This is a genomic window from Microbulbifer maximicatervae (SeqCode), from assembly GCF_056231245.1.
In genome coordinates this window covers 1,922,226-1,979,297 of record NZ_CP174334.1, presented here as the reverse complement: position 1 = coordinate 1,979,297, position 57,072 = coordinate 1,922,226, and the positions used below count along the sequence as shown (strand labels likewise).

62 protein-coding genes and 1 tRNA gene (2 of these 63 running past the window's edge) are annotated in these 57,072 nt (G+C 50.0%); 9 read left to right on the top strand and 54 right to left on the bottom strand.

The window, feature by feature from the left end; genetic code table 11:
* On the top strand, positions 1–1,034 hold the 3' end of the coding sequence (locus tag ACJJIS_RS08630) for a M4 family metallopeptidase (protein WP_475710014.1). Its footprint begins 1,120 nt before the window's first position; 1,034 of the gene's 2,154 nt are visible here — the last part of the coding sequence; its start codon lies off the left edge, out of view; its stop codon occupies positions 1,032–1,034.
* Between the two features lie 126 nt (positions 1,035–1,160).
* Here the strand turns inward: ACJJIS_RS08630 and ACJJIS_RS08625 are convergent, their stop codons facing one another.
* The 21 genes from ACJJIS_RS08625 to ACJJIS_RS08525 all read right to left on the bottom strand — a co-directional run bounded on the left by ACJJIS_RS08625 (position 1,161) and on the right by ACJJIS_RS08525 (position 19,036).
* On the bottom strand, positions 1,161–2,819 hold the full coding sequence (locus ACJJIS_RS08625) for an alanine/glycine:cation symporter family protein (RefSeq protein WP_413662275.1): 1,659 nt from the start codon (positions 2,817–2,819) through the stop codon (positions 1,161–1,163).
* Between the two features lie 109 nt (positions 2,820–2,928).
* Positions 2,929–3,954 carry a D-cysteine desulfhydrase family protein gene (locus ACJJIS_RS08620; RefSeq protein ID WP_475710013.1) on the bottom strand — a complete coding sequence of 342 codons (1,026 nt, stop codon included), beginning with the start codon at positions 3,952–3,954 and terminating at the stop codon, positions 2,929–2,931.
* A gap of 364 nt (positions 3,955–4,318) precedes the next feature.
* Positions 4,319–4,651 carry a preprotein translocase subunit YajC gene (yajC, locus tag ACJJIS_RS08615; RefSeq protein ID WP_282932486.1) on the bottom strand — a complete coding sequence of 111 codons (333 nt, stop codon included), beginning with the start codon at positions 4,649–4,651 and terminating at the stop codon, positions 4,319–4,321.
* A 111-nt stretch (positions 4,652–4,762) separates the two neighbouring features.
* Positions 4,763–5,209, bottom strand: coding sequence for a helix-turn-helix domain-containing protein (locus ACJJIS_RS08610; RefSeq protein ID WP_020415217.1), 447 nt, complete (start codon positions 5,207–5,209; stop codon positions 4,763–4,765).
* A 416-nt stretch (positions 5,210–5,625) separates the two neighbouring features.
* Positions 5,626–6,102, bottom strand: a complete 477-nt coding sequence (gene bcp, locus ACJJIS_RS08605) for a thioredoxin-dependent thiol peroxidase (RefSeq protein WP_282932483.1) — start codon at positions 6,100–6,102, stop codon at positions 5,626–5,628.
* Positions 6,103–6,185: 83 nt separating this feature from the next.
* Entirely contained in the window at positions 6,186–6,824 is a 639-nt protein-coding gene (locus tag ACJJIS_RS08600) for a DUF2244 domain-containing protein (protein WP_413662277.1), read from the bottom strand.
* Between the two features lie 72 nt (positions 6,825–6,896).
* Positions 6,897–7,877, bottom strand: a complete 981-nt coding sequence (locus tag ACJJIS_RS08595; RefSeq protein ID WP_282932481.1) for a malate dehydrogenase — start codon at positions 7,875–7,877, stop codon at positions 6,897–6,899.
* 133 nt (positions 7,878–8,010) lie between these two features.
* The gene (locus ACJJIS_RS08590; protein ID WP_444942543.1) at positions 8,011–8,634 is read right to left on the bottom strand and encodes a dUTP diphosphatase; all 624 of its coding nucleotides are present in this window, start codon (positions 8,632–8,634) and stop codon (positions 8,011–8,013) included.
* Between the two features lie 27 nt (positions 8,635–8,661).
* Positions 8,662–9,438, bottom strand: coding sequence for a TatD family hydrolase (locus ACJJIS_RS08585; protein WP_413662278.1), 777 nt, complete (start codon positions 9,436–9,438; stop codon positions 8,662–8,664).
* A 7-nt stretch (positions 9,439–9,445) separates the two neighbouring features.
* Positions 9,446–9,799 carry a PilZ domain-containing protein gene (locus ACJJIS_RS08580; RefSeq protein ID WP_413662279.1) on the bottom strand — a complete coding sequence of 118 codons (354 nt, stop codon included), beginning with the start codon at positions 9,797–9,799 and terminating at the stop codon, positions 9,446–9,448.
* Between the two features lie 104 nt (positions 9,800–9,903).
* Entirely contained in the window at positions 9,904–10,929 is a 1,026-nt protein-coding gene (locus tag ACJJIS_RS08575) for a DNA polymerase III subunit delta' (protein WP_413662280.1), read from the bottom strand.
* A gap of 47 nt (positions 10,930–10,976) precedes the next feature.
* Positions 10,977–11,597, bottom strand: coding sequence for a dTMP kinase (gene tmk / locus ACJJIS_RS08570; RefSeq protein ID WP_282932477.1), 621 nt, complete (start codon positions 11,595–11,597; stop codon positions 10,977–10,979).
* Positions 11,597–12,661, bottom strand: a complete 1,065-nt coding sequence (gene mltG, locus ACJJIS_RS08565) for an endolytic transglycosylase MltG (protein ID WP_445361673.1) — start codon at positions 12,659–12,661, stop codon at positions 11,597–11,599. Before mltG ends, tmk begins: the two co-directional genes overlap by 1 nt.
* Complete coding sequence (locus tag ACJJIS_RS08560; RefSeq protein ID WP_444896975.1) at positions 12,658–13,428, bottom strand: aminotransferase class IV; 771 nt, start codon at positions 13,426–13,428, stop codon at positions 12,658–12,660. The genes mltG and ACJJIS_RS08560 overlap by 4 nt, the downstream gene beginning before the upstream one ends.
* Before the next feature lie 45 nt (positions 13,429–13,473).
* Positions 13,474–14,715: a beta-ketoacyl-ACP synthase II gene (gene fabF, locus ACJJIS_RS08555; protein WP_444957915.1), complete on the bottom strand. Its 1,242-nt coding sequence runs from the start codon at positions 14,713–14,715 to the stop codon at positions 13,474–13,476.
* Positions 14,716–14,906: 191 nt separating this feature from the next.
* Entirely contained in the window at positions 14,907–15,143 is a 237-nt protein-coding gene (gene acpP, locus ACJJIS_RS08550) for an acyl carrier protein (protein ID WP_020415205.1), read from the bottom strand.
* Positions 15,144–15,368: 225 nt separating this feature from the next.
* A complete protein-coding gene (gene fabG / locus ACJJIS_RS08545) occupies positions 15,369–16,112 on the bottom strand; it encodes a 3-oxoacyl-ACP reductase FabG (RefSeq protein WP_282934677.1) in 744 nt (247 codons plus the stop codon).
* A gap of 56 nt (positions 16,113–16,168) precedes the next feature.
* Positions 16,169–17,113, bottom strand: a complete 945-nt coding sequence (gene fabD, locus ACJJIS_RS08540; RefSeq protein ID WP_475710012.1) for an ACP S-malonyltransferase — start codon at positions 17,111–17,113, stop codon at positions 16,169–16,171.
* A gap of 50 nt (positions 17,114–17,163) precedes the next feature.
* Positions 17,164–18,222, bottom strand: a complete 1,059-nt coding sequence (plsX, locus tag ACJJIS_RS08535) for a phosphate acyltransferase PlsX (RefSeq protein ID WP_282932473.1) — start codon at positions 18,220–18,222, stop codon at positions 17,164–17,166.
* 3 nt (positions 18,223–18,225) lie between these two features.
* Positions 18,226–18,420, bottom strand: a complete 195-nt coding sequence (gene rpmF, locus ACJJIS_RS08530; RefSeq protein ID WP_108733564.1) for a 50S ribosomal protein L32 — start codon at positions 18,418–18,420, stop codon at positions 18,226–18,228.
* A gap of 73 nt (positions 18,421–18,493) precedes the next feature.
* Positions 18,494–19,036 carry a YceD family protein gene (locus tag ACJJIS_RS08525; RefSeq protein WP_475710011.1) on the bottom strand — a complete coding sequence of 181 codons (543 nt, stop codon included), beginning with the start codon at positions 19,034–19,036 and terminating at the stop codon, positions 18,494–18,496.
* A 106-nt stretch (positions 19,037–19,142) separates the two neighbouring features.
* Between ACJJIS_RS08525 and ACJJIS_RS08520 the strand changes: the two genes are divergently transcribed.
* Positions 19,143–19,739 carry a Maf family protein gene (locus tag ACJJIS_RS08520; protein WP_475710010.1) on the top strand — a complete coding sequence of 199 codons (597 nt, stop codon included), beginning with the start codon at positions 19,143–19,145 and terminating at the stop codon, positions 19,737–19,739.
* Here the strand turns inward: ACJJIS_RS08520 and ACJJIS_RS08515 are convergent.
* Positions 19,736–20,377, bottom strand: a complete 642-nt coding sequence (locus ACJJIS_RS08515) for an HAD-IA family hydrolase (RefSeq protein WP_475710009.1) — start codon at positions 20,375–20,377, stop codon at positions 19,736–19,738. The genes ACJJIS_RS08520 and ACJJIS_RS08515 overlap by 4 nt on opposite strands.
* Before the next feature lie 14 nt (positions 20,378–20,391).
* Positions 20,392–21,387, bottom strand: coding sequence for a 23S rRNA pseudouridine(955/2504/2580) synthase RluC (rluC, locus tag ACJJIS_RS08510; protein ID WP_444914009.1), 996 nt, complete (start codon positions 21,385–21,387; stop codon positions 20,392–20,394).
* 786 nt (positions 21,388–22,173) lie between these two features.
* Here rluC and ACJJIS_RS08505 point away from each other — a divergent pair.
* Complete coding sequence (locus ACJJIS_RS08505) at positions 22,174–25,140, top strand: Rne/Rng family ribonuclease (protein ID WP_475710008.1); 2,967 nt, start codon at positions 22,174–22,176, stop codon at positions 25,138–25,140.
* 165 nt (positions 25,141–25,305) lie between these two features.
* Positions 25,306–25,393: transfer RNA gene (locus tag ACJJIS_RS08500), tRNA-Ser, on the top strand.
* A gap of 264 nt (positions 25,394–25,657) precedes the next feature.
* Here the strand turns inward: ACJJIS_RS08500 and ACJJIS_RS08495 are convergent.
* Both ACJJIS_RS08495 and ACJJIS_RS08490 read right to left on the bottom strand, forming a co-directional pair.
* Positions 25,658–26,911 carry a Y-family DNA polymerase gene (locus ACJJIS_RS08495; protein WP_475710007.1) on the bottom strand — a complete coding sequence of 418 codons (1,254 nt, stop codon included), beginning with the start codon at positions 26,909–26,911 and terminating at the stop codon, positions 25,658–25,660.
* A complete protein-coding gene (locus tag ACJJIS_RS08490) occupies positions 26,911–27,300 on the bottom strand; it encodes a LexA family protein (RefSeq protein WP_475710006.1) in 390 nt (129 codons plus the stop codon). The genes ACJJIS_RS08495 and ACJJIS_RS08490 overlap by 1 nt, the downstream gene beginning before the upstream one ends.
* A gap of 328 nt (positions 27,301–27,628) precedes the next feature.
* On the opposite strand from ACJJIS_RS08490, the gene ACJJIS_RS08485 reads away from it, so the two are divergent.
* Positions 27,629–27,886, top strand: a complete 258-nt coding sequence (locus tag ACJJIS_RS08485; RefSeq protein ID WP_444928113.1) for a helix-turn-helix domain-containing protein — start codon at positions 27,629–27,631, stop codon at positions 27,884–27,886.
* Between the two features lie 26 nt (positions 27,887–27,912).
* Here the strand turns inward: ACJJIS_RS08485 and ACJJIS_RS08480 are convergent, their stop codons facing one another.
* From ACJJIS_RS08480 to ACJJIS_RS08450, 7 genes are all read right to left on the bottom strand, one after another.
* Positions 27,913–28,113: a hypothetical protein gene (locus ACJJIS_RS08480; RefSeq protein WP_475710005.1), complete on the bottom strand. Its 201-nt coding sequence runs from the start codon at positions 28,111–28,113 to the stop codon at positions 27,913–27,915.
* Positions 28,114–28,262: 149 nt separating this feature from the next.
* Positions 28,263–28,679, bottom strand: coding sequence for a hypothetical protein (locus ACJJIS_RS08475; protein ID WP_475710004.1), 417 nt, complete (start codon positions 28,677–28,679; stop codon positions 28,263–28,265).
* A gap of 111 nt (positions 28,680–28,790) precedes the next feature.
* Positions 28,791–29,285, bottom strand: coding sequence for a GmrSD restriction endonuclease domain-containing protein (locus tag ACJJIS_RS08470; protein ID WP_475710003.1), 495 nt, complete (start codon positions 29,283–29,285; stop codon positions 28,791–28,793).
* Positions 29,286–29,291: 6 nt separating this feature from the next.
* Positions 29,292–30,155, bottom strand: coding sequence for a restriction endonuclease (locus ACJJIS_RS08465; RefSeq protein ID WP_475710002.1), 864 nt, complete (start codon positions 30,153–30,155; stop codon positions 29,292–29,294).
* Between the two features lie 380 nt (positions 30,156–30,535).
* Positions 30,536–30,736 carry a DUF2793 domain-containing protein gene (locus ACJJIS_RS08460; RefSeq protein ID WP_444942541.1) on the bottom strand — a complete coding sequence of 67 codons (201 nt, stop codon included), beginning with the start codon at positions 30,734–30,736 and terminating at the stop codon, positions 30,536–30,538.
* A gap of 91 nt (positions 30,737–30,827) precedes the next feature.
* Positions 30,828–30,977 (bottom strand): hypothetical protein, encoded by a 150-nt coding sequence (locus ACJJIS_RS08455; RefSeq protein WP_444933441.1) that lies wholly within the window; start codon positions 30,975–30,977, stop codon positions 30,828–30,830.
* Positions 30,974–31,180: a hypothetical protein gene (locus ACJJIS_RS08450; RefSeq protein WP_444908045.1), complete on the bottom strand. Its 207-nt coding sequence runs from the start codon at positions 31,178–31,180 to the stop codon at positions 30,974–30,976. Before ACJJIS_RS08450 ends, ACJJIS_RS08455 begins: the two co-directional genes overlap by 4 nt.
* Positions 31,181–31,493: 313 nt before the next feature.
* Between ACJJIS_RS08450 and ACJJIS_RS08445 the strand changes: the two genes are divergently transcribed.
* The gene (locus ACJJIS_RS08445) at positions 31,494–32,456 is read left to right on the top strand and encodes a hypothetical protein (RefSeq protein WP_444933442.1); all 963 of its coding nucleotides are present in this window, start codon (positions 31,494–31,496) and stop codon (positions 32,454–32,456) included.
* 227 nt (positions 32,457–32,683) lie between these two features.
* Here ACJJIS_RS08445 and ACJJIS_RS08440 read toward each other — a convergent pair whose 3' ends face one another.
* From ACJJIS_RS08440 to ACJJIS_RS08360, 17 genes are all read right to left on the bottom strand, one after another.
* Positions 32,684–33,007, bottom strand: a complete 324-nt coding sequence (locus ACJJIS_RS08440; protein ID WP_475710001.1) for a ribonuclease E inhibitor RraB — start codon at positions 33,005–33,007, stop codon at positions 32,684–32,686.
* Positions 33,008–33,346: 339 nt separating this feature from the next.
* A complete protein-coding gene (locus ACJJIS_RS08435; RefSeq protein ID WP_475710344.1) occupies positions 33,347–34,423 on the bottom strand; it encodes an IS630 family transposase in 1,077 nt (358 codons plus the stop codon).
* A 181-nt stretch (positions 34,424–34,604) separates the two neighbouring features.
* A complete protein-coding gene (locus ACJJIS_RS08430) occupies positions 34,605–34,925 on the bottom strand; it encodes an IS4 family transposase (protein ID WP_475710000.1) in 321 nt (106 codons plus the stop codon).
* 218 nt (positions 34,926–35,143) lie between these two features.
* Positions 35,144–35,968: an IS4 family transposase gene (locus ACJJIS_RS08425; RefSeq protein ID WP_475709999.1), complete on the bottom strand. Its 825-nt coding sequence runs from the start codon at positions 35,966–35,968 to the stop codon at positions 35,144–35,146.
* Between the two features lie 181 nt (positions 35,969–36,149).
* Positions 36,150–36,521: a hypothetical protein gene (locus ACJJIS_RS08420; protein ID WP_444935367.1), complete on the bottom strand. Its 372-nt coding sequence runs from the start codon at positions 36,519–36,521 to the stop codon at positions 36,150–36,152.
* Between the two features lie 88 nt (positions 36,522–36,609).
* Entirely contained in the window at positions 36,610–36,945 is a 336-nt protein-coding gene (locus ACJJIS_RS08415; protein WP_475709998.1) for a hypothetical protein, read from the bottom strand.
* Between the two features lie 127 nt (positions 36,946–37,072).
* Entirely contained in the window at positions 37,073–37,372 is a 300-nt protein-coding gene (locus ACJJIS_RS08410) for a hypothetical protein (protein WP_475709997.1), read from the bottom strand.
* Positions 37,373–37,503: 131 nt separating this feature from the next.
* Positions 37,504–37,797, bottom strand: coding sequence for a DUF5076 domain-containing protein (locus tag ACJJIS_RS08405; RefSeq protein WP_475709996.1), 294 nt, complete (start codon positions 37,795–37,797; stop codon positions 37,504–37,506).
* 140 nt (positions 37,798–37,937) lie between these two features.
* Positions 37,938–38,144 carry a hypothetical protein gene (locus ACJJIS_RS08400; protein WP_444914640.1) on the bottom strand — a complete coding sequence of 69 codons (207 nt, stop codon included), beginning with the start codon at positions 38,142–38,144 and terminating at the stop codon, positions 37,938–37,940.
* Positions 38,145–38,223: 79 nt separating this feature from the next.
* Positions 38,224–38,556, bottom strand: a complete 333-nt coding sequence (locus tag ACJJIS_RS08395) for a hypothetical protein (protein ID WP_475709995.1) — start codon at positions 38,554–38,556, stop codon at positions 38,224–38,226.
* 96 nt (positions 38,557–38,652) lie between these two features.
* Positions 38,653–38,994: a hypothetical protein gene (locus tag ACJJIS_RS08390; protein ID WP_475709994.1), complete on the bottom strand. Its 342-nt coding sequence runs from the start codon at positions 38,992–38,994 to the stop codon at positions 38,653–38,655.
* Positions 38,995–39,103: 109 nt separating this feature from the next.
* Positions 39,104–39,547, bottom strand: a complete 444-nt coding sequence (locus ACJJIS_RS08385; protein WP_475709993.1) for a hypothetical protein — start codon at positions 39,545–39,547, stop codon at positions 39,104–39,106.
* A 106-nt stretch (positions 39,548–39,653) separates the two neighbouring features.
* Positions 39,654–40,085, bottom strand: coding sequence for a hypothetical protein (locus tag ACJJIS_RS08380; protein ID WP_475709992.1), 432 nt, complete (start codon positions 40,083–40,085; stop codon positions 39,654–39,656).
* A 70-nt stretch (positions 40,086–40,155) separates the two neighbouring features.
* Positions 40,156–41,364, bottom strand: coding sequence for an IS91 family transposase (locus ACJJIS_RS08375; protein ID WP_444913297.1), 1,209 nt, complete (start codon positions 41,362–41,364; stop codon positions 40,156–40,158).
* Positions 41,365–41,516: 152 nt separating this feature from the next.
* On the bottom strand, positions 41,517–41,891 hold the full coding sequence (locus tag ACJJIS_RS08370) for a hypothetical protein (RefSeq protein WP_475709991.1): 375 nt from the start codon (positions 41,889–41,891) through the stop codon (positions 41,517–41,519).
* Between the two features lie 472 nt (positions 41,892–42,363).
* The gene (locus ACJJIS_RS08365) at positions 42,364–42,549 is read right to left on the bottom strand and encodes a hypothetical protein (RefSeq protein ID WP_475709990.1); all 186 of its coding nucleotides are present in this window, start codon (positions 42,547–42,549) and stop codon (positions 42,364–42,366) included.
* A 224-nt stretch (positions 42,550–42,773) separates the two neighbouring features.
* Positions 42,774–43,082 carry an immunity protein TriTu family protein gene (locus ACJJIS_RS08360; RefSeq protein ID WP_475709989.1) on the bottom strand — a complete coding sequence of 103 codons (309 nt, stop codon included), beginning with the start codon at positions 43,080–43,082 and terminating at the stop codon, positions 42,774–42,776.
* A 796-nt stretch (positions 43,083–43,878) separates the two neighbouring features.
* Between ACJJIS_RS08360 and ACJJIS_RS08355 the strand changes: the two genes are divergently transcribed.
* Entirely contained in the window at positions 43,879–44,304 is a 426-nt protein-coding gene (locus ACJJIS_RS08355) for an MFS transporter (protein WP_475709988.1), read from the top strand.
* A gap of 24 nt (positions 44,305–44,328) precedes the next feature.
* Positions 44,329–45,111: an MFS transporter gene (locus tag ACJJIS_RS08350; RefSeq protein WP_475709987.1), complete on the top strand. Its 783-nt coding sequence runs from the start codon at positions 44,329–44,331 to the stop codon at positions 45,109–45,111.
* Between the two features lie 108 nt (positions 45,112–45,219).
* On the opposite strand, the gene ACJJIS_RS08345 is transcribed toward ACJJIS_RS08350, so the two are convergent.
* The 4 genes from ACJJIS_RS08345 to ACJJIS_RS08330 all read right to left on the bottom strand — a co-directional run bounded on the left by ACJJIS_RS08345 (position 45,220) and on the right by ACJJIS_RS08330 (position 55,013).
* Positions 45,220–48,771 (bottom strand): amino acid adenylation domain-containing protein, encoded by a 3,552-nt coding sequence (locus ACJJIS_RS08345; RefSeq protein ID WP_475709986.1) that lies wholly within the window; start codon positions 48,769–48,771, stop codon positions 45,220–45,222.
* A gap of 416 nt (positions 48,772–49,187) precedes the next feature.
* The gene (locus ACJJIS_RS08340; RefSeq protein WP_475709985.1) at positions 49,188–52,346 is read right to left on the bottom strand and encodes an efflux RND transporter permease subunit; all 3,159 of its coding nucleotides are present in this window, start codon (positions 52,344–52,346) and stop codon (positions 49,188–49,190) included.
* Positions 52,339–53,577 (bottom strand): efflux RND transporter periplasmic adaptor subunit, encoded by a 1,239-nt coding sequence (locus ACJJIS_RS08335; RefSeq protein ID WP_444908035.1) that lies wholly within the window; start codon positions 53,575–53,577, stop codon positions 52,339–52,341. The genes ACJJIS_RS08340 and ACJJIS_RS08335 overlap by 8 nt, the downstream gene beginning before the upstream one ends.
* Positions 53,577–55,013, bottom strand: coding sequence for an efflux transporter outer membrane subunit (locus ACJJIS_RS08330; RefSeq protein ID WP_475709984.1), 1,437 nt, complete (start codon positions 55,011–55,013; stop codon positions 53,577–53,579). Before ACJJIS_RS08330 ends, ACJJIS_RS08335 begins: the two co-directional genes overlap by 1 nt.
* A 320-nt stretch (positions 55,014–55,333) precedes the next feature.
* On the opposite strand from ACJJIS_RS08330, the gene ACJJIS_RS08325 reads away from it, so the two are divergent.
* On the top strand, positions 55,334–56,518 hold the full coding sequence (locus ACJJIS_RS08325; RefSeq protein WP_282932536.1) for an acyl-CoA dehydrogenase: 1,185 nt from the start codon (positions 55,334–55,336) through the stop codon (positions 56,516–56,518).
* A 412-nt stretch (positions 56,519–56,930) separates the two neighbouring features.
* Here the strand turns inward: ACJJIS_RS08325 and ACJJIS_RS08320 are convergent, their stop codons facing one another.
* Positions 56,931–57,072, bottom strand: the end of a protein-coding gene (locus tag ACJJIS_RS08320) for an EamA family transporter (RefSeq protein ID WP_445361659.1). The gene runs 758 nt beyond the window's last position; the window shows 142 of its 900 coding nt (coding positions 759–900); its start codon lies beyond the right edge, outside the window; its stop codon occupies positions 56,931–56,933.

Here is a 57,072-nt window from a genome sequence, read left to right as displayed (position 1 = left end):
TGCGCGGCAGCAATGACTGGTTGGTAGGGGCCGAAATCTTTAAGTCCAGCGGAGCACTCCGCTACTTTGAAGATCCAACTGACGATGGCAGCTCTATCGGACACGCCGATGACTACTACAACGGCATGGACGTACACTACAGCTCCGGCGTCTTTAACCGGGCCTTCTACCTACTGGCGAACACCAGCGGCTGGGATACCCGCACAGCATTCGATCCCTTTGTTCTTGCCAACCAGATGTATTGGAGCGCCAATACAGATTTTGATGAGGGTGCCTGTGGTGTTTTCTCTGCGGCATCAGATTTAGGCTACGACACTGATGATGTTGCTGCCGCCTTCTCCACGGTCGGCGTTTCCACCAGCAGCTGCGGTGGCGGTGGCGGTGGTGGCGGTGGTAATGAAGGCGGAGAACTCGAAAACGGGGTTACGGAGACCGATATCGAGGGCGGCAGCGGTGATGAAGTTAACTTCACCCTGGATGTACCTGCTGATGCCACAGACCTGTCTTTTGTAATGTCCGGCGGAAGTGGCGATGCCGACCTCTACGTTCGCTTTGGTAGCGCGCCGACCACCAGTACTTATGACTGCCGTCCGTATAGTTCTGGCAACAATGAAACTTGTGATATCGCTGACGCTGACCTGCAGGGCGGAACCTATTACGTCATGGTGCGCGGCTACTCCTCCTTCTCCGATGTCACCCTGGTAGGCAGTTACACCGGTGGTGGCGGTGGTGGTAGCGACAGCTGGGAAGAAACCAACCTTTCTGGTTCCCGCAATAGCTGGCAGCACTTCACCATTGAGGTTGACGCTGGAGCTTCTACCCTGAGCGCCGTAATGGAAGGTGGCAGCGGAGATGCAGATCTCTATGTTCGCCACAGCCAAGAGCCTACCCGTACAGCGTACGACTGCCGCCCCTACCAGTGGGGCAATGACGAAAGCTGCACCATCAGTAATCCGGATGCTGGAACCTGGTATATCAGTATCCGCGCTTACTCTGCCTACTCTGGCGTTACCCTGAGTGCAAGCACTGAGTAATTGAGCTGATTTCCACCCAGCAGGTATCTGCTGGGTGGGCAAGCTCTAGATCGATCAAAGGATCGGTGGTGCACAAACAAAAAAGGCGGCCATATTGGCCGCCTTTTTTAATCAAACCCAGACAAATTATTTATGGCTTGGGTCTTTCCAGTAGTCCTTCACCGTATCTTTCATCTCCTTGGCCAACACAGTAATACCAAACAGGTTGGGCAAGGTCATTATCACAATGGCCACTGCAGAGAGGTTCCAAATAACTGTGGTGTCCTCAATCGCAGCCCAGAAGAATGCAATAACGTAAACTATTCGGTAAGGCATTACTGCCTTGGGGCCGAAAAGGTAAATCATTGAGCGGTCGCCGTAGTATGACCAGGCAATTGCTGTAGAGAAAGCAAACAGCAGAATCCCCAGAGTTACAATCAGACCACCGTATTCACCAAAGTAACCGCGCTGGAAGGCAAGATTGGTCAGGGCCACAGAGTGCACCAGGGACTTACCCCAAATATCCACATCTTCATTGGCAAACTTACCATCTTTCACATCCAGAACACCGCTGAAGCTGTCATCCCCCACACGGAAGTCCAGGTCTTCAGCAATAGAACGGGCGTGGATGAGGGTAAAGTCCTGGCTGTTCAGCGGGTGGCCGTCAGTCACAACAATGGAGCCGTTATAGGCCTTAACATCACTCTCCTGACCGCTCAAATACTTGAACAGCTGCTCAACATCCTGGGTATTCTTCTCATCGTAGCTACCCGCTACAACGTAAGTATCTGCACCTTCAAACAGGTTCTCGTGTTTCTCAGTCCAAACACCAGAAGAAAGAATCACAAGTCCGGTTAAGGTACAAATGATAATGGTGTCGATAAAGGGTTCCAGCAGGGAAACCATACCTTCAGAAACCGGCTCGTCTGCGCGAGCGGCGGCGTGAGCAATAGGTGCAGAGCCCTGACCCGCTTCGTTCGAGAAGAGGCCACGGTTCACACCACGGTTAAAGGCATAGGCAAAGCTCGCACCCAGGAATCCACCTACAGCCGCACTACCGGTGAAGGCATCGCGGAAAACAGCCCCAAAGGACGGCAGAATATTTTCGTAGTTGTAGATGATAACGCCCAAGGCACCTATTACGTAGATAACTGCCATGGTGGGAACAATGGTGGAGGTCACTTTAGCGATTCGGGTAATACCGCCAATAATCACCATGCCCAGCAAAATCGCCAGGATGCCACCCGTCAGAGCCTTCTCAACACCAAAAGAATCGTGCATTGCCTGGGCAATGTTGTTGACCTGGGGCAAGCTGCCGGTACCGAATGAACAGATAACGGTCGCGATTGCAAAGAGCACCGCAAGCCATTTCATATTCAAGCGACGCTCCATGTAAAACATGGGGCCACCCGCGTAATAACCATCCGCTGCTTTAATACGGTATTTGTGTGACAGGGTCACTTCCACAAACTTTGTGGTCATACCCAGGAATGCGGTCATCCACATCCAAAACAGCGCAGCCGGACCACCGAGGAAAATAGCCAAGCCAACGCCACCGATATTACCGGTACCTACGGTACCCGACAGTGCTGTGGCCAATGCCTGGAAGTGGGAGGTATCACCCGGGTCTCCGGGCTTGTCGTACTTACCGCGTACAATCTTGATCGCATGCCCAAAATAACGAAGCTGCGGAAAACCAAGATAAATGGTGAAAAAGAAACCGACTCCAAGTAACACCCAGGGGAACCAAGGTGCTGAGCCGAGCATGCCGTCTATTAACAACAGCAGATTGTTAAAGGAATCCAAACTAACCCCCCACTACTCTGACTTATTTCTGTTTGTTTTATATACAGATACAACTGTAATTTGTTGCGCAGGTTAGCAGCTTACGCGGCACGAGAACAGTAATGTCGTATTATTCGGCCACTGGGAAGAAGTGAGTTCGGTGGGGGAAGAGGCCAAATTGCCCTCCGGTATGAATAAAAACCAGGTTGTCTGAGCCCCGGTAATTTCCTTTTTTTAACTCCTGTAGCAGACCATGAAATGCTTTGCCGGTGTAGACTGGATCGAGAAGAATACCCTCCAAGCAAGCCAACTCTTTAATAGTCTGGTAAACCTCTGGCTCCGCCACCCCGTAAGCGGGACCTTTATAGTCGGCATTAACCAAAATCTTGAGGGACTCCAAATCAAGCGATACGCCAGACTGTGCCATCCACTGCGAAATATCCTCACGCACTTTCACTTGGAAATAATTAGCACTGTCGCAAACGGCGAAACCCGTAACTTTCACACCGGCTTCCAGCAAATGGCACCCCAAGGTCAAACCCGCTTGGGTCCCACCGCTGCCAGTAGCGCATAAAATATGATCAGGCGAGAAGCCCCTATCTGCACAGTCTGCCAATAATTCCTGAGAGGCCGAGATATAACCCCAGATGCCTAAACCGTCGCTGGCACCAGTGGGGATACAGAAAGACTTCTGCCCTCTGGACAGATACTCAGCAGCCCAGCTGTCAAAGAGGCCCTGTAAATTCCGGGAGTATTCCTCCGGTGAGTAAACCGCAATTTCAGCACCTGCCAACTCATCCAGTAAAAGGTTGCCATCGGGATTTGCAGTGCGCTTGCCACGTAAAATCAACTGAACCTTAAACCCCAATCGAGCCCCCACCAAAGCAGTGGTACGGCAATGATTGGATTGCACTCCGCCACAAGTGATCAAAACCTGAGCCCCTTGGGCCCTGGCCTCAGCGGCAACAAACTCTAGTTTGCGCAGTTTATTTCCCGACATGCCGGACTCGGTAAGATCATCTCTCTTTATCCAAATCCTGGGCCCTCCATAAGGAAGGGAGTAAAGATCACTGATTCGGTCTAACGACTGCAGAGGTGTGGGCAGGTTCGCCAGGCGCAACCGCTTAGGCAACTCTATTGGCAGGCTCTTAAGCACGGTGAATTAAACCTGTTATGTCTAATTATTAGTTTTATAGATGTGACTCAGTAAGGGGACACCTCTAGCAAAAAGTTTCCGCAGAGATAGAACCAAGCTTGCTGAGTAAGCGGATAGAGGACTAGCTTTGAAAAATGAACATAAGCATGCCTTTCAGTGCTATTTATTGCTTTTTGCCTAACCTGTTTTTTTATTGAAAAATTAATCAGACAAATTAGTCCAGCCTTTGATTAATTCCGCAATTTTTCTGTGGGCTTTCAAGGCACAATAAATACTGCCCGCGCAAAAATAGTAACCAAAAAAAAGCCCGGCAATTGCCAGGCTTTTTTTAGTGACGACATTCAAAGATAAACCCTGAATAGGATTAGATCTTTTTAATCGTACCTTTGGGTAATACTGCGTGCACAGCTACTTTTTGGAACTTCAAAGACATGCTGTCTGCAACTTCCAATACGATGTAGTCCTCATCGACCTTGTCGACGCGGCCCAGCATCCCGCTGCTCATTACAACTTCGTCACCCTTTTTCAGAGCGCCAACCAGCTCTTGGTGCTCTTTCTGGCGCTTGCGCTGTGGGCGAATAATGAAAAACCACATGAATGCAAACAAACCCGCAAACATCAGCAGGGTTATCATCGGATTACCCTGTGCTGCCGGCGCCGCTTCCTGTGCCATGGCGGAGGGGATAAAAAAGCTCATGCAAAACCTCAAAGAGTCAGCCTATTAAATTGCCGCCAACTCTAACGGGTTTGCCCCGCCGAGGCAACGGATTGGGCCGATCCCGTAGAGACCGGCCAAACCAATCCACACTCAGAACCTCTGGCGGACCTGCCGGCGGTAGCCAGTAGGAGACATCCCGGTCCAGCGTTTGAACGCGCTGGTAAAACTGGTTCGATCAGAGAAATCGAGAATTCGTGAGATTCCATCAACGCTCAGCGCAGTATCTTTGAGGAAATGCACCGCGTGACGAAAACGAACATGGTCACGTAAAGATGCAAAACTGAGGTTGTGTTCCTGCAACCGGCGTTGCAGAGTCCGGGTGGACATACTTAGGTCGGACGCTACCGGGCGAATAGCGAGAGAGGCCTTACCGATACGCTGCTCCAGCACATCTATTACCCGTGCGGCAATACCAAAACTGGTTGCTTCGGGGGGGGCCAGCAGCTGGTCGAGAATATTCGGGTCTCCGGATATTCTGGCCTGCTGAAGTGATTTGTCTTCAGAGAGCGAAGTCTGGTCGGGCTGAGTATGGTTCATCGAGCTGCTCCTATTGAGTTCCGTGAGCCGCAGTTATTTTTCTATGTCCGCATCCAGCGAATCCCGGTTGCCCCTGCCCACACCAACACAACATCAACTTCGGCGGACGACTACGTGATGCGGGATGCACCAAAAAACAGACATCGAATCCTTCACAGAGATGTACAATTTTTAAACTAACCGCTCCGGCAATTCCCGCAGAGAGACTCTCTCTAGCCGGCGCACCTTTCCTTTACAACTGCCAGTATAGACCAAGAATTAAGAAAGCAAGGGGCGACAGTGCTTTTTTTCATCTTATTGTGTACCAAGGGCCAAAAATACTTACTTTCGGTACCCACATGTCGCCTTTGAGTCCGAAAGGTAGGGGCTACAGCAGACCAAGCACCAGTCCAGCCCCGCCCCTCAGAGTCTGGCAATTAATCCAGGTTCTCGCCAATCCAATTCAAAACATCAGTGTCATGGGTCTTGGTTTTAACTTTGTCGATAATATGGCGAAGGCGCCCACTCTTATCGATAATAAAAGTTGTTCGCAGAAGCCCCATGTACTCCTTGCCCATAAATTTCTTCAAGCCCCAGCAGCCATATTTATCAGCAATCTTGTGTTCTTCATCAGACAGCAAATCAAAATTCAGTTCGTGCTTGTCGATAAAGCGCTGCAACTTTGCTTCTGGATCCGGGCTCACCCCCAACACAACAGTATTGGCTTTTTTAAATTCAGCCGCACTATCGCGAATCCCACATGCCTGAGTGGTACAACCGGGGGTAAGTGCTTTCGGGTAAAAGTAGAGGACGACATTACTTTTGTCACGAAAATCCTTAAGTGACACTTTCTCGCCACTTTGGTTGGTCAGCGTAAAAGCCGGAGCCAAATTACCGATCTTCGGAAAAGCCATCTGATATCCCCTCTGGAACAGTTAAGAGTAAAGCGGGGATTATAGCGAAAAGAAACAAACGAGACGCCAGTTCTATAGAGAAATCAGAACTGCTGCAGACGAAACTCCTTCTCTTTCCTGGCACAAATGCCAAAACGACCTAACTTCTGCACCAGCTCCGCCTTTTCAGCTTCGGTGAGGAACTCCCCGACTTCAAGGCACCCCTCAGGACCACTAAAGTTTACCGAAGCCATTTCGGTAGCACTGCTCCCCATCCTTACGAGTACTGCCAACTTATCGCGGGCGAACTCCCGGTGATACACCGTTTGCTGCCTGAACCCCTTACAGCAATCCAGAATTACCAACTCCTCATTGATGCGTATTACTTCTCTGCGGGTCCCTTCGAGGTACACGTAGGTAAACAGGATGCCCAGCAGGATCATTTCAAGCCCGGCAAAGGGAAGAATCATCCAGGCTCCCGCCATCGCAAAAGCGAGGCTGATTCCAAGGGATACCCCAACCAGGGAGAAAAACACCCATAGATTGCCGGAGAGGGACAGGGACTGGTTAGGCTGCAGCAGGATACAGGCGCAACGGGCGGTGTTGCGGCCAACTTCAGTGACCATAGCAGGGACATCCGGCAGATATATAAAATCAGTGTAGTGCCGATGGCGGCAGCTCACACGAAGATACTGACCGGGAAAGTTTCCTGGTCCGGGCCGGGGTTTACAAAATTCAGGCATAAAAAAACCCACACCTCAGTGTGGGTTTTTGGGAGAGGTCTGCGGCCAAGGCCTGGGACCTGTCACTCCCTATTACGGCAGCAGGTGTGCTACTGCATCACGCTCTTCCGCCAGCTCCTGCTCGGTAGCAGACATTTTCTCGCGGGAGAAGTCGTTGATGTCAACGCCTTGAACAATTTCCCAGTCGCCATCTTTGCAAGTGCAAGGGAAAGAGTAAATCAGGCCTTCCTGAATACCGTAAGAACCATCGCTGAATACAGCCATGCTGGTCCAGTCACCTTCAGCGGTGCCCAGAGCCCAATCGCGCATATGGTCGATGGCAGCGTTGGCAGCGGAAGCCGCAGAGGAAGCACCACGCGCCTTGATGATAGCTGCACCACGCTGTTGAACAGTCGGGATGAAGTCGTTTTCGTACCATTCCTGCTCCACTTTATCCATGGCTGCAGCACCGGAAACCTTCACTTGGTGCAGGTCTGGGTACTGAGTGGAAGAGTGGTTGCCCCAAATGGTCATATGGGTGATGTCGTTAACACTGGAATCAGTTTTGTTTGCCAGCTGAGACAGAGCGCGGTTGTGATCCAGACGGGTCATCGCGGTGAAGTTACGCGGGTCCAGGTCTGGCGCATTGCGCTGAGCGATCAGGGCATTGGTGTTAGCCGGGTTGCCAACAACCAGTACCTTTACGTTACGAGAAGCAACGTCGTTCAGGGCTTTACCCTGTGCAGAGAAGATAGCAGCGTTAGCTTCCAGCAGGTCCTTACGCTCCATACCCGGTCCACGGGGACGCGCGCCTACCAGCAAAGCGTAATCTGCATCTTTGAACGCAACAGTAGCATCATCGGACTGAACGATACCCGCGAGCAGCGGGAAAGCGCAGTCTTCAAGCTCCATAGCAACGCCTTTCAGCGCTTCCAATGCCGGAGTGATTTCCAGCAATTGCAGAATAACCGGCTGATCTTTGCCCAGCATTTCGCCAGAGGCGATGCGGAACAGCAACGAATAGCTAATCTGACCGGCAGCGCCGGTAACAGCAACACGTACAGGTGCTTTCACGATAGTTCTCCCTCGTTTGTAAGCGGCCGCATTATAGGGCCTCGCGAGTAAATTTCATCTTACACAAGCGAAATAGCGGCTCAATTTGTATGACAAAACCTCTCAGACTGTATTGGACACTCTTTGCGAGTGTTTATGTCAGCGCCAATTCCCGGTAACGCGTCTGCAGTGCCTTGTAAACCTGATCACTGTAATCAGCAGCAGATGAGTCCAAAAGTCCGGCAATTTCCGCTAGGTGTTCATTGTCTTCACGGCCCGCCCAGTTTTTTACATAGCTGCCATCTTTATAGCCGTTATCCTGACGGAATCGGTTGAGTACATTTTTACCAACGTATCGCTGGTACAACTCAGCAAAAGACATTTCTGCATCGGCCAATAGTTGAGCAAAGCCAGCAACATCAAACTGCTTGGTGGCCAGGGTGTTCAAGGTGAAAGACTCGAGGTTTTCACGGAAATCACCCGCCGTACGCTCGGAACCGGCAAACTCCTTCAGCATGATCTCAGCCACTTCCTGCGGAGAGCCTTTTTGCAACTCAAGGCTCAAACCGAAATGCCAGATATCCACCAATTCAAGCTTCACCTGATCCATTTCTGGAAGTTGCTTCTTCCACCACTTCCAACCGTAATGGTCTAACAACTCTGCACTTTCTACCCAAATAGCGCGGTACCAGGCAAAGTTTTGCTCACGCCAGTTTTCATTTACTACTGTATTAATCTGGTCTTGCAGAGTCAGCATGACTTGCAACTGCTGCTTCATCATAGGGGAACATCCAATAGACCCGGATCAAACTGCCCGGGGGAATAATCTGAAAAAGTTTTCTGAGGTGATTTCGGCCAGCTCTTCGTAGGGAATACCGCGTAAATCAGCGATAAATTCTGCCACTTCACGCACATAGGCCGGAATATTGGGCTTACCCCGATAGGGCACTGGAGCCAAATAAGGGGAGTCGGTCTCAACGAGCAACCGATCCAAAGGCAGCCTGCGGGCGACATCCCGCAGCTCTTCGGCATTTTTAAAGGTCACGATGCCGGACAAAGAAATATAATAATTGAGATCCAGGGCAGCCTTGGCCATATCCCAGCTCTCGGTAAAACAGTGCAGAACACCTGCGGTATTGGTATTACCGTGCTCTTTAATGAGAGCGATAGTATCTTCCCGCGCATCTCTCGTATGCACAATAACCGGAAGCTCTGCCTGCCCCGCCGCTTTCAGGTGTGCAATAAAGCTCTGCTGCTGGATTTCCTGGGTGTCAGTGCTGTAGTAGTAATCCAGACCTGTCTCCCCCAATGCAACAACATTGGGCTGGTTAGCCATTTCCACCAGTCGCTCAACATCCGCCATGCCAGAGTCGACATCCAACGGGTGCACACCAACGGAACAGACTACGTCCTCGTAGCGGGATGCGATTTCAACAACCGCATCGGCGTTTTCCAAACTGATACCGACACAGAGGAACTTGCCAACACCGCGACTGCGGGCCAGGTCCAATACAGTATCCAGATCGCCATCAAATTTATCGAGCTTAAGTCTGTCCAGGTGACAGTGAGAATCAACAAGCATTAGAGAGTTACAACGTATGGGTTGGGCGGCTGGATTCTAAGGTTCCCGCCAAGTGGGTTTCAATCTTGTTTTGCGCGATATTGTCCTTATCGCCAAATTGAACTCCGATTCCGGGAGTGCGGTTGCCTTGAGCACCATTGGGGGTAATCCAGATCACCTTACCGGCAACCGGAATCTTTTCCGGCTCATCCATTAAGCTCAGAAGCAGAAAAACCTCATCGCCAAGGTTGTACGATTTATCCGTACTGATAAACAAGCCACCATTCTTTACGAAGGGCATATAGGCCGCATAGAGCACAGATTTATCCTGGATTTTCAGTGACAGGATGCCGTTGCGGGCACCGCCTCCCATGGCTTTCATGGACAACCTCAATGTTTATATTTCTAAATGATGCGCTAACTTATCTAAGCCCGCTGCCTGTGTCCAGGCAACGTCAATTACCCTACCCGACTTGTGCAAGATGCCTAAGCAAAAAGCTTCGCCCAACGAATAAATAATTCTTCCAGCAGCAAACGACGATTGGGGTTAGCTGTGCCCAGTAACCCTTTCCGCGCCTGAAGCAAATGATCGTAGAACGCAAATACTGGCTGCAAGCTTTGCTCACTCGACCCCGGCAACCTCTGCAAAAGAACCATTAGCTGGGCATCTCCACTAAGATCACAACTGCGAATCTGCACCATCTGGGTTAACCAGTGCTGCCAAAAAAGCAGTAGCTGAACCAATTCAACACCCTCGGCCGGTGTTTCCCAACGGCCCGCTGTAGAGACTGAACTTGCCGTACCCTGAGCTACAGCAACCAAATCTTTAAAAAACTGCTCGCGTACTTCTCTCGACTTGGGCTCGGCCAGCTCCGCCGCCAATAATGGTGCCCCGCCTGCCAGAGTTAAGACACGCTGTGCCAGCGGCTCTTCCAGCCCATTGCTGTATAGCCACTGTAGCGCCACCTCTCCAGTTGGGGGCGGAAAAGCTATAGATTGACAGCGACTTCGAATGGTTGGCAAAAGGCCTGTGGGGGCATCGGTGATCAACACAAAGATAACGGAGGGTGCCGGCTCTTCCAGGTTTTTCAACAGGGCATTGGCTGCGTTGACATTCATCGCCTCCGCCGGCGACAAACAAACCAGACGCGCCCCGCCCCGCCCACTGGTGCGGGAAACAAAGTTGCCCAGCTGACGGATCTGTTCCACTTTCAGCGGGCCACCGGGCTTTTCAGGTTCAACTTGCAGGAAATCAGGATGCGAGCCAGCCATCCACAACCGACAATCCTTACACTCTCCACAGGCCTGACCTGCCCTCGGTTGCTCACATAGGGCCAACGCAGTAAAAGCAGCCGCGAATTGTCGCTTTCCCAACCCCTCCGGGCCAGTCAGCAGCAAAGCGTGCGGGCAGCGGCCCGCCTGCAACTGCAAGCCCAACCGCTGCCATTGCTCGGAGTGCCAGGGAAGAGGTACCGGTATCGATTTATACTCAAAAGTTTCAGGCACAGACATCAGCCACAATTCTTATCATTTAAAAATAGATTCTGGGGCAAGATAGCTTAAAGCAACAGCTCCAATTGCTTGGCTAGATCCATCTGCACCTGCTCCAGAGATTGGCCGGCATCCACAACCGCGTAACGGGCAGGTGCAGCTTCAGCTCGATCGCGATAAGCCGCACGCACCCGCTGGAAGAACTCCAGGTGCTCACTCTCAAACCGATCCGCTTCCCCAGTGCGTGCGGCTCGCTGTAGCCCCACTTCTGGATCGAGATCCAATAAAAGCACTTTATCTGGACGCAAATCCCCTTGAACTGTCTGCTCCAACTGCTCGATCAATTGTCGATCCAGTCTGCGACCACCGCCTTGGTAGGCATAGGTAGCATCGGTGAAGCGATCACAGATCACCCAATCCCCACGTTTTAAGGCGGGCAGTATAACCTGAGACAGATGTTGCGCGCGGGCGGCAAACACCATCAATAATTCCGCCGTGGGATCAACGGATTCATCCCGCTTGGCCAATAACAGCTCGCGCAGCTGTTCTGCCAACGGGGTGCCTCCCGGCTCCCGAGTTTGGATAAAGTTAATATTGTGCTTTTTGAGCCACTCGGTGATGAAGAGTAAATTGGTAGATTTCCCCACCCCCTCTACACCCTCGAGGGTGATGAACTTGCCGTGCGACACTAATTCTTTCCTTTTGCCGGACTCGAGCGGTAATCCGCGCGCCTTTTCAGCTGATACTCCCGCACCGCACGGTTGTGCTCTGTCAGAGTCGCTGAGAAATGATGAGATCCATCCCCTTTGCCAACAAAATACAAGCTCTTGCCGGGCTTTGGATTTAAAGCGGCCCGAATTGCCGCTCGCCCAGGTAGGGCAATCGGCGTAGGGGGAAGGCCATTAATAACATAAGTATTATAAGGTGTTGCCTGGCGCAGGTGTGTACGGGTCAGATTTCCGTCAAAGTCCTCACCCAAGCCATAAATTACGGTGGGGTCGGTCTGCAAGCGCATACCTTTATTCAGCCTGCGTACAAAAACACCAGCTATTTCACTGCGCTCAGATGGCTGCCCTGTCTCTTTCTCGATAATTGAAGCCATGATTAAGGCTTCATAGGGCGACTTATAGGGCAGATCATCCCCTTTTGATTGCCACTCCTCATCCAGCACCTTCTGCATCCGATCATAGGCCTGACGCAGTAGTTCAATATCTGTGGTACCGGACCGGTAGACATAAGTATCCGGGAAAATCCAACCCTCAACCTCATCTTCCTTTAGGCCCAGGGCCCGGGCAGCAGCACTGACATTGCTTCCCTCTTCAGACTGAACGATTCTTTCACCGGAGCGGATTTGTCGCAGGGCCTGGCGAAAGGTCCAGCCCTCTAATAGCGTAATGCGATAGCGGGTAACTTCACCGCGATTCAGGCGCGCAATCAAGTCCCGCGCGTTACTGCCAAAGGGAACTAAATACTCGCCGGAATGGATTTCTGTTGTGCCCTCCCAGTAGGCATAGGCGAGGAGTATTTGCGGCCACTGGATTATCCCTTCGCCCTGCAAGCTTCGCAGCGTCCGGGACAAACTTCCGCCCTTTTCCACCTGAAGCGTAAGCCCATCTTGTGCAATCGGCAGGGGGGATTCCAAGGCTTCCTTTGCCACGTATAGAGAGGCAACTGCAACCAAGCAGGCCAATACCAGCCCACCAAATAACAGCTTCAACACTCTCCAAGCGAAACTCGCTTGCTTTTTCTTCACCACAATTTATCCAATATCAGCTTCTGTAGCTTGCGGGTCTCGACACCCACAGGCCAATTTTTGTAACCGATTACCTCTACCACCGGTAATACACCTCGAACACTGTTGCAGAGAGCCAGCTCATCGGCCTCACAGAGTTCGGAAAGCTCCATGTCTTCCTCTTGCCAGTGGATATGGCTCGAGAGCCACTGCCGCATCACACCATGAACACCACACCGGTGCAGGGATGGAGTCATCCACTTCCCACCAAATCGGGCCAGGATATTACAGCGCAGGGTTTCGATGACCCTTCCCGCCGAATCCAGCATCAATCCATCGAGAAATTGACCCACCGGCAGCTCTGCTTTTGCCGCATTATATCGGTTACGGAGTAAAGTTTTGCAGCCCTGGTTCGAATTACTACCGATCGGCAAGCTCGTCGAACAAGGGAAAAGGCTAGTGCCCACCTGCCCCTCAGCAGTTTCAATCAGCGGCCGCAGCACCAAATCCCAACATTGCTGCCCGCGCACACTGCCAACACGCAGGCGCGCAATCGCCTCAGGCCAGCGACAGCCGGCTGTCAATTTTAACGTCGACTGCTCAATTTCTCCCAGACAGGCCTCATCCAACACTCCCGAACGCTCCAGGCGAGCGCGGTGGAAAGACCAAAGCGGTAGACCTTTGTTGTGACAGCGCATTGTTTCGAGGATTCCACCCGAGTAATCAGCATCATCTGGCAACTGATCAACGGCCAGCCCCCGAAAGTACATTTGAGGTAACTGGTACATGGAGCTCCCAAGGCAGGTGTGCCCACCTCGCGGTGGGCACGGGAATCAGACTCGCTTGAATATCAGTGACCCATTGGTGCCACCGAAACCAAAGGAATTGGATAGGACTGCATTGATTGCCATCGGCTGGGCCTCTTGGGGCACCAGGTTAATACCGGCACAGGCCTCATCCGGGGAGAAGAGATTGATAGTGGGGGGCGCAACCTGGTCGCGCAATGACAATACCGAGAAAACGGCTTCAATAGCACCGGCAGCCCCCAGCAGGTGACCGGTCATCGACTTGGTAGAACTCACAGCGAGGGAGTCCGTCACCCCCGCGAATACTTTTTTAACCGCCAGGATCTCAGCTGTGTCTCCCAGCAGAGTAGAAGTACCATGAGCATTGATATACTGGATATCACTTGGGCTCATACCGGAATCTCTCAGGGCATTTTCCATTGAGAGAGCAGCGCCAGCGCCATCTTCCGGAGGAGAGGTCATGTGGTGGGCATCACCGCTCATACCAAAGCCAGCTACTTCTGCGTAAATCTTGGCTCCGCGAGCGACTGCATTTTCGTACTCTTCCAAAACGAGTACCGCAGACCCTTCACCCAGTACAAAACCATCACGGTCTTTATCCCAGGGGCGGCTTGCTGATTGCGGATCATCATTGCGAGTGGACAGCGCCCTTGCCGCACAGAAACCGCCGAGCCCTACCGGGGTGGTAACCATTTCTGCACCACCACATACCATCACATCGGCATCACCGTGCTGAATCGCACGAACTCCGAGACCGATCGCATGGGTTCCTGTGGTACAGGCTGTTGTCACTGCCAGATTGGGGCCTTTGAGGCCATATTTAATCGAGAGGTTACCCGCAACCATATTAATGATGGCGCCAGGTACAAAGAAAGGTGATACACGGCGAGGGCCTTTTTCGGCAATCAGCAATGAATTATCTTCGATAGCCAAGATACCGCCCATACCAGAGCCAATACAGGTACCCACGCGCGGACCCAGCTCTTCGGTTACCTCCAGGCCGCTATCTTGCATAGCCTGAATACCGGCAACCAGTCCGTACTGCAAGAAAGTATCCATCTTGCGCGCTTCTTTTGCGGGCATGTATGGCGTGGGATCAAAATCCTTTACAGTAGCGGCGAAGCGGGTTGAAAAAGCCGAGACATCAAATGTCTCAATCGGAGCAGCACCATTAGCTCCCTGTAGTACCCCAGACCAAGTATCCTCTAGGGTGTTACCTAACGGGCTAACGACTCCCATTCCGGTTACAACAACTCTTCTTTGCGACACTGCGCTCCCCCCTGAAATTTTCTGCTACCGTCCTTCACCAATGTAGTTAAAAGAACAACATCCGGTCAGCAGTCACAATTCCGTAGTACCAATAACAAGAAAGCCGCGCTATGAAACATAGAACGGCTTTCAGAATCGCTCGGCTAGGTACAGCATATTGAGCTGCCCGTGCCTAAACTACCCAGCAGGAATTAACCAAGGTTATCCTTGATGTAATCCATTGCCAGCTGAACAGTAGTGATTTTTTCAGCTTCTTCATCGGGAATTTCAGTTTCGAATTCCTCTTCCAAAGCCATAACCAGCTCAACTGTGTCGAGTGAGTCAGCGCCCAGATCTTCAACAAAAGAGGCTTCAGGCTTAACGTCTTCTTCCTTAACGCCCAGTTGTTCAGCAACGATCTTTTTAACGCGCTCTTCAATGCTGCTCATGATTCAATTTAACTCCTAGTGGGTAAAAATCTGTTTTAGTCGCTATTGTTTTTCACCGTATCCAATGTTGTTGGTGATAACGACCGGCTCACACAGCTTTTGGATAATTCAGAGGCCATTGTACCCCAAGTTTTTCGGGATGTAATGTGCGGCCCCTCAACACCATCAGCAAAAACATAAATATCTCTAAAATCAATAAGTTAAAGAGACATTTTGAAACACAAACTACGCCATGTACATACCGCCATTGACATGAATTGTCTCGCCGGTGACATAGCCTCCCGCATCACTCGCCAGGAAGGAAACCACCGAAGCAATTTCTTCCGGCTTCCCGAGCCTCGCGAGAGGAATCTTACCCAGAAGCAACTCGCGTTGCGCTTCAGGCAAGACTTTTGTCATATCAGTATCAATAAAGCCGGGGGCTACGGTATTAACCGTGATTCCTCTGGAGCCCACCTCTGAAGCCAGGGAGCGGGCAAACCCTCCCACACCAGCTTTGGTCGCCGCATAATTGCTCTGACCGGCATTACCCATACTACCTACGACGGAGCTGATATTAATAATCCGCCCCCATCGCGCCTTGGTCATATCGCGCAGGCAAGCCTTACTCATGCGATAGACCGCGGTCAAATTCGTATTGACGACTGAATCCCACTCGTCATCCTTCATGCGCATCAGCAAGTTGTCCTTGGTGATGCCAGCATTATTAACCAATATCGCAGGAGCACCAAACTCATTTTTTATCGCTGCATGAAGCTCGGAAATACTTTCCGCATTGCCCACATCCAGAACTTTACCGGCACCTGCGATACCGGCTTCTGCGAAGCGGGCGCTTATTTTTTCAGCGCCGGATTCGCTGGTGGCAGTACCAATAACTGTGGCACCCATTCCACCGAGCATATCTGCAATTGCCGCACCAATGCCGCGACTTGCACCTGTCACTAAGGCAACTTTACCCTCAAGGGACATCTGTAAGGTCATTCTCACTTATCCTTATTCGACTACTGGACTACTTTTTGAGCGATTTATACCGCTGTAGCTCGCAGAGCTTCATTAAAGTTACTGGGGCTATCGATTGCGTGACAGGAAACACTTCGGTCGACACGTTTGATCAGGCCAGATAAAACCTTACCCGGACCACACTCAACCATTTGCTCCACTCCGGAGCCAATAATTTTTTGTGCGCAGGCAGTCCAGCGAACCGGGCGATAAATCTGCTCGATCATCAGGGTCTTAATTTTTTCCGGATCCACTTCAAGCTCAGCGTGGACATTGTGCACGATGGGTATTTCTGGCGCGTTAAATTCTGTCGCCTCTATTTGAGGGGTCAGCTTTTCCGCCGCAGGACGCATCAGCTCAGTGTGGAATGGGGCACTGACCGGAAGAGGCATAGCCTTCTTTACACCGGCAGCTTTACAGGCTTCGATGGCGCGCTGCACCGCCGCGCTACTTCCCGCAATAACAATCTGGCCGGGAGAGTTGTAATTCACCGCAGCAACTATTTCACTCTCAGCAGAAGCAGCACAAGCTTCTTCGACAGCTGCATCATCAAGACCGATGATCGCAGCCATAGCGCCCTCCCCTACAGGAACCGCCTCTTGCATCAAGCGGCCGCGCTCGCGAACCAAATGAACCGCATCTTTAAACGCCAGAACGCCAGAGCACACCAGTGCTGACCACTCGCCCAAACTGTGACCGGCCATGAATGCAGGCTGGGCACCGCCGCGAGAGCGCCACATGCGATAAAGGGCAACACTGGAAGTCAGTAAGAGAGGCTGGGTACGCTGGGTGAGATTAATGGCTTCCTGCTCGCCATTCTGGCACAGGTCCCAGAGGTCATAGCCGAGCACATTGGATGCTTCGGCAAAAGTGGCCTGAATTTCAGGCGCCTCTTGGGCAATCTCAGAGAGCATACCTATTTTCTGGGAACCCTGCCCCGGAAAGACAAATGCGAGTGCGGCATTGGTCATAAGATATCCTTAACCTAAATGTGGCTGATTTCAGTAAGGGAAACTGCTTTTTACCCTTCATCCATGGAGCGTCTTTCGCCGGATTGTGCCATAGCGGCATCGACCCTGGCTGCCAGGTCAGCATCGGCACACTCCTTCGCCGTAACCATCGCCCGATAAAAAGCTTCGCTGCTGGCACCGCCGTGACTCTTGATCACGTTGCCCTTTACCCCTACAAAGCTGGCGCCATTATAGCGAGCAGGTTCCACCTGTGTACGCCATTTTCGCAACAGCTTTATGGCCAATTGGCCAAAAAAACGCTTGAAACACCCTCTTTTCTCGATTGTGAACGCTTTTTGACCCATTAGTCGAATCACACCCTCGGCAGATTTCATCGCGACATTACCCATCAGGCCGTCGCAAACAACCACATCTACCGAGCCGGTAAAAATATCATGCCCCTCAACAAAGCCAACATAATTGACCCCGGGGTCCGCATCGAGCAGCTCCGCTGCACGGCGTATTTCGGCGCTACCCTTATGTGCTTCCGCCCCAATATTGAGCAGCGCCACCTTTATATCCTTCACACTCTTGCGGGCAGTATGAATCCGCTGAGCCTCTATCCCCATACGGGCGAACTGAAGCAAATCCTCAGCACTGCAATCCACATTGGCACCAAGGTCCAAAAGATAGCAGGAACCCATACCTGAAGGTACAGACTTACCGAGCGCCGGCTTCCTAACACCTTGGATATTACCGAGAATACTGCGACTCAACGCCAACAAGGCGCCAGTATTGCCGGAGGTAACTGCAGCTTGCACATCTCCCGATGCAACACTCTTCAGGGCCATCGCCATGGTTGAATCGCGCTTATGGCGAACAGCCTGCAACGGATTGCACTCTTGAGTGATGACTTGCTCGCAATGGATAATTTCGAGACGGCGGGTAACGCGGCGGCGATGGCGCTGCAGCTCTTGATGAACCAGAGCTTGAAGCTCTGCGCGCGGGCCAAATAGCTTTAGCTGCGCTTCAGGGAAGTTTTGAAGAAATCTAATACATGCCGGAACGACAGAGCGGGGACCTAAGTCCCCGCCCATTGCATCCACGGCCAATCGCAATTGGCTGGACAAAGCTTACTCTTCTTCAGAGCCGCCGCTAACTTCGATCACTTTGCGACCACGGTAGAAACCGTCTTTGGTCACGTGGTGACGACGGTGCTTTTCACCGGTAGTCGGATCGACGGAAAGGGTAGCACCTGCGCCCAGCGCATCGTGGGAACGGCGCATACCGCGACGGGAACGAGTCTTCTTGTTTTGTTGAACAGCCATTGCTAGCTCCTAAAATAAACAAATTTCGCTGGAACCGGGGCGCCTACCGGCGAGCCCAAACTCATCGGGAAACCTAGGATTTACCCGACGAACCCTTCAACTGCTCCAGCACTTTAAAGGGGTTTGCCTGTTGCTCATCCGCCTCGGCAACCTCGCCACCAAAATGAAAGCTCTCCTTGGAGACACATTCTTCCTGGTGATAAGCCACCATTGGCAAATTGAGCAAAATTTCATCTTCAAGGATCTGGTGCAAGTCCAGCTCATCGCCGTCCTGGATCACCGGGTCCAGATCTTTGGGCAGGGCCTTACCCTGCTCCTCAGTCCATACGATACCCCAGCTAAACTGTGCCTCGATCTGCTCATGGACCGGTAACAAACAGCGCTGACACAAGAGGTCAACTGCAAGTTGAACCTTGCCGCTCACCGTTTGGTGACCTTGCAAGTCTCGCTCAAACTGCAATTCAGCAGAAATCTCTCCGTGGACAGACTCAACTGCGCTACCAACCCGAGGCAGGGACTCCAACGGCAAAACACCATCGAGCAACTGCTCTCGCTGTACCAATTTCCGAGCATCAATGCTCTTTGGCAATACTGATTTAGAGGGGGCTATCGACATAAGCGCGCAATTCTATGGACTCACCTTAGCCTTGTCAAAACAAATCAGGCATTGCAGTATCGCCCGGTCACAAACCACTATTCGACCCAGCGGAAAATCCACCAGAATGCCCCACCCTCTGATACTAGCCTCCAGCTCTCCTTACCGCAGAACCCTACTACAACAGCTTGGCATCCCCTTTCAGCAGGATTCGCCCCATATAGATGAAGCACCACAGGCGGGGGAAGCGCCAGCTGCACTCGCCCTGCGCCTCGCCACAGAGAAAGCGCGCGCCCTGGCTGGCCGCCACCCGAAATCACTGATTATCGGTTCAGATCAAGTTGCCTCTTGCGACGGCCAAATACTTGGCAAGCCAGGCAGCAGGGAGCGCGCCATCGCCCAGCTGCAAGCCTGCAACGGCAAAAAAGTGATATTCCACACCGGCTTGTGCCTGCTGAATAGCGCAAGCGGAGAGCAGTTGGGCGATACGGAAACCTTCACTGTCTACTTTCGGCAGTTGAGCACAGAGCAAATTGAACGATATGTAGAGCTGGAACAACCTTACGATTGCGCCGGCTCTTTTAAGGTGGAAGGGCTAGGTATCGCCCTGTTTGAAAGGCTTGAAGGAGCAGATCTCAACACCCTGGTTGGGCTGCCACTAATCCGCCTTACCGATATGCTGAACCACTTTGGCATAGATCCATTGGGCCCGCAGGCCACCTAAAAGAGTGGCGGCCAGCGGAGCAACTCAGAGAAGCGATCGATAACAACCTTGGGGCCACACCCCTGCAGTCGGGTTGGGCAATGAGCGCCATAGCTCACCCCGATAGAGGGCATGCCGATCGCCGCCGCCATTTCCAGGTCGTATACGGTATCCCCTACCATTACCGCCTGCTCCGGACCGGTTCCGGTCTCATGTAGCAACTCATTCAGCATCAGCGGGTCAGGCTTGGAAGCGGTCTCATCCGCACAACGACTGGCGGCAAACAAGTGGCCGAGGCCGTGCTCCTCAAATTCCCGATTGAGCCCCTGCCGACTCTTCCCAGTCGCTACCGCCAACTGGTGACCACCGCACAGCAACTGGTCCAGGGTATCCAGGACCCCCTCAAATAACGGCAAGGGTTCAACCCGGGCCGCCATCCACTCATCAAAGTAAAGTTGGCGCAACGTGAGTTTTTCCTCACTGGCAGCCTCCGGAAACAGAGAGGATATCGCTTCCGGCAGACCAAGCCCGATGATGTTGCTAACCGCCTCCGGGGCAAGCACTGGCAAACCAGCTCTATCTGCCGCCCGCAACATACAGTCGACGATACGCGCCTCAGAATTACAAACCGTCCCATCCCAATCGAGGATTACCAACATAACAAAAGAACGCCCTACTCTTCCCTTAACCTATTCAGCACTGCACTCAGCTCCGCAGGGAGTGGAGCCTCCACCTCAACCTTGGAGCCATCTGGCAAAGAGCAGCGCACTGAAGCTGAGTGCAAAAAGAGACGCTTCAGACCGCGACCACGAAATTCACGATTGACTTCGTCCGAGGTGTACTTGTTGTCGCCCGCCAAAGGGCAACCAACAAACTGAGCATGAACTCGAATTTGGTGTGTTCGCCCGGTGACCGGCTCTGCGGAAAGCAGAGTCGCCGCCTTAAATCTCTCAATCAACTTAAAGCGAGTCTCTGAAGGCTTGCCCTCAGGGTGCACTGACACCATTCTCTCGCCGCTTTTCAAAGTGTTCTTGCGCAAAGGTGCCTCAACAACGCGGCGACCTCGGGGCCACTTGCCCACCGCCAATGCCTGATACGATTTACCGATCTTTCCCGCCCGCAACTCCGACTGAACATGCTGCAATACCGCGCGCTTGCGGGCCACCATGATGGCGCCACTGGTATCCCGGTCAAGGCGGTGCACCAACTCAATAAACGGGCTTTGCGGAAACATCTGGCGCAAAACTTCAATCAGACCCAATCTGACACCACTGCCGCCATGGACCGCAAGGCCCGACGGTTTATTGATCACCATAAGCCCGTGCTTGTCGTAAAGTATGGACTCTTGGATCAGCTGGCGCAGAGATTCACCAGCGAGAGGGGTCTCAGCCTGCTCGGCAACACGAATTGGCGGCACTCGCACCACATCGCCCGCCTTTAACTTGTATTCAGCCTTTATTCGTCCTTTATTTACTCTTACCTCACCCTTACGCAGGATTCGGTATATACGTGAACGCGGCACACCCTTGAGGCGCGCCTGGAGGAAATTGTCGATCCTCTGTCCCGCCAGCTCTTCAGGTACAGTTAAAAGCTGCACGCCGCCAGATGGATTCGAGGTCTTTGATGGGGTCTCGGCCGGAGCCTTCTTAGGGTGGGGTATACTTCGCATGACGCGCATCATAGCGTTGCCAGGGATACAATTGAAGCACCTCCCTGCCCATGCTATATTCGGCCGGCCTGAATTCGGCGTATTTTCGGTCAAAGGCGACTTCCCACATGAAGAGATAGCCGTGACCCCAACGAAAATACCCCATTCGGTCGGTGCGCGGGGATGCCGCGTCATTGATAAAACTTAGCCGTTGAGATGTCCCCCAATTACCAGAACCAGAGGGGAGCTCACCGGCAACAACAGCCCGCGGTTATGCGGGTAATTATCGCGAAGGTAAGACGGGCCGTGACCCGCAGCGCTTGAAAGGACGACTCAAACTTGCGTCCGGTTTTGCAGAATACGACGAGCCAGCAACCGAACTGGCAACCAGGGCAGCACAGCTTCCGCAAGCCTGGTAAAAAAATTAAGAAGAATGGGTATCAGCCAAAAGCTGAACTGCAGAACCTCTGATGATTGACGCAAACCTTGCCGCCCAGCATATGAAACAAACCAAGGGGCGGCGCCCAACCCTGCTGTAGAAGCCTGCAGCACAGGTACAGGGCAGTACTAACAAAAGGTATTAAAGGTACCAACGGATAGCACAATAACAGCGCGTATCCGGAGTTTTTGCAGAGCGAATAATAGGCAAACGCCAGTCTCAACAAGCCGCATAGATCCATGGCGCGGTAGAGCTGGCATACCTTATTTCCCCTGCCCTGCCTGGTGGTCCTCTCCACCTGGCAGCCAACAAGCAAGCCTGTGAGTAGCGGTGTCACACCTTTGCGCAACGCAAGGAAAACGACACGCATGAAAAGAATGCTAATCAACGCAACCCAACCTGAAGAGTTGCGTGTTGCCCTGGTCGACGGCCAGTGGCTCTATGATTTAGATATTGAGAACCGAACCCGCCAGCAGAAAAAAGCGAACATCTACAAAGGTAAGATTACCCGCGTAGAACCCTCCCTCGAAGCTGCATTCGTCGACTACGGCGAAGAGCGCCACGGGTTTCTCCCCCTGAAAGAAATCTCTCGCGAGTACTTCCTCAAGCAGCCCAAAGACATCGAAGGCCGCATCAAAATCAAAGATGTTGTCAAAGAAGGCATGGAAGTTATCGTCCAGGTGGACAAAGAAGAGCGCGGCAACAAAGGCGCTGCCCTCACCACCTTTGTCAGCCTCGCCGGCCGCTACTTGGTGTTAATGCCCAACAATCCTCGTGCCGGCGGTATCTCCCGCCGCATTGAAGGTGATGAGCGCTCCGAGCTCCGCGATGCACTGGCCAGTGTAGATGTCCCTTCAGGTATGGGCATCATCGTGCGCACCGCCGGCGTTGGCCGCAGTGGTGACGAGCTGCAATGGGACCTCAACTACCTGCTGCAACTTTGGAATGCCATCAAGGAAGAAGCTGATACCTCCAAGGCGCCACACTTCCTGTTCCAGGAAAGCAACGTCATCATCCGCGCCATCCGCGACTACATGCGCGATGATATCGGCGAAGTTATTGTCGACGACAAAGGTGCCTTTGAGCTGGCCGCAGAGTTTGCCCGCCAGGTAATGCCCCACTACGCCAATAAGGTAAAGTACTACGAAGACGCCATCCCGCTGTTCAATCGCTATCAAATTGAAAGCCAGATTGAGACAGCGTTCGAGCGCGAAGTGAAGCTCCCCTCCGGAGGCTCCATCGTTATCGATGTGACCGAGGCTCTGGTGTCTATCGATATCAACTCCTCCCGCGCAACCAAGGGCGGCGATATCGAAGAGACCGCGCGCAATATCAACCTGGAAGCCGCCGATGAAATCGCTCGCCAACTGCGCCTGCGCGATATGGGCGGACTGGTTGTAATCGACTTTATCGACATGCAGAGCAAGTCCAACCAGCGCGAAGTTGAAAAGCGCATGGAGAAGGCCCTCAGCATGGACCGCGCCCGCGTTCAGGTTGGCCGCATCTCCCGCTTCGGACTTTTGGAAATGTCCCGCCAGCGCCTGCGCCCATCCCTGGGTGAAACCACCTTCCGCGTCTGCCCCCGCTGTAGCGGTCAAGGCACTATTCGCGGCACCAAGTCTCTGGCCCTCTCCATTCTCCGCCTGGTAGAAGAGGAAGCGAAGAAAGAGCGCAGCGCCGAGATCCGCGCAATCACCCCGGTGAATGTCGCAACCTACCTGCTGAACGAAAAGCGTAAAACGATCTCCCAGATCGAGTCCCGCAATTCCACTCGCGTAGTAGTTGTGCCCAGCGCAGAAATGGAAACGCCGCACTTTGAAGTTCAGCGCCTGCGTGACGATGACACTGCAACCCTGGAAACCTCCTACAAGATTTCTGGCACTGCCGAAGAGACAGTGACCAAGAAAGAGGAAAAGCCACAGCGTCCAGCTCCAGTGCAAGCGGCCGTGCAGCAAATTGCCCACACCGCTCCAGCACCCACTCCGGAGAAAAAGGAAGAGCCTGGACTCTTCAGCCGATTGATTAGCGCTATCGCCTCCTTCTTCACCGCAGAAGAGGAAGAGCCGAAGAAGCATCAAAAGTCCAAAGGCCGTGGCAAGGACTACCAGCAGCGCAACCGCAATCGCAACCAGCGCGGAAATCGCAACAACCGCAGTGGCCGCCCCGCGCGCCGCAAGGATGATCGCCGCGAGGACAATAAGCGCGACGACCAACGCGAAGATAAGCGCAGCGCCAAGCTGGACGAGCATGACAGCGCCTCTGATCGCCAGGGTGAAGGTCAGCGCAGACGTCGCCGTCGCCGCAACGACAACCGCCGCAGCGACAACCGCACTCAAGCTGCTGAAACCCAAAATACCGTTGATACCAACGAACAGGCTGGAGACACTTCCGATCAGCAACGCCCAGCACGTCGCCCGAGCAATGTGCGCGGCCGCCCTCAAGCGCGCCGTCGCGGCGGACGCCGCAGTGAGAACACCGCAGCAACCGCGGTAGCTCACAGCCAGGAAGAGCTGAATCGCGAAGTTCACGAAGCCATCGACGAAGCTGAAAGCGAAGCCCGCAAGACCAAGGAAGTCGCAAAAGAGACTCGTACCGAGGCGCCCAAGCCCAAGGCGAAAGACTCTCACAAGGCTCAGAGAGCTCCCAAGCAAGCAGCTCAGCCCGCCATCACAATGCCGGTGCGCACTGCTCACGAGGAAAAGTCTGAAGCACGAGAGACCCAGAAGCCTGCAGCTCAACCGCAAAGCGCCCCGCAGGCAGCCAAAGCAGCCGCCTCCGAGCAACAACAGCAGCCTACTCAGCCCAAGCCCAAAGCTACCCCGGTAGAAAAAGCAGCTGCGCCAGCTGCCGAGCCGGCCAAGCCTGTAGAGCAAGCGCCAGAACAAAAAGCCACCACGGCAGAAGTTCCGGCTGCCCCCAAAGCTGAAACCACTCCTGCCAAGCCAGAAGTAGAAGCAGCAGAGGAAATCGTGCTTGAAGAAGCACAAGCTGCAGCTGAAGCTTTACAGGAACAGGCAGGCACCAGCGAGCCGGAAGTTCAGGAAGAAATTGTTGCCGCCGAGCAGGCAGCTTCCGAAGAGGAACCGACCGCACCTAGCCAGGGACGCGCAGTAAATGATCCGCGCATCAACCCCAAACCACTGGGTGAATTCTCAATTGTTACTGAGCGCCGTGAAGTGGGCTCCCAGCAGCCGCTGGATACCGCACAGCCGGCAGCGATTGAGCACAATCCACGCGCCCTAGCCCGCCCGGCCAACGACCCGCGTATCAGCCGCAAGGCCGTGGAAGTTGATGCCAACGCAGATATCGATCGCGACTCTGCAGAAGCGAGCTAAGCGATAGCTGCCAAGCCGCCCCAGCCAATGGCCGGGGCGGCCTTATCAACCTGACAGTAAGCCTTGAGCTGGTCAATAAATCACCTAACTTATTGAACTATATAAAAAAAATCAAAATGGCGCTTGTACATCCCGAGAAGCTATGTATAATGCGCAGCACAATTTGGTGGGGTGGCTGAGTGGTCGAAAGCGGCGGTCTTGAAAACCGTTGACTGTAACAGGTCCCAGGGTTCGAATCCCTGCCCCACCGCCATTATTCATACAGAAAGCCCTGATTTTTCAGGGCTTTTTTGTTTCTGCTATTTTTATCCCCCCACTTGTTCCCCCACTTAGCCTTTGCTAGTCCGCAACGTTTCAGATGACGCAAACTCTATACGATACGCGCCAACTGCGGCAGCGCACCAACGTCTTTATCATCCACCCCTTTCCGTGAACATTAGGTCGATTTAGCTCTTTTGCAGGCTCCACGAGAGCCCGCCCATTAACCTTACAAAGACCTCATACGCTTACGCAGCAGCTAGATCGTAATCTCCGGTAGCTGGTCCCACTGAGTCGTATAGGCTGGCGATCGATGCTCCTGCCTCATCTTCCACTTCTTGTCGATACCTTCAGCCCCCAGAAACAAGGTGCCCCGGCCAAACCGTTGATTGATCTGGTCCATGGCCTGCATGGTCTCATCTGATCGTATTGGCTGGCCCGTGGTGAACATGTCGCCCTGGCCCAGTGAGCGGGGGATAAGCTCTACCAGCCCTACCCCCGCTTTCAGGAATCTATGTCCCTGCAGGAACAGCTCTGTAATGGCGCGCTTTACCAGCTGCACTATCAGCCGTGTGTCATCCGTGGGGTATGGGGTTTGCACTACAGTGCTGCGGCTGTAGTAGTGCGGTTCATGGGGTGAGGTATGCAGGAAGACATGGATAGACTTCACCAGGGAATCCTGGGCCCGCAGCTTCTCCGCTGCCCTGCTCGTGTACAAGGTAACGGCCTGCAGTATCGGCTGCAGATCGGTGAGCTTTTCGCCGAATGAGCGTGTGCAATAGATCTGTTTCTTGACTGGTGGCTGCTCTTCCAGGCTTAAGCAACTAATGCCATTTAGCTCTTCTATCGTTCGCTCAATATTTACATTCGTATGACTGCGCAGGATTTTCGGGTTGGCTTGCGCCAGGTCATAGGCTGTCTTGATACCCATGTGCCCGAGTCGCTTTGATAGGCGCCTGCCTACGCCCCACACATCACCCACCTCAGTGCGCCGTTGCAGCCATTGCCATTTTGCGGGGGAGTCCAAGACGCAGACGCCCTCACACTTGGGGATCTTCTTGGCAGCTCTATTTGCCAGCTTAGCCAGGGTTTTACTGGGGGCGATGCCAACGCCCACCGGCATGCGAATATCCCGCCAGAGGGTTTGCCGTATCTGCTGCCCGTAATCCAGCAAGCACTCTTGCAACCCTTGCAGATCCAGAAACATCTCATCGATGCTATAGACCTCAACCTCTGGGCTGTACTGCTTTAGGGTTGTCATTACCCGGTGGGAGATATCGCCGTACAGGGCGTAGTTACTCGAAAAGATCTTTACCCCGTGCTTTCGCAACAGATGCTCGATCTTGAAGAACGGCTGCAAATCGGGAATACCTAACACTTTGGCTTCTTTCGAGCGAGCCACCACGCAACCATCATTATTGGAAAGGACTACCACCGGAAGCCCGCGCAGGTCGGGGCGGAATATCTGTTCGCAGCTGGCATAGCAGCTGTTGCAATCAACCAGTGCCAACATCAGCAGGACCGGTGGTACCGCACGGAAGCCTTGACCACTCCCTCAACAATCAATTCCTGCCCCTCCCAAATGGGAATCGGTGCGTATTTATCATTGGCTGATAGCAGGCGGCCCTGTTGGCGGTCGAGCACCTTGCACGTTAACTGCCCATCGAGGGCAACCACCACCACATCACCGTGTATTGGCGTTAATGATCGGTCGACTACCAGCAGATCCCGGTCAAAGATGCCGAGGTTCTGCATAGAGTCGCCGTTGGCGCGGGCGATGAATGTCGCCGCCGGGCTGGTTATCAGGTGTTGATCCAGGCTCAGCGCTGCTTCTTTGTGGTCATCCGCTGGCGAAGGAAAGCCGCAGCTAACGCCACTGCCGTATAGAGGGGAAAGTTTCATGTGCTCTAGCAATATACTGTATTTTTATACAGTGTAGTGGCGAGCACCCAATAAAGACAAGTAGCCAGTGTGACTCCAGGGCCACACACAGGCCTGCGACCCGCTGCAATTGCTCCATTCGTGCTTTTATAGGCATGCTCAACCCTTTGTAACTGCTAGCCCTATCTCCACCCTGTGTCACCTAACGCCAGATATCTGCACTGCCTTATGACGACAAGTCACCAAGCGCACCTTGATAATTGAGGCCGGATCACTAGGCGATCGCCTGCGCAACGCACGGAAACGGGAGAGGATAACGATTGCACAGCTGGCAAAGTAGCTGGGGCTTGTGTCATCTCAAATTTCGACAATGGAAACAGGCGTACAAAGAATTCCGGCAGACCTGCTGCCGGTTTGGTGTGAGGCGGTTGGGATTACTTTAACGGAGGTGTATGGGGTGGAGAACCTGCACCACTTTGCACAGATTCCATTTCCGCCATTAGTTGCAAGAATGTACTTATCACTCCCGAAAGAGTGGCAGAGACATATCCAGAGAAGCATTGAAAGTATTCACCGCCTCTGGAAAATTCGGCAGATCAATAAGTAAGATTATTAACTACATCAAAGAATAGATCATGCTTTACTTTCTTCATCTTCAGGAGTTGAAGTCCAGACTGAATTCGGGAACATACGCTTCCTAACATCATCCAACTCAATAGTATCCACAATACCAAACCCCTCTCTCATCAAGGGATAAGGGTTTTTAATATCTCCATTACCCACCACATACTCTTTAAGCAAATAGAAAAGCCCCTCCTCTAGATTTGGTATCAAACCACTACTAAGTTCGAAACGACTGGAACCTTCATTTTGGAGGATCAAATATGGCCAAAACATAGCCCAGAACGTTAATATATAATTTGATCCAAAATGAGCTTTTATTATTTCTTCAGAAAAAAAGCCATACTTGATATTGACTAAAATTATTCAAGCCTACCAGCACGCTCTGATAGATACTCCTGCTCCTCAGCGCTCAAACGCTTCACTGCCTCAATAACCCCCAGAATATTATAGCCATTTTCTGGATTTTGAGGGTTTTTAAGTTTATGGCTTTGAGAAAATAATTTTTTGTATATCTCATTCTCGTTTATTTTTTCTTGATGAGGCAGATCTGAAGTTAGCCTAAAAACATAATCAATAGTTCTATTAATTTTCTCCTTCTCAGAAGCCTTTTCAAGATTTTCTACAGCTATATATATTGCAATACAGGCAGAAACAAGCACAGCAACAGGCGACAAAAATCTAGAATAATCAATAGAAAAATTTAATGTTGATGCAGACATAACACCTAAAGCAAAGGCCAAAATTGTTAAAATTACTGTAATCTTGCTTCTTGTCATAATTTAATTCTTCTGCAGCCCCTTCTATAAAGCATACAATTTTTATCAATCATAATACTTTATAGATAAACTAAAATAAGCGCCAATCTTACTTCAACTTAAGAGCACTAACTACATCAATCCATATTTTTTCGCTACAGTCTCAAACTGGCGTTTATAGATTGCCCGAGCGGGCCGATATGGCGGCAACCATTCATCAGGACCCTTGTCGCCCTTACTCTGGTTATTGTCATCATCCACTAGCCAGAGATTGGCTGGGTCTTCGGCGAATACACGGCGTTGCTCGCGAGTCCAGTTAGCACCGCCGTTCTTATGAACCCAGGCTAAAGGGGCTATATGTTCTACATCCAGATCTGAAGCTTGATCAAAAAACTGGCCAGTATAGGGGTCCAACCATAAACCTGACAACGCCGTGCAGGATTTTTCATTGCTAAAGGTGACGGGAGCCAGAGAGAGGCGAATCAGCAGCTCCTGGCGAGTGTTTTGGCAGTCGCCATCCGCATCGGGCCAGCGGGGGAGCCACTGCTGACGATCATAAGCTTCCATTTCAGCTTCGTAGCAACTAGTTAATACAGCTACCAGTACAAACAAAAAAAGTAAACGCATATGAACTTACGCTACAGATGATTGACCTGTTTTAGTGTCCACAGAGAATTTGGATCTAATTTCAGACTCAATACGCTCCTCTGTTTTCCCTTCGATAAAATATGCAGTAGAACTATCATTACTCCTATTGTAATCATCTAGCATCTGTCTTGCTCGAATGGTAAGAGGTGTGGTAGCAACTAATAAGCCGCTTCCTCCTGACTGCCGAACCATGTACAAAAAGCTACGGACCGTCCTAACCCCAACTTTCTTTTGATATGCTTTGGTCTCCACAAAAATATTTTTCCCTTTATGCACAAAAGAAAATTCAGAAGCATAAGTTTCCACTCCAGGTATATAGCTACCTTCACTCCCATCAAGTAACTTCAACCCTCTAAGAACCCTACTCACCAGTGCTTGATATTCATAGCCACTGAGGGACTCAAAACCGCTCACAGAGAGCACTTCCTCTTCATTCTCAGCTAGATCCACTTCTGTTTCAGCATCAATCCACTTCTTTCGAACAACACTCAACAGACCAATAACAGCTATCAATATGAACGGAAGCTCGATTTTCAAAAACTGAGTCAAAGAAAACTTCGACCACCAACTTCCCTCTTCTACCGGCTCCTTTATTTCACTAATAAGCCCTTGAATTTTTAACTTTATTTCACTTCTACGCTCTAACGAAATATATGAATTTTTTGAAAAATCATTGCGTATTAGCAAGAGGGTTTGCTTAACGCTATATGGAAAACTTAGCTTGTAATAGACTTCTTTCTGCTCTATTGCCAACCTAACTTCCTGAATGGTGACATTCTCATTCGCAAAAAATCGCCCACCAACCTCCTGAATCAATTCTTCCTGGGCCAAAGCGGACTTCTGATACATACTCTCCTTGACATGCTCAGGTACATAAAAAAAAACCAAAGTAGAACGTAGCGAAAACACCGAAAACATTAAATATATTCCAGGAGTATTCTAATACCCACTCCCAGGTTTTATTTAAAATATTACCCAATTTATCCTATCCTTGTTTTTGGTTAAGTTGAAAATTATTGTGCTGCACCACTATTGTTACACCTCAATACCATACCGATATATTTGAGCTGCAAATTCAAGTGCATACTTGGGAAACATGTAGGCTAATTTACATTATTATCCCATAGAAGCCCATCCAAAGCCCCCAACATCTGCCCAACCACCCCGGCCAGATCCGTGTTGGTATCCCCAGTGATCTGCGGCAGAGTCGCCGGACGGTTGGCTGCCTGTCAGCCGCTGCTGCCGTTGATATACAGCAGGCCATCCGCCTGATTCAGCGCGACCTTGGCAGGAAAGAATTGCCAGTAGCCGGTGTCTGCCACGTAGCGGGCCAGCTGGCCGTTTTGGTTTGCCCACTCATTGCTACCGGTGGCAACTATGTAGCGGTCGCCATCGTCGGGGGGATCGTTTTGGATGCCCTGCACTTCGATTTGCAGAAGCGCGTAAGTTCATTGTTACAAACACCCCACTCACCATCATCATCCGCATAAACTCGCTCACCGCAGTTAATTGCAACCATACTCACCCACTCGGAATCGCCATCACCGCAATAGAACTGTGCGCAGTCATGCGATTCGCCACTTCACCAGTGCAGTCAGAAACAAGGCCCGCTGCCTCGTCAATCACATTGACCGCCTGCCCTGCATCTGTGGTGAGTGCCTTCGTTGTCACATAGACCCGATCCATCGGGCATCGGTCTGCACGCTGTTCTGATCATCAATCACAGCAATAACGCACTTGAGCACGGCGACGGCTTGAGCTTCGGAGCTTGCGGGCTCAGCCTTTTGCGTGATTGCAGATCGCACAATCGTACCAGTACAGTGGCGGTCGTCGATGATGTAGGCAAATTGCCAAGCCTGGCACTCTGTAAACAATATAAATATAGGAATTTCTTACTAAACTAGTTATCCCTATATGTTTAAACTTTATTCCCAGCTTTTTGAGATCATCTTCCTAAAGATAACTACCGCAATCCAGCCCTATACTTCCCGTGTCACCTCTATTTTACCTAGACAGCCAGACAAGCAGTAGGAACTCTCTAAGGATGAAATCCTGTATTGGTGACTCCACTTCAACTTTAATGACAAAGATTTGAGAGCATTCTCCGCCTAATTAGCTGTTCAGCTGAGTCCCAAATCGATCAACAGTCTGTAACAAAATTAATCGCTTGATTTTTAAGGGATCATCATGAAAGCTTTCACCCCGATAGCGGCAGCTATCTTCTTAGTAATTAGTGGGTATTCATTCGCAAATGGGAATACTGCCATAGTGAACCAGAATGGAAATGGTAATATGGCTAACCCGGACCAAAGTGATCCCGCAACGATGGACAGTTTGATCGCAATCACCCAGGATGGTGATTTCAACGAATCTGCACCGGTACAGGAGAATGCCACTCAAAATGGCACTATTATTCATATTCAAACTGGAAATCTAAATACCGCTCCTGCCTTACTACAAAATAACAGTGTCTCTACCCAGATTACGGCAATTCAGCAGGGCAATCTTAATGAGGTAGGCATGTCGCAAGTTGACTCTCAGTTAAGTACTGTTTTTGTTAACCAAATTGGGGATACCAATAGCTATGGCGGTGCGCAGATAATGTCAGATAGCGATACTATTTCTGTATTGCAATCTGGAGATTCCCAAATTTCCGGTAATACTCAACTCAATACCTCCTTTAACAGTTTTATAGTGAACCAGACAGGAATGGCCAATAGTGCTATTGGTTTCCAATCTAGCGGTACCTCAAATACCTCAGTTATGATCCAGAATGGAACTGCTAATATCGCTGGCATGGCTCAAAACGACGGCGACTTTAATAGCTTACTTATTCAACAAGACGGAGATAGCAATGATGGCATTGTTACACAGTTAAATAATTCAAATAATAATACTGTGAGCGTATTCCAGTCAGGCATGATGAACATGTCGGAAGTTAATCAAGATGCTTCTGATTTTGGCATAGTTGATACCAACCAAACTGGCATGATGAATATGGCACTAACCAATCAGACGGGGATATCCAACTTTGCCAGTCAATCCCAGATTGGCACATCTAATATGCATGAAATCGGTCAGGCAACATCCGGTAATTCTGCAACTGCCCTCCAATCTGGTACTGGCAATATGGGCGTGATTTTTCAATAGCGGATAAGGTTGACGATTCAACACTGTACTCCCTATTAGCAGCTATGGGTGTTTGACTGTTTTTGGGTAAAAGAGATGCTTTTTAAATAGCTATAACGCCTCAAACACAGGCTGGTGACGGAGCGCTTAATTTTTGCATAAAATGGCGAAGCCATGCAAAAATTGAGTGCGCAGTTACCAGTCCTTTTGTGCTTTGACTTGTTAAGAGTTTACTGGGCATAGCAACCCTAGCCGTCATTGTGGCCATTTAGATCTGATGCATATTTTTGCAATAGATTCTCGTAATCGGTGATTTCTTTGTGCGTTGGGACCATAGCAACTGTGGCAACTATTTCAAATGGGTATTCTTCAGAGTCTTCATTGTCGCAGAGCAATACTTGTTGTCTGTTGAAAAGAAGAATCTCTCCAAACTTTAAAGCCTCTTCTTCAGTTGAAAATATAACAGTAAATTCAATATCCCTCTTCTTGGACAGGTCATCACCTTGCTGCACCATATTCCATAGTGCATCACCATTTTCGTTATCTGGGTATGTGGATTTATCTCTAATCATCGATAACTCTTAACGCCTTTGGCATGTGCGGCTGCGCAGCAGACGCCGCATGCCTAAATTTGTTATGTGCATTTGCCAACAGCCTTAATTGAATAGTGTACTGTACCTGCATGACTTGTCTTTTGATAGGCAAAGTTCTGATCCTATTTTTACTTGGCCATGAAAGCTTACCGCCACATGAACTAAGCTGCCGTTAGCTAATTTGACCGAGAGCTTAGGATCATTTCCAGTTTGGCTGCCATCATAGACCTGAGCTTGCGCAACACCCGAAACAAGCTCAGTGCTTTTAGGCAGGCCGACATATTGGAAGAGTACTCCAATGCCTAGTGGTCCATGCGGTTAATTCTGTAACGATTGTTTTGCGCGTTCTACTGAAGCCAGGATTTGACTGGCAGGCTTTGTCCATTTAAATGGTTTTGCAGCTTCAGCATTATGAGCCTTGATGAAGTATTCCAGTTCTGACTTTAGCTCCGAAACGCTCGTGAACACTCCCCTGTATAGCGCTCTACGCTCTAGTTGGGAAAACCATCCCTCTACTGCATTCAACCATGATGAACTGGTAGGAGTAAAATGAAGGTGAATGCGCGGACGTGATTCCACCCAATCTCGAACCTCTTTGGTTTTATGTGCACTGAGGTTATCCAATATTATGTGTGGATCTTTTTTTGAATCCGTACGTCGATCGATCAACTTCAAAAATGATAGGAATTCCTTGCTAGTAGTTCTATTCGCGACCTTTCCAATCACTTTCCCTGTCAGTGTATTGAAGGCGGCAAACAAACTCGCAGTACCATGCCTCTTGTAATCATGAGTCCGACTGCCAATTCGACTCGGATTTAGAGGGAGACCGGGCTGTGTTCGGTCTAAGGCTTGAATTTGTGTTTTCTCATCAACGCTTAGAATAACGGCGTTTTCTGGTGGGTTCATATATAGACCCACAATGTCGATAACCTTTTCAGAAAATTCAGGATCACTGCTGATCTTGAATGTTTTTAGGCGATGGGGGCGTAGATCAGCTGCTTTCCATATCTGCCGAACTTGCCATGGTGTCACTGCTGCGTATTTAGCCATTAGCTCAATACTCCAGTGTGTTGCTTCTTCGGGTATACGCTTTGTTGTTAAAAACAATACACGATCTACAACGTCCTTTTCAATAACAGTTGGCCGCCCAGTACGAGAACGTTCTCGTAGCCCTTCAATACCTTCCTGTTCAAAACGGTTTCGCCAGCGATGAACAGTCTTCGGTGATGTTCGCTGCACGGCAGCTACATCTGTAGGGGTCATTCCTTCGCTGAGCTGAAGAATAATCTTCGCTCGCATAATTTGTCCATGTGGAAGAGTTGTTGACCGGCACCACTTGTTTAGAATAGCCGTGTCACTGTCAGAAATTTGAAAAGATTTAGGTGTGCGCATAATAGATACATTATACGAACAGTCCCCAATTAGTTACATTACTTTCCGCATGGACCACTAGCGTAACCAAGATTGCAAAAAAAATGCCTTTGCGCTCAGAACACCAGAGTTCAAGTGTCGCAAATATGGCTCGTTTATCTCTCATATTCTGGGTACATAACGCCGCGTCTGTGTTTTATACAAATTATTTAAGTCCATTTAAAACCTCTGCTGCTTCAACATAATGGAGCAACTTAGCATATCCTTGCCAAACAGTTTTAACCCCTGGCTCGCCATCGCCTTTACGCCCTAGAAATCCTCCTAGACCTGCCAGCATGCGCGTTATATCTCTCATGCTTGGAGGTATATTCGGCGGGGAACTTTTATCTCGCATCATCCATACCATGCGCCATTCTTTTTCAGAGTAAGCACTCGTACATGGTTCATCAGGAAGACTTTTTGCTTGTGTAGTTATCGAATGTAGTCGCCATCCAATAATCATATAGATCGCAATACAGTTCAACATTCGCTGCTCTGTTCTAAAACGATTACTTTCTATCTGGCATCCGCCTTTTACCACCCAAAATAGGTTTCAATTTCCCACCGGCTTCGATACCACTCAATGATAACTCTCGCCTGCTTATAGCCTTCAACTGGAAGATCAGTTAACAGCATCCACTCAATGCCTTTTTCACCCTCTGGTGGGTTCAATTCTTTAGCCAATACAGCATAGAGAGAAAGTGGTCAATTAGATTTTCCTTTTCCAAGTAGCCGTATCTCGTTAGTGGATACGCTGACTTTGGCTTTTCTTCCAGGTTCTCCATTCCGTTTGGGAATGTCTACCGTGTATAGACCAACAGATTTCTGCTCATTCATATGATCCCAAAGTAAAACCGTTTCTTCTCCATCGAGCTCTAAAGTGCGATTGGCCTTAGCTCGAACAATATAGCTCGCCCGCCGCTGTTCACTTTGTTCTTCAGTCAGCTGAAACCACTCATGAATATCACCCTCTCTATCAGCAATACTCACAATTGTGCTTTCAGGGCAGCGCTCTTGTATCTGACAAGCCGTTTCGTAATGGTCTAGCCAGCGTCGACTCTCCTTATCCTTTATCGACTTTGTATAGCGGGAATTAGAACTTGATTCCTTATCTCTCTGCCACATACTACCTTCAACAACACCCAAATTAATTCTGGATGGTGTTATCGCGATGGAGGTGTGCAAGAGTTGTTGGTTGGTCTCTTTACGCCTAAGTGTTCCCATCTCTTTACTTTCTAGGTCAGTGGCAAAATTTAGAAAGGTAGTATCTTGTGGGATAAGAACAACAGGCTGCGCCTTGATTCTCTCAAGAGTTGCCGATTTATGGCCGCTCATAATAGAGTCAAAATTGACTTTATCATTTTCGATAAAGCGATAAGCCGCAAACGTTTCTGCCCAAGTTTTGTTTGCACAAGGAATGCTATTCTTTGGGTCGGAGCTTAAATTACTGAGAATATTAGACAAGCGCTTATTCAAGCGTGTATCACCCATAATCTGATTTTTTACTTCGTCCATGACCCAGTCCTGCATAATTATCCAGCCAAATCTGTAGTTCTTACTGGGCTAAACTGTAACTTATTGATTTATATAATAAAACTTAAAAAACTTGTGTATAAAACTTAGCGCTTTGCGCACAGGCAGACAAACCAAAGGTTTGGTTGTCCAACCGCGCAGCGGTGATTGTGCCGCAACTTGTTAAGGCCTACAGTAGTCATTCGCACTCCGGAGGCACTATATCTGTGAGTTCTATAATTTCTACCGGTACGATTTCATATTCGTATATCCCGCCATACCCATATCTTCCCTTCTTAGACAGGGCCGCTTTCATCTCAACGTAGAGCGGAGGGTAATAAAGAAGGCCATTCGGCTCATATTTTTTCTTGAATTTATCAACAACACCTCTAGAAACCCAGAGCGATTGACCACCTTCACAGACCCTAAATGCTCTCACTTCAAAGCCGAATTCCAAAATTCCTTTGTAGTGATCTTTCCTAAATGATTGAGCTGCTGAAAAGAACAGCCAAATCAATATGGCAATAACACCAAGACTAACCAAGCTAATTATCGACTTAATGTTGTTCACTTGTGAGCCTTAACGCAAAGCTTTGGGGCGGAGGAGCGACAGCGATGACGTCCCAGCCGCGCTTTTCAGCGGCGACAACAGCGTATTGTTATGTGTTCTTCGCATATTTGCTAAATATTAAAGATGCAATAATAAATGTAGTTGGTATTGATACAGCAAGCCAAGGCCAAACAATTTTGTAATAGCTTATTCCAGAGAACATAAGATACCCATTTGGAAGAAGTACAAGAAACATACCCATGGGCATTGGGGCTAGAAAAACCGCAGCTACAAAACCAAAAGATATTGTTTTTAAGCCTTGTGGCCAATCCTTACTTTTTAGCTTCTTCGCCATGAACCACGTTAAACCAAATAACGGCAACGAGAAAATAGCCCATAGTGGTAGGCGTAAGACTAAATCGTAAATAAAACTAAGAATATTCATTCTTTAATCCTGATTTGGTTTTACACATAACGCCCCGCAGCATAGGCCGGAGGTGCGAAGCACCGGAGGTCCAGCACACGAAGTGTGCGATTGTGCCTGCGTTTGTTAAGTGACTCACATACAGTTACTAAATACGCCACCATACCTCATCACCAGATATACATAGCATTACGTCTTTAAATACACGTTTATCCGACATACGCACCAATCGCAGTTTTAAATTATCAATTGCGACAAAGGTATCTTCTGATTCTTCAGAATCGAATTCTTCGGTTTCTATAAATTTCTGAGCTTTTTCAAAGAGATTACGGTATTCATCAAAAGCCGGAGTTGGAACCAACACACCTATGAACCAAGGCTGATCAAGGTCTATTTGTGTTAAGTCGGCCAACTTTTGGTCTTCTTTGTATAGTTCCCAGATATTCATTTTTCACTTAACGCCGTTAGCATGGGCCGGAGCAAAATGGCGACTTTTTTGGAACAAAAAAGGTGCCAGTTTGCGGAGGTTCAGCACGAAGTGCGAACATGCCAAATTTTGTTAAGTGTTTTTGTTGCACTTTAGCCGCCCCTTGCTGTTGAACTAGGGTTTTCAAGCTCTTCATTTAAAGCTTCAAATATGTCTACCTCGATATCATATTGATCTTTTCCTGAACCGAGCGAAATCGCATTGGCCAAATGTCGCACAGTATCCGCAAGGAACATACCCCAAGCTTTTTCCTCAGAAAAACTACGATCTCGAAATAGTTCAGTATTTATGGTCGTCCACTGACCACCCTCAGCTACGAAAGCGCGAATCATCTCTACCGATTCGTCATCACGCTTTGCAGCAGGCGGTATTTCCAATTCTCTCATATTTAGATTAACTCTCGATTTACACTTAACGCCCAGCATACGGGCGGCCGAAACAGAGCGAAGCGGCGTGTAGGCCGTCCAGCCTGGCGCTTTTTGCCGGGCGTTCGTGCTGCTGCTTGTTAGAGTTTGTGGCACTCATGTTAATTTTTAAATGACAATATTTTGAGACCAAGACAAACCAGCGCTCCAATTAACACGCCTTGCCCAGCAGCTATGATCGGAACTAATGGTACGGCTAAAAGCATATTACCAGGGGCGTCAGGTTGTACCAAAGCAGCAATTAAGAACAGCGGCGTAAAGATAACGGAAACACCCGTAGTCCAACCTTTCCATATTTGTGTGAACATTAATTACACTCGGTTTTATTGGTAGCTCTAACGCCCAAAGCTGCGGGTGCGAAGCATCCGTAGCCTTTGTTTGTTAAATTTAGTTCTCCATACCACCAGAAACATACTCCCGCAGGGCTTCAATCCCAATCCTAAACGGATGATTCTCATCTAATGGTTTAGGTTTTTTTGAGTAGTCTGAATAATTTAAAGCCCTCATTTTTCTCTGCATCCATCCCTCGTTTGTGGTGGGACAGTATGCCGCTGTACGTAACATCGTTTGAAAAATGTATTGACTGGGGATCAAATCAATTACTTCAGAAATATTCTTTGACGTTATGTGTTCTAGAAATCGATCACATGCCTCTCCGTTGGGTATTTCACCGGAGTTATAGGCCTCTAATACTTCTTCATATGTACGATAATTATCCATGGTTTTGCAATTTAACGACCACAGCACGGGCGGCCGGAGCGTAGCGTAGGCCGTCCCGCGAAGGACCGAAGGACCGTAGCAACGTGCCTGTGATTGTTAGCTGCCTTTGCGTAATTGCTCATTATATATTTCCTGTATTTCAGCATGGCCAACTACTCTTGAACCTTCTCGAACCTCTAGATTGGCGCCAGTCTCTAGGCATTTTGGGTATGCCTCTGGCGTGATGAATTTAACAAACGCTTGAGTGCGCCTATTAGGTTCCGCAATCCCTTCATCAATAAACCAATGAATTGTAGTCGTGAGGTAGTCTGCTTTAACCTTGTAATGAGGTCTGTATCCATTCTTTACGATGATATCCTTACCGGAAAAACATACCTGCACAAGGGCATCAGGCTCCCAGTCTGGATTTTCATTTCTATCGAATTTATCAGATATCACTTTTGTCTCTTACAACAGTTAACGCCCGGCTCTGCGGCTGACAAAAGTGGCGCTGCTTTTGCGTCAGCAAAAGGAGTGACGCTTTTGGCAGTCCGACAGCAGCCGCTTGTTAAGCCGTGACCACCTCGATTGTTGTTTCGAAAGTGAATGGCTCATTTGGGGCCACACCCTCATTTTCAAATTCAACGACAACGGAGCCCTTTATTTCATAGCGGCCATTATCAGCTTTAGAAAATACTAACTCTTTTACATCACACCAATTATGAGCACAACCGACATAAACTGAACCCTCGGCTTCTGGATATGACTCGTGTGACAAATTAGCCCCATCCAATTCCGCTGGATTTTCTAAGTTTAACTCGTACCAGTCTAAGACTAATTCAGTTGATAATGGTTGCTCTTCATACTCAAGACCTGAATCAAAAGGTTCAAGAGGTATGGTTATACGATGAAATAGTGTTTTCTGTAATCCGATACTTTCGTTCTCGAACCAGTAGGCCTCAACCTTTCCGCTTTTAGCTTTAGTTTTTCGCTGTAATTCGATTTTATCCATAGCTTCGATTTTGGTGTGGCTTAACGACTACAACAGAGACGGCTGGAGCATAGCCTAGGCTGTCCCGTGAAGGGCCAAAGGTCCGCAGCAATCTGCTTGTCACTTGTTATATTTCAATTTCACTGGTGATGTCCATCGTTTCTGTTTCAATGGCGACTGCAGTATGCCCACTAAATTGAACTTGGCTGAGGGCAGTGCCTTTGACAACAGCAAATGAGCCAGAACCTTTAGTTTGCTCAGTTAACAATTTGGCATCTTCTACTGTTGACGAAATAACTAGATGAATAACAAAGTAGCCGTCACCCGTTTTCTTTAACTTATATGGCTTATCTCTAAGCGGGGCTTTTTCAAAATGGTGCTTTACAAGCCAGTAAACTGATACTTTTTCTCCATTCTCTTTTATCTTGGAGTCAATTATCTTACCAGCCCAATGAATGGGTGTGTCGTATGCGGATGTGGCCATTATCAGTTCTGGGCTTGGAGATTCTCCAAAAGCCAGTTGACTTATAAAGAGTAAAGCTAAAAGAATTTTGTTCATAACCTTCCTTGAAATATAACGCTTAGATAACCTGCACTGCAGGCGGTAAAAAAATGACTTGGCATTGAATTTAGGCCGAACTAAAGAGGCCCATTCCTGCAGTGTCTGGTTCATCGCCATGTTGTACATTCCCGCCGGCACTATCTTGCCGAGCCGCCCTCTTTATAAAGGAAATTCCTTTTTTCGCCTTAGACCACACTCTGCCAGTCAACTTTGTAGATTCATGGCACTGCCCACACTCTACCACCAGATCTTGGATTTGCAATCCAGCTGGGAGTCGTTGATCTTTCATTAAACCCACTTGATTACTACATAGATCGTGCTTTTTCTTATTGCACCCAGCATATAACCCATAACTCCGTACCATGTGTTTTCCTATTGGAGGTATGTGCTGCAAGACACGTCTTAAGAACTCCTGAGGCTTTAATCTTAGTCGCTTGCGTCGCTGGTCACGGTGATCAAAATAACGAAATTCCAGCTCCTTATGATCCACGTTTAATATCTGCTTTGGCTTCAGCGGGCCACCTTTGATATATCGTGAAAAATACAGAAGCACTCCTTGTCCATGCTCATATCGATCCTGAATACGAACTGACCATTCTTTGCGATAGCAAGCTTTAAAGAGAATATCAAACTGGCCAATGGGCCAACTGGGAGGCAGCTTGATTAGCCCAGCACGATACTGCTCTAGTAACAGCGCTTGAAACTTTCCCCTATAAAGACTCTTAACCACTCGCACAGGTAATAAATACTCACCTGTTTCTTTCCAGTTTTCTCTTAAAGTCAAACCGCCAGCGGTGATCAGGCAGTGTATATGTGGATGTAAAGTTAACTGTCTTCCCCAAGTATGCAGAGCCATAAGCATCCCGGGGGTTACGCCGTGATAGTCCTTACTTGCCATCAATTCAAATAGCGTTTCTTTACTCGACAAAAAGAGTATATCTGTAAGCTTCTCCTCGTTGTATTGCCATATCGGCAGATACTCATGAGGTATAGTAAAGACCACATGAAAATGTTCTGTATCAAATAATTTACGACGCTGCTGATCAACCCACTGGAGCTGTTTTCTGCCTGAGCAAAGGGGGCAACTTCTATGCCTACAAGAATGATGCTGCTCAGTGACATGGTTGTGCTTACAACGATAATAACTGCTTCCCATCGATTTTGTACGGCATTCTTGTATCGAGGAGATAGCCTTTAAATTTTTTAGTGGTTGCGCAGTTTTAGATAAATAACCACTGTACGCAGAAAATATATTTTGCAATACCCGGTTATGCATTTTCTAAAATGCCTCTTATAATTTAAAAGTGGCACCACTCCCGCGCAGCGGGTTTGTACAACGCCGGTAGCAACGGCGGCTGAAGCGTAGCGTAAGACGTCCAGCCAGCGCGCTTTTTGCGCTGGCGATGTTGCCTACCCTTGTTAAGTGTTTTACTCCGTAGCCCATTGCCCTAAGCCCTCTACTGGATTTGGCAAACGACCAACAAGCCACTCAGCACATGTACCAGGCTTAAATTCTGGGTTATGGCACTCTATTACCCAAGATAGAAACTCGTCAGGGCCACCATTCATATAAGGTGGTGGAGACACCGGGTGAAAGGATGTTGGCAGACGCTCATTGACTGACATGTAGTTCAAAACATGACCAAGCTCCTGGACGGTGTGCCACGCAAATTGATGGTGAATATCAATATCGAATTTCACCCACCAGCAGCCATCTGCTTCTGAACCTTTTCCGATGGCACCACGTATCGCTGGAACTTTCTCAAGATACTCAATTAATTTTGTAAATGCTCTATCGTCCATAATGACACTTAACGTTGCCAGCAAGGGCAGCCGAAGCGAAGCGTAGGCTGTCCAGCCCAGTCTCCGGCTGGGCGATCTTGCCTGGCCTGGTTATGCGTGACCTCGCACTGTGCATAAAATTATTTCTTTCTAGGGCCGCCTGCAAAGTAGCCAGCCAAAATTAGTATGACGGCAATACTAAGCGTGCACCACTTGCTAACACTAGGGCTATCTGAGGGAACAACCTTGTAATAGCCATTTTCCGGTGTAGATTGCACCCAATTCAGCGGGACAAAATCCACTAACTCAGGAATTCCTGTAGCTATTGCTATCAGTGTGTAAACAAAGATCGAAATCCCTAAGTAAAAAATTATCTTAGCCATTCTCAACCGGCCGCATAACGCCTACGATAACGGGCCGCAGTGCAGGCGCGAAGCGCCGGAACGGAGGTCCGAGCCAGCTTGCTGGCGGGCGTTGATTGTATTGTTATGTTTTAGTCGAACTCCCATAGCTCCTGCTCTGTAAGATCTACAATAGAGCCTTCTTTTAGTTTAAAGCCCTGAGAATATGACGTAGATGTTCCGAAAAAGTGGTACTTAGTAATCTCGGCTATTACATTTAAAGCACCGTCTGGGTCTACTTCGCTAAATATTACTAAAGGGTACTTCTTACCGAACACGTCGTACTCCTTTTTTATAGGAGTACGTTCGTAGCCTTCTAGCTCTGACTTAGACTTCGTTTTCAACGATTCTCGTAGCCGAATAAGCTCTGAGTTAATTAGATCTATAGTTTCCATACGTTTTAAACATAACGCCGCCAACACGGGCCGAAATGGAGCTGCGAAGCAGCGGAATGTAGGTCCAGCCAGCTTTGCTGGCGGCCGTGCTTGGCTTTGTTATGTTTTTAAGCTTCATACGTAACCACCTCACTTAGCCACCAATTTAGTTTGTCATCTAGCTGCCATTGCTCAGGTGTTTCAAATGACTTTTGAAAAACTTGGTTCTCTGACTCAATATCGATTGCCTCAACTACCAAGCTACCACTTTTCCAAAGTGTTGCTCTTGCTAGAAGGCCGTTTCCATCGATTTCGATGTATCGAGATTTGACCGTATTCCCCAATTCCTCGGTGATAGAGACGGCATAGTCCCCAGCCTCAAATATTTTTAATTTGGAGGTTTTCCATTGCTCTAAATATGCTAACAACTCATTCATGGTGAAACATAACGCCTGCAGCAACGGCCGTAATGTAGCAGCGAAGCTGCGGAATGGAGGTCCAGCCCCGAAGGGGCGCTGTTGCCTGCATTTGTTAAAGTGCTATTGCTTGAATTCACTGCCTTACCTATTTTTTAATGAAACTATATAAGAGCAAACCAGCGAAGACGCAGGGGTAAACAAAGATAAAGTAATAAATCCCTGTGAAGAAGCCAAGAAGAGGTGCTGCCCATATATCCCGACCAGTAATTGTGTCAGATAGTACTGCGTAAATTGTGGCTATGACCATTGCTAGTATGAGCAAGGCCCCACAAATAATAAACGCTCTACTCGCTGCTCTCCTGATCATAGTTGCACTTTAACAGTTAATTCAAAAGAAGCGTCTTTATATCACCCTTCTATATAATTCTACTCACTTCTTTCAAGATAACCTCAAAAACCCAATAATATCAAAAAGTTAAGAGCTTTGACATAATTCTCAACAGGTAGATATAAAGCAGGCGCTATATATCTACCTGCTTTTTCTGCTCTTTATAACATTATCAACCCTATAAAAATCAAAGAGATAGTTCGTCACCCCCAGAAATAGGAGAAGCTTCTCTTGAATTCTGATATATAGAGCAAGCCTCAACTGTCTTAACCGCCTTTATTCCCGGGTAACTAACCGTGCGCTTAGTCTCAAATAGCTCTATCGCTCTTACCTGGCTTACGCTGCTTAATGACAGGCTCCGTCACCTATTCATCACCTGCTATCTTGCTTTAGGCAGCAAAGCTGAAGCTGGGGGAGGAAGTGGTTATGTCTGCCATGTGCCGTTTAGCCCTTTTGGCAGTAGTTTTTGTAGATCTGATGGGTCAGGGATTGCTGTTCCCGATCATCAATGAATTGGTTATGTCGACAAAATTCCAGTTCCTACCTACTGATACGCCACAATCAACTCGGCACTTGTACTATGGAGTTGTGATCAGCAGCTTCTTTCTGGCGTGGTTTGTTGGGTCCGTATATATCGCCAAACTGTCTGACAATATTGGACGCAAAACTGCCATGGTGCTGTGTTTGGTGGGGGCCATGGCCGGATACGCTATCACTGTCCTCTCTTTGCTAAGCAATAGCCTTTGGCTTCTTATTCTCGGACGAGTGATCAGCGGCTTTACTGCGGGAAACCAACCTATTGCTCAAGCAGCAATGATTGATGCCAGCCAAAGTGAGCTGGAAGCCTCCTAGAACCTAGGGTTATTGGTAGCCGGAATGAGTGCTGGGGCTGTAGCTGGACCGATTATGGCAGGAGTCCTGGCAGACAGGGAGCTATTGGGGAGCATAGCCAGTATCCAACTACCCTTTTACTTTGCTCTGGTACTTGTCGCTATTACTTTGTTTTTGATCCTGACCTTTTATCACGATACCCGGCAAGCCCCGATGCAGCTTAGGCTTCGCTTTCTGGATCTATTTACTCAGTTTATACATCTGAAGGACCGTCCTCGGGTTGTCCGACTTTGCCCTGCCTATCTCTGTTTCATGCTGGTGCATCTCAGCTTTTATATATTTATCACAAACTATTTAAGCAGTAGATTCCAGGCAGGCCTGCTAATAACCAGTATGGCCATGCTGACTATGGGTATTGCGGTGGCAATTTCCAGCCTCTTTATGGTCAAGCCTGTTTTGCCCCGCTGGACTAAACCCCTGGTAGTTACAGTTTCCGCCTTAGTGATGGGAGCGAGCGCGTTAGTCTTCGTATTCAGCAGCCATATTTGGCTATGCTATCTCAGTGTGTTCTTCGCGTACCTTTGCTTTGGGCTCGCTTACCCCGCCCTCTTAAATATATTTGCCAATAGTGTCGATGAAACGGAACAGGGTTGGGTGATGGGAATAGCTACTGCGGGCTTCACGCTGGTAGCAAGCTTGATTTCGCTCGCGGGGGGCATGGCAATGGAAGTTGATACCCGCTTACCGTTTTACATTACAGCAGCTGCATCGATATTAGTATTTGTTTTAATCCGCTGGAGCTGGCGCAAACTCCCTGGCGTAGCATAGTGAAAAATCAGGCAAATAAGTAACCGACCTACTCCGCCAGTGACAACAGACATGGGCCCATCAGGATAAGCTGAAAGGCCCATAACTTTAAACCTCGCCCCTCATTAGTTAATGAATCGCCCGCTCTCTAGCTAATCCACAGTCTACAGGGTTATTTACCTCCACACTTAAATCTAGAATACGGGCGATCCACCATATAAATGGCTCAACCTGACCGCTTAAGGTGCAGCTACCTGTACAAATATCATCAAGCAGCGACTGAACATCGTGAAGCCGCAAGGCCGTGACAGACCTCTGGTTTCTTAGCGTTACTGAGCAAAAAGGAACGTCGTTGACCGAGAGATCGCTCAAGGTTACTTTGCCGCCATCAATTAAAATCCTCACCGGCTCAAACTGTTCAGTAACACTCACGGACAAGCACAAGTTGGGCACGGGGCTGGATAGTCGATTGATATATTCCTGTAAGAAGTTAGAAAAGGCATTTGCCCACTCACCAATTTCAGCGAGGGCTTGCCCCAAATCCATAGCCTCCTCTTTTGCTTCCAGGGATTGGGCATCAACCTCTTTTTCAGCCTCAATGAGAGCTTCCACGGTCCTATCAACATCCTCCCTGGTGTGAGCTGCCGAGCAGATCAACCTCAGGCGGCCACGGCCACTCTCAACTATCGGGTAAGTGACAGCCGAGGTTTGAATACCGCGCTGATAAAGCGCTTGGACTATCCCGTATAGTTTATCTTTATCCTTAAAATGGGGCGTGATAATAGGCCCATCACCCGTTCCCAAGTCGTATCCGGCCTGCTCGAATTTCCGGCGCATATAGCGGGTCGTATCCCACAATCGATCACGCAGCCCATCGTCAGATTTAATCCGACGCAAAGAAGTCAATGCGGCTGCAATATCTGCAGGACTGATAGAAGCCTGAAAGATATATGCCCTGGCTGAGGACCTCAGCAAGTCAACGTACTCCTTACTTGCAGCAACCACACCCCCAAGGCTACCGAGCGACTTACTGAGTGTTGTCATAATAAAGTCAACTTGATCAGTAATACCTTGAGCCGCACAGATACCGGCACCACGCTCACCATAAAAACCGAATGAGTGTGCCTCATCAACTAAGGTTAAGGCGTTGTATTTCTTTGCTGCATGCACGATTTCAGCTACCGGCGCAGCACCTTCCCCCATACTGTAAACGCCCTCGAGCACCACTAGCGTTGTTCGGTAGGGAGATGCTTCAGATTCCAGCACCGACTCCAGATCAGAGGCATTATTGTGTTGGAAAGTTCTGATTTTGGCACCACTGAGACGGGCCCCATCAACAATTGAGGCATGGCAAAGTTGGTCTATAACCACAACATCATCTTTACCTAATATTCCTGCCACCACCCCGACATTGGCCGTATAACCCGTTGGAAACAAGCAGGCTCCAGACTTGCCTACCAAATCAGCAAACTCCGTTTCAAACTGGAGGTGAAGGTCCGTCAGGCCCGATGCCGCCGCTGAAGTGCCCATTCCTGTTCCGAAAAGCTGTACAGCGGATGAAGCGTGCTCGATAACTTCTTTATCTCTATTCAGGCCAAGGTAGAGATTGGTCGTCCAAATAATTGCATCCTGGGTATCATCGTTATAAACATCTGTAACAGTGCCGTGCGTCCCACTACCTGTCCGTAAAACCTTACTGTAAGGATTCCTCTTCTGATTGTTTGCCATGGCTATCACCGCCTGCACCAACTTACTTTTGTCAGAGGCAGACCAGGATGATGCCTTTGCGGCCTGGAAAGTTGGATGGCTCAACTGGAGCTGGGACTGGAAATTAGCCAGCGCATCAATTTCAGATTTGGCAACCTCATTAGCTGACTCACCACTGATCTTACCTTCCGTCAAATCAAGCATATAGCCAGCCAATAGCTTCGGCGTGGGATAATCGAAAATTGTCTGCGCAGATAGGGGGTGTCCAATGCTATGACTCAATCGGCTGGCCAATTCTAATGTTGTCAGCGAATCCAGGCCCTGCTTGTCGAAGGCTATCTCTGGGCGCACAACCTCCGGATTTGGGTGATTCATGATGGAAGCCACCTCACCCTGGATAATTGAAGTAAAAATTGCCTCGCTGTCTACTGATAAATCTGCGAAATGCTCGCCCATTCCACGGCTTCGGTTAATATCATCGTTTGCAGCCAAATTGCTTTCAGTTGGGACGACAAGCTCTCCTTCAAGGAGGGCTAATCGTTTGCGATCCAGCTTATTGTTGGGTAGCAGAGGTAACTCTTGCAGATGCTTGACAAACTGGGGGACCATATATTTAGGAAGGCGCTGTTCAAGAAACTCTTTTACTGCTACTTCGGTAATTGTCTTTTCGCGAGCAACAATATAAGCCACCAGAATCTTCTGCCCCGCCCCGCCATCTATAACGGCAGTAGCGGCAGCATCAACGCCCGGTATAGACTCAATTGCCGATTCTATTTCTTCAAGTTCAATACGATAGCCCCTAATCTTCACCTGGCAATCGGCGCGCCCCAAGTACTCTATTTCTCCATTTGCTGTCCATCGGCACAGGTCTCCCGTTTTATACAAGCGCTGGTCGGAAATTCGGGGATTGGAGGCAGACGGTATAAAACGCTCCTCGGTCAGATGCTCATCATTTAAATAGCCCCGAGCTAGCTTGTCACCAGACAAATACAACTCCCCCTCCCCTCCGGGAGCAACTGGCTCTAATCTCTCATCCAAAATATATGCGCGTGAACTTGAAACCACCCTTCCAATCGTAATTTGGTCGCTATCTGGGCTAACTTCTGAATAAGTTGAGTAAACCGTGTCCTCTGTGGGGCCATAAACATTAACTATCCGCAGTTGTTCAGCCCCCGCATATATTTGCTCAACTAGGGATTGCTTAAGTACTTCACCCCCAAAAATCAGGCAACGCACTCCCTGAGGCAATTTGTCTATCGAAAGTAAAGCCTGAACCGCTGATGGAACGGTGATACAAGTTCGCACCTGTTCTCGAAAGGGAAGTTTTGGCAGCTCCAAAATATTCTTCGACAATATAACTCGGCCGCCCAGAGAAAGAGTCCCGATAATTTCCATCACCGAGGGGTCAAAGCAAACTGAGGTCGAAGCCAAAACGCCTTCTAGCTCTCCATCGCTCAACAGCTCACTCATGGACTTACTGAGAGCGATAAGGCTTCGGTGTTCGATAGCAACCCCTTTCGGGCTTCCAGTAGAGCCGGATGTATAGATTACATAGGCTAAATCACTCGTTTGCGGCCTGGTATGTTCCGGTAGAAACTCCGGTGCCTGCTCTCGCAACTCATCGATCCATAACAGTTCTTTCACGCCAAGGCACAAGTTTGCGTTATCGTCACAGTCGACAATTGCTGCGGCAGCTCTGGAGTGCTCGAGCATATATCGTACCCGCTCTAGCGGATAAGTTGGGTCCAATGGGACATAAGCACAACCTGCACGCATTACGCCAAGTAGAGCCGCGACCAGCTCCCAGGATCGACTCATACAGACTCCAACCAAGGAACCAGGCTCAACTCCTCGATTTACCAACTCAGCGGCAATCCCATCGACCCGTTTCATCAGGCGAGTGAAATTTATTTCTGTGTTGCCATCGACAATAACGACCTGATCAGGATTCTTTAGCTTTTGTCTTTCGATCAAATCGCAAACTGTATCTCCTGATGATACAGCTCCCATTTCTCCCGATTCAAAATCTAAGGACTGGGCGTTATGTTTGTTTATTGAGCTGCACACTGAACATTACCTTTTATACTTATTAAAATCCGAAAACTAACTTTCAATTCATTTCTCTGTCTTTCAAATTTGGTCAAAATTTTCTGTTATTTGAATTACTTGAAAATCAGTTGCTAAATTGGAAGTATGCCGGGAAATAATTTCATAACATTGAACTGGAGCAGTATTTCAGCTACCGCAGTTCCAGGTCATAAAGGAAATTTAAATGAAGGTGGTATTCAGGAAGACAGAAACGCAATTTGGAAACTGATAGTTAAACATCAGTCATAAAATTAAATTTCTGAGGAAAAAAGCCGGTAAGAAGATACCGGCTACCGTTGAATTTATTTCTGTGTGATTGCACCGCTACTACCGAGGCGAGCGATGATATTTTTCAACCTTGTAAACAACTGGGGGATATCTTTACCCATCATTAAATAGAGGCAGGGTACCAATAACAATGAGATCGCTGTGGCAGCGAGTATTCCATAGCCCAGCGAGATCGCCATTGGAATCATAAAGCGCGCTTGCACCGAGCTTTCAAAGATCATCGGCATTAAGCCGCAGAAAGTTGTTATGGTGGTCAATACGATCGGGCGAAAACGCCGCGCTGCCGCTCCCTTGATAGCGCTTTCCAAATCAGCGCCATCATTTCGGAGACGATTGCTGTACTCAATCATTACCAGAGTGTCGTTAATCACAACTCCGGCCAGTGCCACCATACCCAGCAGACTCACCATACTGAGTCCATACCCCATGCCCAAGTGACCAAGTAACGCACCGATCACACCAAAGGGTATCGCCACCATTACGATCAACGGCTGTACGTAACTCTTTAAGGGAATTGCCAATAGCAAGTACAGCACCGCCATCGCAAGGGCAAAGGTCATCGCCAGGCTTGCCAGCCCCTCTCGCTCCTCCGCTTGGCGTCCCTCATAAGAAACACTTAGGCCGGGGAATTCAGCTTTCAATTGGGGGACCACACTTTCATTCAGCTCATTAATGACGAGTGTCGCTTGGTCACTGGGCTCCACATTGGCGGTAATTGTTGTAACCCTGCGGCCTGCCCGGCGATTAATCGTGGCATAGGCGCGCCCTTTATCAATTTTTACCAGATCTGGCAGGGGCATCCAAAGTCCATTGCTGGCCCGGATCATAATGCTATTCACATCATTGATATTGGCTCGCTCATCCTCAGGCAAACGTACCATGACCTTCACCTGATCCCGGCCACGCTGTTGGCGCAGGGCCTCAGCCCCGTACAACGCTGCCCGCAACTGGCGACCAATATCCTCCGCAGACATGCCCAAACTTTTGGCCGTTTCAGTCAGCGTAAGGTCCAACTGGGTTTTACCGAGGGAAATACCGGGATCGATATCACTGACATTCGGGAATTTCTCCAACTCATCCCCTAAACGTATCGCAGCTTGCTCCAAGGTATCCGTGTCAGTATGGCGAAGCTCCACGGTTAACGAGGAGCCAGCGCCGGGACCGCCACGGTCAGAAGCTGTTGTTGCGCTAAGGGCACCGGCAATAGGCCCCACTTCCTGGCGCCAGGCGCGAATAAACTCACCGGTGGAAAAAGGACGCTCATCTGCGGGAACAAAGAAAGCGTCCACCATAATCGCGTCATCGCCCATCAAACCGCGAATCCCCAGGAAGACCTTTTCTTTATCGTATTGCTCGAGCACCTTATCGGCAGCAGTAATAATCTGCGAGCGCGCTTTTTCCAGCTGGGATTGGGCCGTTCCGGTGGGAAAGGTGACGGCAAAGCGACCGGAGTCACGCTCCACCCTGGGCATCAAGGTGAAGCCCATACGGCCGCTAGCCGCATAGCCGCCAACCACCAGCAGCGCCGCTACCGCCACGGCAATAGTGGTGTAGCGGTGCTTGATACATATATCAAGGAAGGGTCTAAAGCGCTGCTGTACAAAACGATCCAATCCCCGCGCCAGCATTTTCTGCCGCGCAGCAAAGCGGCGCGCCCGGCGACTTTTATAACCGCGACGAGAGTGGGCCAAGTGACCGGGCAAAATAAACAGGGCTTCCACCCAGGAAATAATAAATACCGAGCCCACCACAAAGGGAATCACACCAAAGATCTTGCCCATAAAGCCGGGTAAGGCCATCAGTGGAAGGAAAGCGACAATATTAGTCAGGATCGCAAATGTGAGCGGTACCGATACCTGGCGGGCACCGGCAACGGCAGCCTCCAGATTGCTGTAGCCTTTTTGTCGCCACTCGTGGATATTCTCACCGGCAATAATTGCATCATCCACCACTATTCCAAGGGCGATAATAAAGGCAAACATACTTACCATGCTGATGGAAATATCCAGCCCAGGCAGGAATAGCAATGCCCCCAGGAAGCTGGTAGGAATGCCCAGTGTTACCCAAAAAGCCAACCGCAATTCCAGAAAGGCTCCGAGCACAACAAATACTAATAAGAGCCCGATAAAACCGTTCTTCAGCAGCAGGGTCAGACGCGCTTTGAAAATTTCCGAGTCGTCATCTCGAACTGTCAGGGTCACCCCCGGAGGCAGGCTTGCCCTGACCTCATCAACGACTTCATGGGCAGCCTCACTGACACTCATTGGTGTCTGGTCGCCCACTCGGTAGATCTTGATGCTGATAGCTGGCTCGCCGTTAAACACCATATTGCGCGCTTCTTCCTCAAGCGCATCGCTGATATTGGCAACATCCTTTAAATAAACGGCACCGCCACCAATACCTTGGGCAATAACAATATCGCCAAACTCACGAGCCCAATCGCGGCGCTCGGTCACCCGGACCAATATCTCCCCCGCATCAGACTTAACACTGCCGCTGGGAATATCTACCGCTGCATTTTCTACGATGTTTGCCACTTCCAGCAGGGTAAGCCCATAGCGACGCAGGTCATCGCGGCGAATCTCGATCGCCACTTGCAAGTCCCGCATCCCCCGCGCTTCCAGCTGGGTAATACCACTGTGTGCTTCGAGCTTATCGTAAACCTGCATCGCCAACGCACGCAGGTTTTGCTCGGTAAGATCGCCGTGCAATACCAGATCCAGCACATCCCGTTTGCGCTCGGCCAGACTGACCTGGGGCTGCTCAATATCTGTGGGGAAAGTGGTAACGGAATCGATAGCCTGCTGAATATTCTGGTACACCAGGGCAGCATCAGCATCGCCTTCCAGCTCCAGGGTTAAAGAGGCACTACCCTCATTGGCCCTCGCGGTCATCTCTTTGATACCTACCAAGCCCTGCACCGCCTGCTCGGCAGCCACCAGTACACCGCGCTCGACTTCCTCAGGGCTGGCACCGGGATAGGAGATGGACACGCTCACAGTATCCAGGCTGAATTCCGGGAAGACTTCCTTTTTAACGATGGTCGAAAAAATCAAACCACCAATCAAGAAGACCAACATCAACAAATTGGCAGTTACGTGGTTGCGCGCCATCCAGGCGATGGCGCCCGTGCGGGTATCGACCTTATCTTTGGATCTATTCTGCTCAGTCATCTGCGCCCCCAGCGTTGGGTCCACCGGGGCCGCGTCTTGGCGGGCGTTCCGCAGAGGCAGCCGCATCTATCGGCGGACGCTGCTGGCGATTACTGTCTCCGGCAATTCGCACCGGCATGCCTTCAGTAACGGTTACCAACCGGGTCGTCACTAAGGCTTCTCCACCGCTGAGCCCCTGCTCCAGGACTGCAAAGTCGCCGCTCATATAGGCCACTTCTACCGGCAGAACCGTGGTGCGGTTCTCGCGAACCACCCACACATTGTTGCCGTCTTGCAACGCAGTGAGGGGGATTCGCACACGTTCATCCTCACTTTGGGAAACGATCTCTACTTTCGCCAGATCGTTGAGAAGCAGCTGCGGCTGGGACGGATCCTGGACGGAAAGCGGGTCTTCCAGCTCTACCAACACACTGGCGAGACGACCCTGCTCTTCCAGTACCGGGATAACCCGGACAAACTCACCGCGGCGGTAGACGCCCTGCGGCCACTGGCTGCCATAAATTCGAACTTCAACATCACCGCGTCCGAGCCGGTGCAGTTGTGACGCGGGAATCTCAACGGCTATCTGGAAACGGTCGGCACTAGCGAGGCTGTAGAGAGTATCACCCGGAGAGACGCGATCACCGACGTCGGCATCACGCTCAACTACCAGGGCATCAAATGGGGCGCGAATCTCGGTAAGCCGAAGATCGCGTTTAGCCAAGGCCACATTTGCCTCTGCGGATTTTACTGCCGCCTCTGCTGCTGCTCTCTGAGGCTCGCGCAACACCAGAGCCTTATCCGTTCCAGACAGGGCTGTGCCGAGAAGCTCGTATTCCTCTTGAGCAACTTGCTGCTGTCCTTGCTCCTGCTGCAATTCAGCACGGCGTTCGGCGAGGGCACTCTGGGCAGTCATCAGGGCCAACTGGTAGGGCTCCTGATCAATACGCAACAGCACCCGCCCTTTTGGCATTACGGCTCCGGGGCCCAGATCATAGTCGAGCCATTGCACCTGCCCCTGTACCTGAGGCTCCAACTCCGCTAACTCACGGGCACTCACTTTACCCAGCGCGCTCAGAGTTACAGGAAAACGACCCTGCTCAGCAACAGCTACATCGACTGTCGGCGGAGGTGATTTGCGTTCACCGCGACTGACCGACGGTTTTTCCCGCATCATCCAGTTGAAGGCCAGGAATGCCAACACCACCAACACTATGGGGATCAGCAGGCGCCAATTGAGTTTCTGCAACATCAGTTATTTCCCTCCAGGTACAACTCCAAATCCACTGGCTCGGGGGCTGGAAGATCCGCCTGGGGGATCCCGCCGGAAAGCGCGCGGTAAAGTACTACTCGGTTTTCAATCAGTTCGCGCTCGGCAGACAAGATTTGTCGCGCCAAACTCTGTTGTTCACTCGTCGCGGTCAACACATTGAGGAAGTCGATGGTTCCCCGCGCATAGGCGCGGCTTTGGCGCAGAACCAAAAGGTCTGCGAGACGCTCACGCTCACGTAGATGGTTAAGTCTCTGCTCGATCAGGCTCTCTCGAATCAAGGCCTGCTCTACTTCAGACAAGGCTTCATTGACTGCGCTGCGGTAGAGCGCCCAGCGCTCCTGCAGAACGGCGTCCTGTTGCTCCCGGGCTGATGCCAAGGCGCCACCATCAAAAATCACCCCCTCAATGGAGGCTGCAATGGCCAAAAGCCAGTTTTCAGTCACATCGCTAATTAAACTGGTGCCATTGCTGGCTACCGCAGACAAACTAAATACGGGCAGTCGATCGGCCCAGGCCTCATCGGCTAAGTGATAGCCCTGTAAAAGGTCTCGCTGCGCCTCAACGACATCCGGGCGGCGCAATAGCAATTGCGATGGCACGCCGGTCTCTGGCAGGGCTGGTAAGGCAGGCAACTCGGCCTGTTCGTGAATAATGCTGCTAAGTTCCTCGACATTGATACCCAAAAGCACCGCTAACTGTACTTTTAGAGTTTCGGCATCCGCTTCCGCCTCATCCAGTTCCTGCTGTGACTGCTGGACCAGCTGCTGTTGCTGCAAAACATCGGCTGCACCTGAGACGCCGCGACCAAAGCGCAGTTCCAGAACCTTCAGGCTTTTGCGATTGATCTCCAGCTGTTGTTGCAGCAAATCCCGCTGCCCCCACTGCTCCCGCAACTCCAACCAGGTAGCTGCCACCTCGCTCGCCAGGGTCAAGGCTGCCGTCTGTAAATTCTGTTCCTGGGCCAGGTAAGCCGCCTCTGCTGCACTGGCACCGGCACGGACCCGCCCCCAAAGGTCCACTTCATAGCTGGCGGCGATACGGGTACTCCAACTATTGCCCTCCGCAGAGGGATCGGTGAAGTCGCCGGAAGAGTAGCGCTGCTCAGTATTTTCAATACTGGCGGTCAGTCTTGGCCAAAGGCCCGATCGCGCTCCCCGCGCGGTGGCTGCGGCCTGCTCCAATCGCCAATAGGTAGCCTGAATATCCGGATTATCTTTCAGTGCCAGCTGTACCAAATTGTCCAACTGCGGATCTTCCAAATCTCGCCACCAGCGCAAACTCGGTGCGACAGTGCCCGATGCACGAAAAGATTCTGGTAACCCCAAATTTTCATCGGGTTGAATGGTCTCAATTGGCTGCGAACTACAGCTGACAAGCAGCGGAACACAAATTGCCAAAATACGGTAAAAGGACAAGGAATATCACCGAAATTAAACGTTTAATCATAAAAAATAGAGATTTATTGCGTGCATTATCCGCCCCCCAAAATCGCTCGCAATGCGTTTTACTCTTGTTTACAAAGCATGCGTAAAATCAGGCAAAAAATTGCTGCCCGCAGGAGTGCCGAAAACCGAGTACTTCGGTATGATGCGGCACACTAAACTGAATAGTCATCGGGGTTTGACGCGGAGCTTATCCAAAAAGTCTCCCCTCTGTACAAAGGTGCTCGGCCTTCTTCAGCCGGCCCTCTTGGACGCTCCGGTGGAATTAATAACGGAAGTAGAAGAGACAAACCATGAGTAAACATCAGCCACTCGCCCATTGGGACGATATTTTGCTGCTGGACCAACAGCTGACCGACGAAGAGCGCATGGTGCGCGACACGGCACGTGAGTACTGCCAAAGCAAACTGATGCCCAGAGTTCTCGAGGGTAACCGCCACGAAATCTTCGATCGTGAAATCATGAACGAGATGGGTGAATTGGGCCTGCTCGGTTCCACCATCGAAGGCTACGGCTGCGCCGGTCTCAACTACGTTTCCTACGGCCTGGTGGCGCGCGAAGTTGAACGCGTTGACTCCGGCTACCGGTCCGCCATGAGCGTTCAGTCCAGCCTGGTTATGCACCCGATTTACGCTTACGGCAGCGAAGAGCAAAAACAGAAGTACCTGCCCAAGCTGGCTTCCGGCGAATGGGTTGGCTGTTTTGGCCTGACCGAGCCCGATGCGGGTTCCGATCCCGGCGGCATGAAAACCCGCGCCAAGAAAGTCGATGGCGGCTACCGCATCAGCGGCTCCAAGATGTGGATCACCAACAGCCCAATCGCCGACGTTTTCGTTGTTTGGGCGAAAGATGACGACGATATTATTCGCGGCTTCGTGCTGGACAAAGGTATGGAAGGCCTCTCCGCACCGAAGATCGAAGGCAAGTTCTCACTGCGCGCCTCCATTACCGGCGAGATTGTGATGGACAATGTGTTCGTTCCGGAAGAAAACAAGTTCCCGGAAATTGGCGGACTGCGCGGCCCCTTCGGCTGCCTGAACCGCGCTCGCTACGGTATCTCCTGGGGCGCCATGGGTGCCGGCGAGTTCTGCTGGCACGCCGCTCGCCAGTACGGCCTGGACCGCACCCAGTTCAATCGCCCTCTGGCTCAAACCCAGCTGTTCCAGAAGAAATTGGCGGACATGCAGACCGAAATTACCCTGGGCCTGCAAGCCTCCCTGCGCGTAGGTCGCATCATGGATGAGAACAAGCAGTTCGACCCCACCATGATCTCCCTGGTGAAGCGCAACAACTGTGGTAAAGCACTGGATATCGCGCGTATTGCTCGCGATATGCACGGCGGCAACGGCATCTCCGACGAATTCCACGTAATTCGCCACGTGATGAACCTGGAAGCTGTAAATACCTACGAAGGTACCCACGACGTACACGCATTGATCCTCGGCCGCGCCCAGACCGGCCTGCAAGCGTTCGTGTAAAACACGTCTAGTTCGATGCTCACGGTAGTTGCCGTGGGCATCGCCCTTATCCCATTACTTCTTATCTCCTTACTTCTACCTCGCCCCCCAGGTTGGTAGCACAAAACCATTAAACTAAAGTTCGGAATAATCACACAAAAAGGCGGCGCATAGACTGTGGAGCAGTATTAAATTATTACCCACACCAAGCAAAGTACTGCACCGAAAAAAAACGTTTGGATTTAAAGTAATAATAATTGAGAGCAGGCCAAAACTCACTGCGACCATTTACGCATCATCGAACCGCGAAATAAGTAAAGACAGCCCTCAGCAATTATTAAACTCTCAATAAAGGTATAAAAAGGAAGTTTTGGGGAGCGCGGAAAGCCCAAACAGAGAGCCCAATAAGCTGAATAAAATTATTACCCCTCCCCTAACTTCCCTCCACATCAACAATCTCCTGCCCCGGATTTCGATCATTTAATTTCACTACACAAAGAGCAATACCCAGCAACACGACAAAAGTCGCTACCCACTCGACAAATGTAAGATATTCACCGAGGATAATTGATGAG

What these genes read in the sequence shown, in the direction of transcription:
- yajC (WP_282932486.1), bottom strand. Translation starts at nt 4,651, where the DNA reads ATGAGCTTTTTTATCCCCTCCGCCATGGCACAGGAAGCGGCGCCGGCA.
- ACJJIS_RS08610 (WP_020415217.1), bottom strand. Translation starts at nt 5,209, where the DNA reads ATGAACCATACTCAGCCCGACCAGACTTCGCTCTCTGAAGACAAATCA.
- bcp (WP_282932483.1), bottom strand. Translation starts at nt 6,102, where the DNA reads ATGGCTTTTCCGAAGATCGGTAATTTGGCTCCGGCTTTTACGCTGACC.
- ACJJIS_RS08600 (WP_413662277.1), bottom strand. Translation starts at nt 6,824, where the DNA reads ATGCCTGAATTTTGTAAACCCCGGCCCGGACCAGGAAACTTTCCCGGT.
- ACJJIS_RS08590 (WP_444942543.1), bottom strand. Translation starts at nt 8,634, where the DNA reads ATGAAGCAGCAGTTGCAAGTCATGCTGACTCTGCAAGACCAGATTAAT.
- ACJJIS_RS08585 (WP_413662278.1), bottom strand. Translation starts at nt 9,438, where the DNA reads ATGCTTGTTGATTCTCACTGTCACCTGGACAGACTTAAGCTCGATAAA.
- ACJJIS_RS08580 (WP_413662279.1), bottom strand. Translation starts at nt 9,799, where the DNA reads ATGAAAGCCATGGGAGGCGGTGCCCGCAACGGCATCCTGTCACTGAAA.
- ACJJIS_RS08575 (WP_413662280.1), bottom strand. Translation starts at nt 10,929, where the DNA reads ATGTCTGTGCCTGAAACTTTTGAGTATAAATCGATACCGGTACCTCTT.
- ACJJIS_RS08560 (WP_444896975.1), bottom strand. Translation starts at nt 13,428, where the DNA reads ATGTACCAGTTACCTCAAATGTACTTTCGGGGGCTGGCCGTTGATCAG.
- acpP (WP_020415205.1), bottom strand. Translation starts at nt 15,143, where the DNA reads ATGAGCAGCATTGAAGAGCGCGTTAAAAAGATCGTTGCTGAACAACTG.
- fabG (WP_282934677.1), bottom strand. Translation starts at nt 16,112, where the DNA reads ATGTCCCTTGAGGGTAAAGTTGCCTTAGTGACAGGTGCAAGTCGCGGC.
- fabD (WP_475710012.1), bottom strand. Translation starts at nt 17,113, where the DNA reads ATGACCAATGCCGCACTCGCATTTGTCTTTCCGGGGCAGGGTTCCCAG.
- rpmF (WP_108733564.1), bottom strand. Translation starts at nt 18,420, where the DNA reads ATGGCTGTTCAACAAAACAAGAAGACTCGTTCCCGTCGCGGTATGCGC.
- ACJJIS_RS08525 (WP_475710011.1), bottom strand. Translation starts at nt 19,036, where the DNA reads ATGTCGATAGCCCCCTCTAAATCAGTATTGCCAAAGAGCATTGATGCT.
- ACJJIS_RS08520 (WP_475710010.1), top strand. Translation starts at nt 19,143, where the DNA reads ATGCCCCACCCTCTGATACTAGCCTCCAGCTCTCCTTACCGCAGAACC.
- ACJJIS_RS08515 (WP_475710009.1), bottom strand. Translation starts at nt 20,377, where the DNA reads ATGTTGGTAATCCTCGATTGGGATGGGACGGTTTGTAATTCTGAGGCG.
- rluC (WP_444914009.1), bottom strand. Translation starts at nt 21,387, where the DNA reads ATGCGAAGTATACCCCACCCTAAGAAGGCTCCGGCCGAGACCCCATCA.
- ACJJIS_RS08505 (WP_475710008.1), top strand. Translation starts at nt 22,174, where the DNA reads ATGAAAAGAATGCTAATCAACGCAACCCAACCTGAAGAGTTGCGTGTT.
- ACJJIS_RS08495 (WP_475710007.1), bottom strand. Translation starts at nt 26,911, where the DNA reads ATGTTGGCACTGGTTGATTGCAACAGCTGCTATGCCAGCTGCGAACAG.
- ACJJIS_RS08490 (WP_475710006.1), bottom strand. Translation starts at nt 27,300, where the DNA reads ATGAAACTTTCCCCTCTATACGGCAGTGGCGTTAGCTGCGGCTTTCCT.
- ACJJIS_RS08475 (WP_475710004.1), bottom strand. Translation starts at nt 28,679, where the DNA reads ATGACAAGAAGCAAGATTACAGTAATTTTAACAATTTTGGCCTTTGCT.
- ACJJIS_RS08470 (WP_475710003.1), bottom strand. Translation starts at nt 29,285, where the DNA reads ATGCGTTTACTTTTTTTGTTTGTACTGGTAGCTGTATTAACTAGTTGC.
- ACJJIS_RS08465 (WP_475710002.1), bottom strand. Translation starts at nt 30,155, where the DNA reads ATGTATCAGAAGTCCGCTTTGGCCCAGGAAGAATTGATTCAGGAGGTT.
- ACJJIS_RS08445 (WP_444933442.1), top strand. Translation starts at nt 31,494, where the DNA reads ATGAAAGCTTTCACCCCGATAGCGGCAGCTATCTTCTTAGTAATTAGT.
- ACJJIS_RS08440 (WP_475710001.1), bottom strand. Translation starts at nt 33,007, where the DNA reads ATGATTAGAGATAAATCCACATACCCAGATAACGAAAATGGTGATGCA.
- ACJJIS_RS08430 (WP_475710000.1), bottom strand. Translation starts at nt 34,925, where the DNA reads ATGTTGAACTGTATTGCGATCTATATGATTATTGGATGGCGACTACAT.
- ACJJIS_RS08425 (WP_475709999.1), bottom strand. Translation starts at nt 35,968, where the DNA reads ATGCAGGACTGGGTCATGGACGAAGTAAAAAATCAGATTATGGGTGAT.
- ACJJIS_RS08415 (WP_475709998.1), bottom strand. Translation starts at nt 36,945, where the DNA reads ATGAATATTCTTAGTTTTATTTACGATTTAGTCTTACGCCTACCACTA.
- ACJJIS_RS08410 (WP_475709997.1), bottom strand. Translation starts at nt 37,372, where the DNA reads ATGAATATCTGGGAACTATACAAAGAAGACCAAAAGTTGGCCGACTTA.
- ACJJIS_RS08405 (WP_475709996.1), bottom strand. Translation starts at nt 37,797, where the DNA reads ATGAGAGAATTGGAAATACCGCCTGCTGCAAAGCGTGATGACGAATCG.
- ACJJIS_RS08400 (WP_444914640.1), bottom strand. Translation starts at nt 38,144, where the DNA reads ATGTTCACACAAATATGGAAAGGTTGGACTACGGGTGTTTCCGTTATC.
- ACJJIS_RS08395 (WP_475709995.1), bottom strand. Translation starts at nt 38,556, where the DNA reads ATGGATAATTATCGTACATATGAAGAAGTATTAGAGGCCTATAACTCC.
- ACJJIS_RS08385 (WP_475709993.1), bottom strand. Translation starts at nt 39,547, where the DNA reads ATGGATAAAATCGAATTACAGCGAAAAACTAAAGCTAAAAGCGGAAAG.
- ACJJIS_RS08380 (WP_475709992.1), bottom strand. Translation starts at nt 40,085, where the DNA reads ATGAACAAAATTCTTTTAGCTTTACTCTTTATAAGTCAACTGGCTTTT.
- ACJJIS_RS08375 (WP_444913297.1), bottom strand. Translation starts at nt 41,364, where the DNA reads ATGCATAACCGGGTATTGCAAAATATATTTTCTGCGTACAGTGGTTAT.
- ACJJIS_RS08370 (WP_475709991.1), bottom strand. Translation starts at nt 41,891, where the DNA reads ATGGACGATAGAGCATTTACAAAATTAATTGAGTATCTTGAGAAAGTT.
- ACJJIS_RS08360 (WP_475709989.1), bottom strand. Translation starts at nt 43,082, where the DNA reads ATGAATGAGTTGTTAGCATATTTAGAGCAATGGAAAACCTCCAAATTA.
- ACJJIS_RS08355 (WP_475709988.1), top strand. Translation starts at nt 43,879, where the DNA reads ATGTCTGCCATGTGCCGTTTAGCCCTTTTGGCAGTAGTTTTTGTAGAT.
- ACJJIS_RS08350 (WP_475709987.1), top strand. Translation starts at nt 44,329, where the DNA reads ATGAGTGCTGGGGCTGTAGCTGGACCGATTATGGCAGGAGTCCTGGCA.
- ACJJIS_RS08340 (WP_475709985.1), bottom strand. Translation starts at nt 52,346, where the DNA reads ATGACTGAGCAGAATAGATCCAAAGATAAGGTCGATACCCGCACGGGC.
- ACJJIS_RS08335 (WP_444908035.1), bottom strand. Translation starts at nt 53,577, where the DNA reads ATGTTGCAGAAACTCAATTGGCGCCTGCTGATCCCCATAGTGTTGGTG.
- ACJJIS_RS08325 (WP_282932536.1), top strand. Translation starts at nt 55,334, where the DNA reads ATGAGTAAACATCAGCCACTCGCCCATTGGGACGATATTTTGCTGCTG.